The following is a 53,827-nucleotide window of genomic DNA, read 5'->3' on the forward strand; positions in this document are numbered from 1 at the left end:
AGGGTGAGGGGCGGCGTCAGCTAGTACCGCTCGAAACCCCTGTGCAGTTCCCAATCCGTGATACGCCGATCGTATTCGAACTGCTCCCACTTCGCGGTGTGCACATAATGTTCGAGCACATCCTCGCCGAGAGCCTGTTTCAGCATCTTCGACTTCGCCAGCGTCTCGGTCGCATCGCGCAGCGTCTTTGGAATCTCCGGCAAACGAGAAGCCTGGTAGGCGTCGCCGACGAAAGGCTTCTGCAATTCCAGCTTCTCGTCGATACCGGCGAGGCCGGCCGCGATCAGCGCCGCGAAGGCGAGATAAGGGTTGAGGTCGGCGCCGCCGATGCGGCATTCCATGCGGATGCCCTTGGTGCCCTCGCCGCACAGGCGGAAGCCGGCGGTGCGGTTGTCTTCGCTCCACATGATCTTGGTCGGCGCGAAAGTGCCGGCTTGGAAGCGCTTGTAGGAATTGACGTAGGGCGCCAGGAACCAGGTGAATTCCTTGGCGTATTTCAACTGCCCGGCCGCCCATTGCTGGCCAAGGGTCGACAAGGTCCAGTCGGCTTGTTTGTCGAAGAACAGCGGCGTCTTGCCGTCCGCGCTCCACAGCGAATTATGGATGTGGCTGGAATTTCCGGCGAGACCGTAATTATACTTGGACATGAAGGAAATCGCCTTGCCTTCGGACTCGGCAATCTCCTTTGCGCCGTTTTTCAGGATGACGTGGCGGTCGGCCATGTCGAGCGCTTCTGCGTAGCGCACATTGATCTCTTCCTGGCCCGGACCCCACTCCCCTTTGGAGTTCTCGATCGGAATGCCGGCGGCTTCCATTTCGTTGCGAAGCCGGCGCATGACGCCTTCTTCCTTGGTGGTGATGCCGATCTGGTAGTCGCCGATATAGGGCGAGGCTGTATCGAGCCCCTGCCAATGCTTCTTGCGGGCGGAATCGTAGGTCTCGTTGAACAGGTAGAATTCGAGCTCGGAAGCGAAATAGCCGATATAGCCCCGCTCGCTCAGCCGCTTGACCTGCTTCTTCAGGATGGCGCGCGGCGAATGCGGCAGGTCGTCGCGGGTGTGGTGGTCAAGCACGTCGCAAATGACGAGCGCCGTCTTTTCCAGCCAGGGAATGCGCCGCAGCGTCGCCAGGTCCGGCTTCATGACGAAGTCGCCATAGCCCTTCGACCAGCTTGCCGCCTTGTAGCCCGGCACCGGCTCCATATCGATGTCGGCCGCCAGCAGGTAGTTGCAGCCATGCGTCTCGTCATGCGCGGAATCGACGAAGTATTGCGCCAGGAACCGCTTTCCCGCCAATCGGCCCTGCATGTCGACAATGCATGCCAGCACCGTGTCGATCTCGCCGCTGGAGACCGCTTTCTTCAACTGATCGAACGAGAAATTTCCGGCCATTCCTTTGGCACTCCAGTGCTTGGTCGTTGAAAGGGAGGAACAAAACCATGGCCGGCGCGATGCCGGCCATGGTTGGTGATGCTTGAAGTCAGTGGCCGGTTTCGCCGACCGCCTGTTCGGCTGCCTTGATCGCCGCCTGGCGCGCGGCGATGATGTCGCCGAGTGGCGGACCCTGGAAGCGGTTGCGCTCGAAGGCGAACCAGACGATCGCCGTCAGGATGAAGAAGCCGACGGTGATGTAGAGCGCCCAGTCGTTCGGCGGCTGGATGCCGATGATGAAGATCAGGATCATCGACACGATCGACAGGACGGCAAACAGCATGAACACGCCGCGGCCCATGTTCCATGGACCCATCTTGTCCCACTTCGGCGTGCCCCAGGCCAGCATGCCGAGCACGATCGGCACGGTGAAGGACAGGAACAGGAAGATGACGGTGCACGATACGACGATGGTGTAGGCCGAGGTGCCGGCGACCGAAACCAGCGTCGACCCCCAGACGAACAGCACCGACAGGACCGACGCCGTCCAGATCGCCGCCACCGGCGTGCGATAGGTCGGGCTGACCTTGGCGAGTGCCGCCGAGCCCGGCAGGCCGCCGTCACGCGAGAAGGCGAAGATCATGCGCGACGCCGACGTGACGGTGGCGAGACCGCACAGAAGCTGCGCGATGAACACGACGAGATAGACGAACTCCTTGAGGCCGGGACTGACGCGCTGGTCAAAGGCCCAGAAGAACACGTTCCAGCCCTGCTTGGCGGCGTCGTCCATGTTGGGGATCATCAGCACGAAAGCGGCCAGGAACAGATAGCCGAAGACGGCCGACCAGATCACCGACATGACCATGGCGCGCGGCACCGAGGAAGCCGCCTTGATGGTTTCCTCGGAAGTATGGGCCGAAGCGTCATAGCCGGTGATCGTGTAGATCGGCAGCAAGAGGCCTAGTGCGAACACCCACGCATTCGAGACCGACGGCCAGACGCCGGCGCCGGCGTCACCCGAATAGTTGTGGAAGGTGAACAGGCGGCTGAAATCCCACGTCTCGGCGGAGAACAGACAGACGACCGCGATCAGGATCGAGCCGAAGAAGATCAAATAGCCGGAGAAGTCCGTCAGCTTGGCCGTCAGCTTGATGCCGAGATGGTTGATCAACGCCTGGGCGCCGGTGATGACGACCAGGAAGATCATCTGGTTGGTCAGCGTGCCCTCGATGCCCAGCGCCGGTCCGAAGGCGCCGACGAAGAACGTCCAGGTGCCGACATTGATGGCGCCGAGCACGGTGATCAGGCCGAGCAGGTTGAGCCAGGCCGTCACCCAGCCGGTGCCGCGATTGCCGAGGATCGAGCCCCAGTGATAGAGGCCGCCGGCGGTCGGATAGGCCGAGCTGATCTGCGACATGGCGACCGCGAAGGTCAACGAAATGAAGCAGCCGACCAGCCAACCGATACCGATGCCGATGCCGCCGGCGCCCGACGTCGCTTGGGCCAGCGAATTGATGCCGCCCGACAGGATGCAGATGATGGAGAAGGAAACGGCGAAGTTTGAAAAGCGGCTGAGACGCCGCTCCAGTTCCTGGGCGTAGCCCATGCTGTGGAGGGCCTTTACGTCCTCCGCCTTGTCAACGTCTGTATAACCCGGTGCTGCCATTGGAAGTCCCCTGTTTGTTTCTCAGCTGGCCGATTGGACTGACTTTCTGACTGAATGCGATCTGGGCCGCGTGGCCTCCTCTGGTTCCAGATCCGAAAAAATGCCGGTGAGCAGATCCGCCCATTTCCGCTGCCCGGTTTCGCCGGATATCTCATCGTTGCGGATTTCGATCATTGCACAGGGCAGCCCACGCGAGCGCGCATGCCGTTCCAGCGTGAAATAGACGCGATCGGCAGGCGAATAGGGTTCGTTGACGCCGACGGTGATGCCGGCAAGCCGCTGTAACGCCGCTATCAGCGGTGCCGCCAGCCGGCGATCTTCGTCATGGATGATGCCGATATGCCAGGGCCGGTTGCGGCCCTTGTAGACCGGCGTGAAGGAATGGACGGAAACCAGGCGGGTCTCCTGCCCGCGCGCCAGCCTGTCTTCGACAATGCGCTCGATGGTGCTGTGAAATGGCTGCCATGACAGGGCGACCCGCGCCGCGCGCTGTTTTTCGGACAGGCCGGTATTACCCGGTATGGCAGTGGTTTCGCTGACTGGCGGCACCAGGTCAGGCGCGTCGAGCGGCCGGTTGCAATCGATCACCAATCGCGAAATGCGGGTTTCGATCAGCGTGGCATCGAGCGCCTGCGCCATCCGCAGCGCAACCGGCAACGCACCGGGATCCCAGGCGATGTGACGCGACAGGTCCTCGGTGGCGAGCCCGAGCGTGCCGAATTCAGCCGGCATGAAATTGGAAGCGTGGTCGCAGGTCAGTACGAAAGGGCTCGATCCGCCAGGGTTCGTCACCCCCACGGTATCAGACGATGCAAGGCTGGCGGGCCGCGCTGTCTCCATAGTCCTGCCGTCCCCTGGGAGCGCTGTATCGTATGTTACGTATTTTGTTTCATTGCGTCCCGGTGGATGATTTCATACAGTTTGTTTGGCTTTGTCAAATGCGATCTGGGGAAAAGACCGTCGGCGGGCCAAGGGTGGGGAAAAGATGATTTCCAACATTGCCGAATTGATTGCCGACCGTATCGGCGCGATGCCCGCCGGCGAACGGCGCGCAGCGCAGACGCTGATCGCGAGCTATCCGATGATCGGACTGAAGACGGTCGCCGAATTCTCATCCGCGGCCGGCGTATCCTCGCCGACGATCCTGCGTTTCGTCGCCCGGCTGGGTTTCCAGAATTACCCCGAGTTCCAGTCGAGCCTCCAGGATGAACTGGCGGCGCAATTGCAATCGCCGGCGATACGAACGCTCAACCCGCCCACGCCTAGTGGCGGCATGGTGTCGCCCATGCTGGAAGCGACGCTCGACAATATGCGCGAGACCTTCAGGCATCTGTCCGACAAGCAGCTTGCCGACATTGCCGCCAGGCTGGCCGAGCGGCGTGGCAAGACATTTCTGATCGGCGGCCGCTTCACCGACCCGCTGGCGCGCTACATGGCCGCCCACCTCGCCGTCATCCAGCCCGATGTCTTTCACCTCGCCGGCCAGGAGAGCATGTGGCGCGACCGGCTGATCGACATGGGCAAGCGCGACGTGCTGGTGATCTTCGACATCAGGCGCTATCAGGACAGCCTCCTCCGCTTCGCCGAAAAGGCGCATCAGCGCGGCGTTCAGATCGTACTGTTCACCGACCAGTGGCTGTCGCCGATCGCCCGCTTTGCTCGCCATGTCATCGCCGGACGAACCGCCGTGCCTTCCGCATGGGATTCCTCGGCGGCACTTTTCGTCGTCGCCGAAACGCTGATCGGCGCCGTCACCAGGCAACTCGAGGCCGACGGGGCCCGGCGCATCCGCGAGATGGAAGGCCTGCGATAGGTCGAATCCTCCGGATAATTGCATCGGCTTCGCGGCCGTCTCGGTCTCACGTTACCGAGATTTAATGTGCACGAATGCGTGATAATTGCCATAAACCGCTGATATTGGGGTGTGGCGTGGCCGGATTTTGACGCCTGCGGTATCGTCGCTGTGCCGTTCCTTCGGGAATGGCTGACGATTCCTGAAACCGGAGTGTCGATGCGGACCTGGAAGCAAATTGTCGTTGCGCTTGTGATCGTGGTCGCCGCCGGGGCCGCCTGGGCACGCTTCTATCCAGGCGCGCCGGAAGTGCTGGCACGCTGGGGGATGGATTGGGCCTACGCGGCAACTCCTCCCGCCAGAAGCGGTGCGGACGGCGCGAAACAGGCTGGCAATCGCAATGGAGTCCGGCAGGTCAACGTCGTCGCCTTGCCTGCCGGTACGGCCACCATAAACGACCGCCTGCAGGCGATCGGCACCGGCCGTGCCAACGCCTCGGTGACCGTCAATCCCTACAGTTCCGGCCGCCTTGCCGAGTTGCTGGCCGAATCCGGCACTCATGTCGACAAGGGACAGATCATCGCAACGCTCGATTCCGAGACGGAGATCATCGCACAGGACCGCGCCAAGCTCGCCTTGCAGGATGCTCAGTCCAAGCTCGACCGCGTCAAGTCGCTGCGCGCCTCAAACGCGGCGACACCGGTCGCGGTCGCCGATGCCGAAGTGGTTCTGGCCGGCGCCAAGCTGGCGCTTCAGGATGCCGAGCTTGCACTGCAGCGCCGCTCGATACTGGCGCCGATCACCGGCACGGTCGGCATCCTGCCGATCTCGGCCGGCAATTACGTCACCAACCAGTCGGCGATCGCCACGCTTGACGACCGGTCCTCTATCCTGGTCGATTTCCAGGTGCCCGAGCGCTTCGCCGCCGCCGTCAATGTCGGCGCGCAATTGACGGCGACGCCGATCGCCAATCCGAGCAACGCCTACACCGGCACGGTTTCAGCGATCGACAATCACATCGACGAAAAGAGCCGCACACTTCTGGTCAAGGCCACCATCGCCAATCCGGCCGATTCGCTGCGCGCCGGCATGTCGTTCTCCATCACCATGAAATTCCCCGGCGAGACCTATCCGGCCGTCAGCCCGCTGGCGATCCTGTGGGGTTCGGACGGCGCCTATGTCTGGCAGGTCGAGGACGGCAAGGCCAGGCGCGTGCCGGTGCGCATCATCCAGCGCAACACCGAGACCGTATTGATCGACGCGGAGATCGACAGCGGCGACATGGTGGTCACCGAAGGCACCCAAAGTGTCAGCGAAGGCGGCGAGGTTCGCATCGCGGACCAGGAGCAGCGCGCCACCAAGGCCGCGGAAGGCTCATGACCGGCTCCGTCAACGCCGCCAGCGATACCGGCTTCACCGCACTGTTCATCCGCAGGCCGGTCATGGCGTTCGTGCTGAACACCCTTATAGCCGTTGCCGGCCTCGCTGCCTTCTACGGTGTCGAGATCCGCGAACTGCCCGACGTCGACCGCGCTGTTGTCACGGTCTCCACGACCTTCGAAGGCGCGGCCTCCGAAACCGTCGACCGCGAACTGACCGACACGATCGAGGGCGCCGTCGCCCGCGTCTCTGGCGTCAAATCGATCTCGTCTTCCTCCTCATTCGGCTCGAGCCGCGTCACCATCGAGTTCAACGACGGTGTCGATCTGAACGTCGCCGCCTCGGATGTGCGTGATGCCGTCGGCCGGGTCGCCAACCAGATGCCCGATACCGCCGATCCGCCGCGCATCGTCAAGGCCGATGCCAATTCCGACGCTGTGATGCGGCTGGCGGTGACTTCGGACACCATGTCGATCCAGGACATGACGGTGGTGGTCCAGGACCAGATCGAGGACGAACTGGCAGCCGTACCCGGCGTCGCCGACGTCCAGGTCTATGGCGACCGCGACAAGATCTTTCGCATCGACGTCGACCAGAACAAGCTCGGCAGCCTCGGCTTCACCGTCGCCGACCTTCGGACGGCGCTTGCCTCCGTCGCCTTCGATTCCCCGGCCGGGTCGATCACAACGACCAACCAGGACCTGATCGTGCGCACCACGGCCGACGTGACGACGCCCGAGGAATTCGAAAATATCATCATCGGCGGCACAACGCGCATCCGCGATGTCGCGACAGTCACGCTCGGCCCCGATGTAGGCCAGACGACGCTGCGTTCGGACGGCAAGACCGGAATCGGCCTAGGCATTATCCGCCAGGCGGAATCGAACACGCTGGACATTTCGACGGGCGTGCAGGCCGCCGTCGCCAAGCTGCAGGAGAACTTGCCCAAGGGCATGTCGATCAAGATCACCAGCGACGACGCTGTCTTCGTCAAGGGTGCGGTGCACGAGGTCGAGATCGCGCTTGGCCTGTCGGTTACCATGGTGCTGATCGTCATCTACATCTTCCTGCTCGACTGGCGCGCCACGCTCATCCCCGGCCTGTCGATGCCGGTCGCCATGATCGGCACCATCGCCGCCATCTATCTGGCCGGCTTCTCCGTCAACATCCTGACGCTGCTCGCTTTGGTGCTGGCCACCGGCCTTGTCGTCGACGACGCCATCGTCGTCTTGGAAAACATCGTGCGACGGCGCAACGAAGGCATGGGGCCGCGTGCGGCGGCCGTGCTCGGCGCGCAGGAAGTGTTCTTCGCCGTCGTCGCCACGACACTGACGCTTGTCGCCGTCTTCGTACCGATCTCGTTCCTGCCCGGCCAGACCGGCGGCCTGTTCCGCGAATTCGGCTTCGTGCTTGCGATGTCGGTGCTTCTGTCCTGCGTGGTCGCGCTGACGCTTTGCCCGATGCTTGCCTCGCGCATGCTGACCAGCGCGCCGCTTCACCGAGAGGCCGGCCAGGGCATTGGCGCTCGCATCGGCGGCGTCCTGAATGCCGGCTACAAGCGCGCGCTGCACGCTTGCCTCGACGCGCCCTGGATCGTGGTTCTGGTAGCGGTGCTGTTTGCCGGCGTCGCCTTCGCGCTGTTCGGCACCATCCGCCAGGAACTGACGCCGACCGAGGACCGCGCCGCGGTGCTGTTGCGCATCAACGCCCCGCAAGGCGTCAGCCTCGACTATACGACACAGCAGATGCAGAAGATCGAGCGGCTGATCCAGCCGATGCGCGATTCCGGCGAGATTCGCTCGACCTTCGAAAACGCCGGCCAGAACGGCTCCTACAATTCTGGCTTCATGGTGATGACGCTGGCGCCGTGGGACGAGCGCAGCCGCGGCCAGCAGGAGATCATGGCCGAGATCAGTCGATTGACCAGGCAGGTGCCCAGCGTGCGGATCTTCCCAGTCCAACCCAACAGTCTCGGCATCCGCGGCGCCGGCAACGGCCTGCAATTCGCTCTGGTTGGCAACGACCGCAAGGCGCTTGGCGATGCGGCGGTCAAGATCATCGCCGAAATGCAGAAGGATCAGCGCTTTCAGACGCCGCGCCTGTCGATCGACCCGACGCAGCCGCAACTGGCCGTAGCGATAGACCGTGAGCGCGCGTCCGATCTCGGCATCGACATCACCGGGCTCGCCAACACCATGCAAGCCATGCTCGACGGCAATGACGTCGTCGATGTCTACATCGCCGACCGCAGCTACGGCGTGAAGCTGGTCTCGACCACCAACCCGATCAACGACCCGACCGATCTGGAAAATGTCTTCCTCAAGACGGCGGATGGCCGCTTCGTGCCGATGTCGACCATCGCCACGCTGACCGAGCGCGCCGTACCACCGTCGCTGTCGCGCGAACAGCAGCAGCCTTCAGTGGCGATCACCTCGAACCTCTCGGGCAATTTCGCGCTTGGCGATGCGCTGACACGCGCCGAGCAGATCGCCACGCCGCTCCTGCCGCCTGGAAGCCGAATCCTGCCCCTGGCCGAGGCAGCGACTTTGGGTGAAACCAACAGCGCGATGGTCACCATCTTCGGCTTTGCCCTGGTCATCATCCTCCTGGTGCTGGCCGCCCAGTTCGAGAGTTTCGTCAGCGCCGTCATCATCATGGCGACGGTGCCGCTCGGCCTCGCCTGCGCCATTTTCGCGCTGCTGCTTTCGGGCACCAGCCTCAACGCCTACAGCCAGATCGGCCTGGTGCTTCTGGTCGGCGTCATGGCCAAGAACGGCATCCTGATCGTCGAATTCGCCAACCAGCTGCGAGATCGGGGCTTGGGGGTGCGCGAAGCGATCGAGCAGGCTTCCACCATCCGTCTGCGGCCGGTGATGATGACGATGATCTGCACCATACTTGGCGGTGTCCCGCTCGTGCTGGCCGCCGGTGCGGGCGCCGAGGCACGCGTAGCGCTCGGCTGGGTCATTGTCGGCGGGCTTGGCCTGGCCACCATCTCGACGCTGTTCTTGACCCCGGTCGCCTATCTCCTGCTTGGCCGCTTCGTCACGCCGAAGACCCATGAGGAAGCACGGCTGAAGCGCGAACTCGAGGAAGCCGCCTCCACCAATCTGGAACCGGCGGAATAGAGATACCTATTTCAGCAGCCGGCCCTCGATCGACCAACGCGCGGCAAGGAAGTTCAGCACGGCCGCCACGATGACCCCGCCGATCTTTGCCGGCCACACACCGCCGACGCCGGCGAAGAGTGCGATCGACAGGCTGGACACGCCGAGCGAAATCAACGCCCCAGCCGAGACGAAGCGCAGGAAGGCATCATGCAGCCGAATGGCGTGACTGCGCTCGAACGACCAGAAGCCATTCGCCACGAAAGAGAAGACGACGGCAATCGACCACGAGATGACATTGGCGGACAGCGGCGGGGCGTGCAGCTTGAGAAGCAGGAAAAAACCGGCAAGGTCGATGGCCGTATTTGCCAGTCCGACTAGCGCAAAACGGACGATCTTGCTGCCCGTCGAACGCCGGGGCTGAACGCCGCTCATTCCCTGCCGTCCATGATCTCGATACCGGCTCGGGCCAGGTTCGCGCCGAACGCATCCGAAGCCAGAACGCCGAATTCCACTTCGCGCACGCCTTGCATCGGGTCACGCGCGCACAGCGTTTGGTCGACATGGCCGGGGTGGCACATGAACAGCCCTCGGTCCGACAGCGCTTCGACGGAAGCCTCCAGCAAGGGGGCGAACTTTTCGGGTTGCCGCCAGTCATAGATGCCGGCGAGCGGCTTCAAAACGGCAAAGCCGGCGCGCTGCATCGATCGGTCGAAGCCGGCGGCCACGGCAGCGATTGCCGCGATTTTCGGCGCGGCGACGGCATCGCTCAGCGCTGGAGCGCCGCGCAGCACCGGCCTGCCGGCAGCGTCGGGAAAACGTGTCCGCAGCCAGCCGCGCGCGACAGGCAGGAAATGCACGTGCTGATGACCGTCGATGAAGTCGGGCTTGCGGCCCAGCGCCTCGACGAAACGGCTATATTGCGCGTCGAGTTCGGCATGGACGTCGCGCTCGTCGATCCGCCCGCGCAGGATCGGCAGGGCCAGCGAACGAAGCGGCGGCAACCGGCTCTCGGGCGCCAGGCTCGATTTGCCTGTGACCGCTGGCTGGTCCGTAAGGGTCAGGTGCAGCCCGATCGCCGCGCGGCCACGCAGCGGCTTTATGCGCGCCGCCGCCTCGGCCCATTCCGGAAAACCAGTCATGCAGCTGGTGCCGGTCAAGCGCCCGCGGTCGAGCAGGTCGAGAATGCCTGCGCAAACCCCCGGTGCCAGCCCGTAGTCGTCGGCGATCAGGCGAATGCGCCGCGTCATCCGCGGGACGCGCCCGGCGCATTGTCGGGGGCGGTCTCGCTGAGCACCACATCGCGCACCAGATAGACCGGCCGGTCCTTGCTCTCCGACAGCGTGACCCAGACATATTCGCCGATCAGGCCGAGCAAGGTGAGGTTGAGGCCGCCGAGCAGCACGACGGCGACCATCAGGCTGGGGTAACCAGGCACGGCAACGCCGTAGAACATCACCTCGAAGAACACTTTGGCGCCGTAAACGACGCCCGCCAGCGCCGCAAGCATCCCGCTCAAGCTGATGATGCGCAGCGGGATGACGGAAAACGATGTAAACCCTTCCAGTGAAAAGGCGATCAGGTTGAGCCGGCTCCATTTCGACGTGCCGATGGCGCGGTTTTCCGGCGAATAGGGTATGGCTTTCTGACGGAAACCGGCCCAGGCGAACAGGCCCTTGTTGAAGCGCCGCTTGTCGCGCAGGCTGGTCAGCGCACGCACCACGGGACCGCGCATGACGCGAAAATCACCGGCGTTCTCCGGAATATCGAAACGCTGGCTGCTGTTGATCAGGCTGTAGAAAAGCCGCGCCAGCTGGCTGCGCCGCCAGCTCGCCTCGCGGCGGTCGTTCTGCGCGTACACGACGTCGATGTCGTGGCTTTCCACCAGCTCGGCGATCATCTTCAAGCTGATATCCATGGAATGCTGCAGATCGGAATCCATGATCAGCACCATGTCGCCCCGCGACCGGTCGAGGCCGGCGAGCACCGCCACCTCCTTGCCGAAATTGCGGCTGAGGCGAACGATCTCCCACGATCCCGACAGGGCCTGTGAAAATCGCCTGGCACCATCGTCGAGGCTGCCGTCGTCGACCAGGATCTTGTGGACGGCCATACCAAAACGGCTTGATACCGCTTCCTCGAGCCTGTCGAGCAGCGCGGCAAAGGCCGGCGCCGATTGCGCCTCGTTGAAGAAGGGCGCCACGATGTCGAGTTTTTGACGCGGATCAGCCATGTGCAACGGGTCCGACACTCACGATCTTTTCGCGCCCCTTGGCCCAGAACCACCAGATCAGGGAACAGGCGATGAAGCTGACCGCGATCGGCCGGAACCAAGGGTAGAAGAAATCATGCATGTGGCGCTCGACGCTGGTCAAACCTGTGAGGAACAATACCGTCGACAGCACCGAGGCCAGGACGCCGCCACGCTCCTCCCGCCACAGTGTGGCGATAGCGAGGCCGGCGGGCACGGCGATCATGGCATAGGTATTTGGCTCGACACGCGGATTGAAAACGCACATGTAGAAGGCAGCCGCCAGGAAGATCGCCAGTCCGGCAATTCCAGGCTGGAGTTTGCGGTCGAACCAGAGGACGGTCGACAGCGTAAGCAGTGCCACGACGATACGCACGACCGTGGCGGCGAATTCAGGCATCGGCAGCCCGGCCGAGGTGAAGGGCGCCGTAAAGTCGGTAGGGACAAAGTGGTTGGACTTGTCGACGGCCATGGAAGTCAACATGCGGGCGAAATCGCCGTACTGTTCGTTGAGGTAGCCGGCAGGCGCGAACGCGTACGGTATGGCCAGTACCAACAGCACTGCCAGCGCGAGCACGGGTATCAGCCGCAGACGCAGCGCCGACACCAGCAAAAGCATGATGATCGCGGTCGGTTTGGCGATGATGGCGACCGAAGCCCAGAAGAAGGTTTCGGCGCGCCGCCCTTCGAGCGCCGATAGGGTCAGAAGCCAGCAGGCCGCGGTCAGAAGGATCGTTGCCTGGCCGTTGCGGATCGCACCCAACGCCATCGGCAGGGCAAGGAAGAGGCCGAAGGAAAGCAGCCATGGCAATTCCTCACCGCCGATTTTGCGCACTTGCCGCATCGCCGCGAAGGTGAGCGCCGCGAAGCCCAGCGCATGCCACACCACGCCGCCCAGATACGGTCCGAGCTTCAGCACTGGCAGGTAAAACGCGGCGAAGGCTGGCGCATACAGGTACCCCATCTCGGATTGAAGATTGTACAGCGGCCGCCCGCTCAGGAATGCTTCGCTGCCATATCCGTAGGCCTGCGTCACCGTGCGCGTGCCGGGCGACCATAGCACCAGGCCGAGAACGATCAGGAATGCCCCGATCCACATGGCCAGCCCCAAACGATCGAAAACCGGCTTGGAAATCGTCATCAATTCACCCCGCACGCCATCGGGGAAGACGCCTCAGCCCGGCGCCGTCCCGGCATTCGATGGCGGCGACATATCACGGACAAAGCGACGAGGCATAGGGGCCGAAAGACGCGGCGATGAATTTCGGGACCGCCAGGGATGGTCGACCGAACTGGGAAAAGCGTCCAGAAATCCTGCGACTAGGCCTTCCGGCTCCGCATAAGGCGGCATCAAGGCCGGATGAACACTTTGCCGTTGGGCTTGGCCAGTTCCGCCGGCGTTCGCGCCATTGCCTCGGCCAGCGGAATGACCGCCGTCACGTCGGTCGACCAGCGTCCGTCGGAAAAACGCTTCTGTGCCTCGAGGACCGCCGGACCTCGCCGATCCCTAAATTGCCGCATCCACTCGCTCAGCCAGAAGCCTTCGATGTGCTTGTGCTGGAAGATCAGCTGGCCGGGCTCGCGGATGATCGTTGCCTCGGGATCGAGCCGGCCATAGATGATCCAGCGCGCCCGTTTCGGCATCGCGTTGAAGATGGCTGACGCCAGCGGCCCGGTGACCGCATCGAGGAAGATGCGCGGCTGTTCGGCCTTCATCACCTCGCGCAGCGTGGCCTCGAATTCCGGCGCCTTCTCATTGAGGACGTGCGCCGCGCCAAGCTCATTCAGCATCGCGATCTGTTCGTCACGGCGCACCGTGACAACAGGCCGAAACCCTTCCTCCCTCGCCAGCCCGATGATCAGCTTGCAGAGCTGGCTGGCACCAGCGGTCATGACGAAGGCCTTTTCGCCTTCCTGTTTGACGATGTCGAACATGGCGATCGCGCTCAGCGGATTGACGATCATCGCGGCGCCATCCTCGTCTCGAACCGTATCGAGAAGCGGAATGCAGGCCGCCGCCTCGGCGACGGCATATTCAGCCCACGAACCCCAATTGCTCAGACCGGTGGCGAAAGCGACGCGCTTGCCGACAAGGCTCTTGGGATGGGGCTCCTCACCGCCCGCGACGACCGTGCCGACACCCTCGAAGCCGGCCGGACGGCCCTTGACGCGCGGCTGGCCGTACTGGCCTTTGATAAAGGCGACATCCGATGGATTGATCGAAGCGAGGCTGACCTTGATCAGCACTTGGCCCGGTCCGGGCGCAGGCACGGCGATGCTGCCCGGCTCGAGATACGGCTCCATCGCCTCGAGCGCACTGCCGCTCGGCGTCCTAGTATAGCCGTCACCGACCAAGAGCAGCGCCTTCATTTCGGAGGGGATCGTCATTGACGGTATTCCTTGTTTGTCGGCGGCGACGCGGCCGGGCAGCGCTCAGACCTTTTCCTGTGTGTATTTCTTCAGCTCCATGCGCGCCACCTGCCGCCGATGCACTGCATCCGGCCCATCGGCGAGGCGGAGCGTTCTGAGATGCGTCCACGAGCGGGCGAGAGGCGTATCCTGGCTGATGCCTTGCCGCGCCGAACATCTGCACCGCCTCGTCGGTGACCTTGAGCGCCACGCGCGGCGCGATAACCTTGATCTGGCTGATCCAGGGAGCCGCGGCCCGCGCGTCGCCCTGATCGATCATCCATGCCGCCTTGAGGCAGAGCAGCCGGGCCATCTCGATCTCCATGCGGCATTCGGCGATGATATCGAAATTGGCGCCGAGTTTCGCCAGCTTCTGGCCGAAGGCCTCGCGGCGCACGGAACGCTGGCACAGCATCTCCAGCGCCATCTCGGCCTGGCCGATGGCGCGCATGCAGTGATGGATGCGGCCGGGGCCGAGCCGGCCTTGCGCGATTTCGAAGCCCCTGCCCTCACCGAGGATCAGGTTCGACGTCGATATCCGCACATTGTCGAAGCGAAGATGCATGTGGCCATGCGGCGCGTCATCGTCGCCATAGACCTGCATTGCCCGGACCTTGGTCACGCCCTTCGCGCCCGAGGGGACCAGAATCATCGAATGGCGGCGGTGTTGTGGCTCTTCATCGCCGGCGGTTCGCACCATGACGATGTAAATGGCGCAGCGCGGGTCACCGGCACCCGACGCCCACCATTTCTCGCCGTTGAGCACATAGTCGCCGCCCTGCCGCTCGCAGCGCATGGAAATGTTGGTGGCGTCGGAAGAGGCGACATCCGGCTCCGTCATGAGATAGGCCGAGCGGATCTTTCCGTCCAGCAGCGGCTCGAGCCATTCCCGCTTGTGCTCTGCCGAGCCGTAGCGTTCCAGAACCTCCATATTGCCGGTGTCGGGTGCCGAACAGTTGAAGGTTTCGGCGCCCAGATGCGCCTTGCCCATCTCCTCGGCCAAATAGGCGTATTCGACGGTGGACAGGCCGTAGCCGCGTTCCGAGCCGGTCAGCCAGAAGTTCCACAGGCCGCGCTCCCGTGCGGTCTTCTTCAGCCCCTCAAGGATCTCCTTCTGGCGCTCGCTGTAGGCCCAACGGTCGCCGGCCTTGCCGACCTCGCTCAGGAATTCCTTGTCGAGCGGCATGATCTCGTCGCGCACCATGGCCGTGACGCGGGCGTGGATCGGCTTCAACCGCTCGGTCATGCCGAGATTCATCTCCGTCATCGGTCGCTAACCCTTCATGCAGGCCGGGCATTTGTCAGTGGCAAGGATGACCGTACTTCGGATAGCCTTGTCAACGCGAACTGTTTGCCCGCGGGCCGTGCGGAGGATTGTGATGAGCTATCTGGACGAGCTGTTTTCGGTGACCGGCAAGACCGCGCTGGTGACGGGAGCGGCGACCGGCATCGGCCGCATGGCGGCCACCGCACTGGTGAGGGCCGGCGCCAGCGTGATGATCGCCTCGCGCAAGGGCGACGACTGCATCGAGGTGGCCAGTGAATTGAACGGGCTTGGCGCTCCGGGCCAAGCGGAAGGCTTTGCCGGCGACCTCTCCAGCGAGGCCGGCATCGCCGCCTTGGTCGGCGAGGTCAAGGCGCGCACCGGCAAACTCGATATCCTCATCAACAATGCCGGCGTGTCCTGGGGCGCGCCGCTGGAGAGCTTCCCTTATTCGGCATGGGCCAAGGTGTTCGGCGTCAATGTCACAGCGGTCTTCCATCTGACGCGCGAATTGCTGCCGCTGCTCGACGCCGCCGCCAGCGACGAAGATCCTGCCCGCGTGATCAATCTGGGATCGGTGATGGGAACGCAGCCGCTGGCCGACGACGCCTATTCCTACGCCGCCTCCAAGGCGGCCGTTCATCACTTGACACGCACGCTGGCGCTCGAATTCGCCGGCCGCCGCATCACCGTCAACGCCTTTGCCCCCGGACCCTTCCAGAGCCGCATGACCGCTTTCGCCACCGGCACGGACGAACAGGCCAGGCATGTCGGCGGCCATGTCCCGATCGGCCGTATCGGCACACCGGATGACATTGCCGGCGCAACGCTCTATTTGTGCAGCCGTGCAGGCAGCTATGTCACCGGCGCCATCCTTCCGATCGACGGCGGGCAGTCGGTGCAGCATGGGTTGACCTTGTTCAAGGAATGACATTTTCCGGCCGCAGAAGCCGGAGGTGAACTGGAGGACATGAGCGTGGAACCAATCAGTCTCGATGTGCTTCTGGCCAGTGTCGGCAAGGAGGTCGGCGTTTCGCCCTGGCGGGTGGTCACGCAACGCATGATCGACCAGTTCGCCGACGCCACCGACGACCACCAGTTCATCCACTGCGACCCAGAGCGGGCCAAGCGCGAAACGCCGTTCGGCGGCACAATCGCGCATGGCTTCCTGTCGCTGTCGCTGTTGTCGGCGATGACGTTCGAGACCATGCCGCCGCTGGAAAACGGCAAGATGGGCGTCAATCACGGTTTCGATTCGCTGCGCTTCCTCGCCCCGGTGAAGACCGGCGCGCGCATCCGGACCCGTTTCGTGCTGGCCGACGTCAAGGTCAGGCCGTCGGGCTGGGTGCAGACGGCGCACGACGTGACCATCGAGATCGAAGGCTCCAAAAAACCGGCGCTCACCGCCCGTTGGCTGACGCTGACCTTGCTTGAACGCCAGCCCGAGACAGCATGAGCGACGCCAACGCGCTCGACCGGGCGACGCTCGCGCCTTACCTCGACGCGCATATCCCGGGTTTTTCCCGACTCGCGGCCATCGAAAAATTCAAATCCGGCCAATCCAACCCGACCTATCTCCTGACGGCGGCAAGCGGCCGTTACGTGCTGCGCGCCAAGCCGCCAGGCCAACTCCTGAAATCGGCTCACCAGGTAGACCGCGAATTCCGTGTGATGAAGGCGCTTTCCGGCACCGCCGTACCAGTGCCCGAAATGCTGCACCTGTCGACGGAGGATTCGCCCATCGGCCGCATGTTCTACGTCATGGATTTCCTCGACGGCCGCATCTTCTGGGATCCGGCACTGCCGGAGGCACACGGCAACGAGGAACGCGCCGCGATCTACGACGCCATGAACGCCACGCTCGCCGCCCTGCACGATGTCGATGTCGAGGGCGTAGGTCTTGGCGACTTCGGCCGCCCCGGCAATTACTTCGAGCGGCAGCTGGCGCGCTGGACCAGCCAGTACCGTGCCTCCGAAACCGCTACCATTGCCGACATGGACCGGCTGATCGCCTGGCTGGAAACCCGCCTGCCGGTCGATGACGGCCTGATATCGCTGGTGCATGGCGACTATCGGCTGGACAATCTGATCTTTGCGCCGGACCAGCCGAGGGTACTGGCGGTGCTCGACTGGGAATTGTCGACATCGGGCCACCCCTTCGCCGACATTGCCTATCAATGCATGCAATGGCGCCTGCCGCATGCCTCCGGCTTTCGCGGCCTTGGCGGCATCGATCGCTCGGCACTCGGCCTGCCCTTGGAAGAAGACTATGTCGCTGCCTATTGCCGGCGGCGCGGTCTCGCCGGCATCGGCAACTGGACGTTCTTCCTCGCCTTCTCCTTCTTCCGCCTGGCTGCAATCTGCCAGGGTGTCTACAAGCGGGCGCTGGACGGCAATGCTTCCAATCCGGAAAAAGCCAGGACCTATGGCGAGGCGGTGAAGCTGCTGTCGCACCTTGCCGCCGAGCTGATCGACAAGGAGGACTAAGCAATGGGCCGCTTTGATGGGGCCACCGTGCTGATCACGGGCGCGACCGGCGGCCTCGGCCGCGGCGCGGCCAAGGGCTTTGCCGCAGAAGGCGCCCGGCTGGTTCTCTCGGACCTGGATGAAACGGCCCTGATGAGTTTCGCCGAGACGCTCGATACCGAGACGGCGATTCTGGCCGGCAGCATTGCCGACGAGGCGCTGTCGGAAGCACTGGTGGCGCTGGCGGTGGAAAAACTTGGCCGCCTGGATGTCGCCGTCAACAATGCCGGCATCATTCAGAGTTTCGTGCGCCTGCCGCAGGTTCCATCGGACGAAGCCCGCCGGGTGCTCGAGGTCGACCTGCTCGGCGTCTTCTACGCCATGAAGCACCAGATCCCGCAAATGGAGCGGCAGCTCAAGGCCACCGGCAAGGGTGGCGCCATCGTCAACATTGCCTCGGCCGCCGGCCTTTCGGGTGCGCCGAACCTTTCGGTCTATGCAGCCGCCAAGCATGGCGTGGTCGGCCTGAGCCGCTCGGCGGCGGTCGAATGTGCAAGCAAGGGTCTGCGCATCATGCCATCTGCCCCGCCCACACCAGAACGGGGATGGTAGACAGTTTCGTGCGCGTCTCGGGGCGCCGGGGACGGAGGCATTGGCCGAGCTGACCCGTGGCATACCGATGAAGCGCGTGGCGGAAGTCGACGAAAACACCATGGCCATCTTGTTTGCCTCCGACCCGGCTAATTCCTTCATGACCGGTCATGCGTTGGCCATCGATGGCGCTGTCGGCGCGATCTGACCCCCACGATCCTGACTCCCGTGCCGCGTGGGAACTTCCCGTGCTCTTGTCCGTTTCCGTACAGCGTATATAATTTAGCCGCGCACCACCGACCCAGACACCACCGACCCAGACACCACCGAAAGGCATCAGACTTGCCGCCGAGCGTCCAGAAACGCCGCGAAAAACAAAAGGCCGAACTGCGCTCCGAGCTGGTCGAGGCCGCACACAAGCTCGTCCAGGAAGAAGGCTATGATGGGCTGACCATCCGCAAACTGGCCAAGCGGGTCGGCTACGCGCCGATGTCGGTCTATTCCTATTTCGCCGACAAGCAGGATATCCTTTTTGCACTGGCCGAAGATGCGTTCGAGACGCTGGCACGCCGCATCGAGGAGCACTCGTCAGACGATCCGATCGAAGCCTTGCGGGCGGTGATGACCGAATATGCCGCTTTCGGGCTCGGCAACCCCAATGAATATCGCACTGTCTTCATGACCGAGAAGACTAGGCCCCCGGAAGGCCGGAGTTTTCAAGAGATGCACGAGGCCAACCCGGCGATGAAGGCGCTGATCACCCGGGTCGAAGCCTGTGTCGCCGCCGGCAAACTGCAGGGCGACCCGCGTGCCATCGCCACCATGCTGTGGGCGGTGGGCCACGGCACGATCTCGCTGCTGATCACCTTCCCTTTCTATCCCTTCGGTGACCCGTATGCCTTCGTGAAGCGGATGTGCGATTTCCAAATGGCCGCACTTAGCACGCAGAACGTGCCGCCACTGACCGAGACACCGGTCAACGGCTGAACGACATCTCCTTCGTTTCCGTACTTTCTCGCAACCTTGCCCAGCCAGACCGGGGCCCAGCCAGACCGGGGGTAAATTCTTGGTTAGCAAAAAGTTGTCGTACGCGTACGATTGCGACTTGAACTTCGCGATCGGCGGTCGTATGTGTACGGAATATCGTACACGTACGACAGAATTCAGCCGTCGAAACGGAGACCTGACAATGAAAAAGACCCTCCTCACCCTCACCGCCATTGTGGCCCTTTCGGGCTCGGCCGTTGCCGCCAGCATCACCCACCCTGTCAAGCATGTGCCCGCCGCGACTTGCGTCGACACCAAGACCAATGTGAAGCTCGATTGCGCCTCGACTGGCTCGGTCGAGAAAAAGGGCGCCACTGAAAACACCGCTGAAGGCAAGGGCCCGCGGCTTGGCATCAGCATCAATCCGTGGATCGTGCCGAGCACGTTCTGATTTTCTTCGGCAAGTCGGTTCTGGCCGGCTGAGCCGGCCGGATGGTGATTTCAGCCGATCGGGACCGGCAGCTTGGTCGCTGAACTTTCGAACGCCGCGTCGATCAGCTTTTGCATGTCGGCGGCCCGCCGGAACGACGGATCGCCGTTCTGTCCCGTGTCCAGCGCATCGACAAAGCGCCGGGCGTTGTGCTTGACGGCAGGGGGCGTCAGCGTCCGCCAACGGTGCTGATCGACGTCGTCACCCAGGCAAGCGGACAGTTTCGACACCTTGCCGTCGGTCTCGACCTTGATCGCGCCCTTGGTACCGTGCAGGGCCAGCGACAAATCATTGCCGTGGCCTGTCGTGTAGCGGCTGGCCATGATCGTGGCCAGCGCGCCTGACCTGAGCCGCGCCGTTATCGCCAAGCTGTCATTGACGTCGAGCACATAGTCGCCGATGCGGTCGCCCTCCGCCTTCGGAAACGTCACCAGATCGGCACGTAGGCTGACGATATCCTCGGCCGCCCCATAGGTCGCGAAGTCGAGGATATGGATGCCGACATCGCCCAAAACACCTGTCGAACCGTGCCGGCCCGACAGGCGCCACAGCCATTTGTCGTCGACCCGCCAAGCGCCCCAAAACTTGCTGACCAGCCAGCTTTGCCGGTAGCTCGCCTCTACATGGCGCAACTCGCCGATCTCGCCGGCCTCCACCATGCGCCGCGCCTCCTGGATCACCGGAGTGTTGCGATAGGTCAGGTTCACCATGTTGACGAGCCCAGCCGCCTCGGCGGCATCGCTCATCGCAAGCGCATCGGCGTGGTTCGGCGCCAGCGGCTTTTCGCAGAACACATGTTTCCCGGCGGCCAGCAGGGCCAGCGTCGTCGCCTTGTGAACCTGGTCAGGCGTGGCGTTGATGGCGGCATCGAACTCGCCCCAAGCGATCGCCGCATCGAGGCTTTGAAAGAAAGTGCCTATTTTGTTGGCGGCTGCGAACGCCGCCGCGCGGCCCGGCAGGTGGTCGACGCAAGCGACGATGGCGCAGCCCGGGACCTGGCCGAACTCCTCGATATGATGCGCCGCGATCCAACCGGTGCCGAGCAAAAGCAGGCGGTGCATCAGCTCAGCCCCTTATCACCGTCCGCATGCAGACGCAGGCCTTTCTGCACGATCTTCTCCTTGGCCTTGTCCGTCGGCACGTTTGGCGCATTGGTGATGCCGGACCAGGCCGGGGCCGGATTCTGCGCCCAATGCACAGCGTTGCGCAGCACCTGCTGAACGCCTTTATTGTGATAGATCGGATAGGTCTCATGGCCCGGCGAGAAGTAGAAGATTTTTCCCGCCCCGCGCTGATAGGTCAGCCCCGATCGGAACACCTCGCCCCCTTCGTACCAGGAGATAAATACCGTCTCCAGCGGCTCCGGCACGGCGAACGGCTCACCATACATTTCCGTCTCGCCGATCTCCAGGCATTCGCCGATGCCTTGCGCGATCGGGTGGCCGCGGTTAATCGCCCAGACACGCTCGCGCTCGCCCGCCTCGCGCCATTTCAGCGAACAGGGCGTGCCCATCAGCCGCTTGAAGATCTTCGAGTAGTGGCCTGAATGGAGCACGATCAACCCCATCCCTTCCCAGACCCGCTTCTGCACGCGCTCGACGATCTCGTCCTTGACCTCGCCATGGGCGGCATGGCCCCACCATAAAAGCACGTCGGTGGCGGCCAGGCGCGTCTCGCTCAGGCCATGCTCGGGTTCCTGCAAGGTGGCGGTGGTCGCTTTGACACCCTTGTCCTGATTGAGTGCGGCGGCAATGGTGCCATGCATACCCAGCCGATAGAGGTCGCGTACGGCGGCATTGGTCTGTTCATGGACGTTTTCACCCCAGACAACGGCTCTAACAGGCATTGTTCCTCTCCAAAGCGCTTTGAATATCGCGTCCACGGACGTCTTGGGAAGAGGCCTTCAACCAAAAATTCTGAAATCAGGGCTTGCGGGCCTTGCGGCCGGGGACGATCTTGGCCTTGCCGGGTTTCGCCGGTGCACCCGGAATGGCGGAACTGGTAATCGATACAGGATCGCTGGCCGGGAACGTGTCCTCGAGGCCTTCCTCAAGTTCCTCCTCGGCGTCGGTCTCGTGATGCCGCTCGTGTTCGAGCGAACGGACCGCCGCGGTTTTCGGCGATTTCGGCGCGGACTTCGACGGCATCGGCATCTCTCCCTCGACTGTCGCCGCTCAACGGACGCGGGCGGCAAACGTTCCTGGGTCAGCCGGCGGCGTCGCGGGCTCCCTCGGACAGGAAAGTAAAGACATAATCGGAGAAGGAACGCCAGCACTCGACCCGGAAGGCCTCGTCGGCCGTGCGCAGCAGCACGATCTCGGCCTTGCCGAGAATGGTGCGCGAAGCGGCGCCCACCGGGAAGGCGTCGAGCGACAGGTCCTGCGGGCAGCCCGAATTGATCGCGGCTTCCGCCGCCGGACCGGAGACTGAAATCGCGATGTTGCGATGCGAGATACCGACCGACGAATGCAAGGCGGAAACTCCTGCGCAATCGGCGAGCGGATCCTTGCCGGCTTCGTCGATGACCAGCCATTCATCCGGGCCAAGCCACAGCGCCGTACGCCCCGCTTTGGACGCCGAGGTTTTCGGCTTCTTCGGCAAGGTCACACCGAGCGCCTTCGACAGAGCACCGACTGAAGCCTCCGGCGCGCGCAGCGAGATACGCTCGGCCGGCGGCAGCACCTCGACCTTGACACCCGTTGCGGAGACTGTGCGCCCGGCCAATGCCGGACGCCGCTCTGCCGAGGGTGAAGCCATCGTGGCCGTCTTTGGGGCAGCCTTAGCCATTGAGGCGACCTCCCGTCTCGTCGAAGAACACCATGCCGGTAACCTCCACTTCGATGATCCCGTCCGGCATCGGCACATAGAGCGTGTCGCCCATCCGGTCACGCGCGCCGGCGACCAGCCCCAGCGCGATGGAACGGCCGCAATTTTGCGACCAATAGCTCGAGGTGACATGGCCGATCATCTTAATCGGGATCGCCTGCTTGGGATCCTCGACGATCTGCGCGCCCTCTTCCAGCACCACCTTTGGGTCCTTGGTCTTCAGGCCGACCAGTTGCTTGCGGCCCTTGGCGACGAGATCAGGCCGCGTCAGGCCGCGAATGCCGACGAAATCGGCCTTCTTCTTGCCAACCGCCCAGTCGAGACCGGCGTCGTTTGGCGTCACCGTACCGTCGGTATCCTGGCCTACGATGATGTAGCCCTTCTCGGCGCGAAGCACGTGCATCGCCTCGGTGCCGTAGGCCGTAGCGCCATGCTTCTGGCCCTCGGCCCACAACGCTTCCCAGACCGCCTGGCCGTGGTCGGCCGGCACATTGACTTCGAAACCGCGCTCGCCGGTGAACGACATGCGGAACAGCCTCGTCGGCACGCCGCAGATCTTGCCCTCGCGCACCGACATGTGCGGCAGCGCCTCGTCGGACATATCGATGCCTTCGACCAGCGGCGCGATGATGTCGCGCGACTTCGGCCCCTGAACGGCAATGACCGCCCACTGCTCGGTGATCGAGGTCAGCCAGACATTAAGGTGCGGGAACTCGGTCTGGATATAATCTTCCATGTGGTTCATGACGCGCGGCGCGCCGCCTGTCGTCGTCGTCACATGGAAGCGGTCCGGCGCCAGCCTGCCGACGACGCCGTCATCATAGATGAAGCCGTCCTCGCGCAGCATGATGCCATAGCGGCAGCGGCCGGGCTCCAGCTTCTCCCACGGATTGGTGTAGAGCAGTTCCATGAACTTCGCCGCGTCGGGGCCGACCACTTCGATCTTGCCCAGCGTCGAGGCATCGAACAGGCCGGCCTGGTTGCGGACGGCGACGCATTCGCGGTCGACCGCCGCATGCATGTCCTCGCCTGCCTTGGGGAAGTACCAGGCGCGCTTCCACTGGCCGACATCCTCGAACACCGCGCCTTGCGCCTCGGCCCAGGGATGGATCGCGGTTCTGCGTGTCGGGTCGAACAGCGGCCCACGCGCGTGGCTGACGATCGCGCCGAAGGTGACAGGCGTGTAGGGCGCGCGGAACGTGGTCAGGCCGACTTCCGGGATCGGCTTGCCCAGCGTTTCGGCGGCAATCGCCAGTCCGTGCATGTTAGAGGTCTTGCCCTGGTCGGTCGCCATGCCGTTGGTGGTGAAGCGCTTGACATGCTCGATCGAGCGCATGCCTTCATGCACCGCCTGGCGGATGTCCTTGGCGGTCACGTCGTTCTGGAAATCGACGAAGGCTTTCACCGTCGTGTCCGGCCCGGCGCCAGGGCCAGCACCCAGCATGCCGCGCGACCAGCTTTCCGAGGCTTCGACCTTCGGCTTGGTACCCTTGGACACCTTGCCGCCTGTTTCTTTCGCCGCCTTGGCGCCCGCCGCATAGGCCTCGTCCACGGTCGCCGTCAGGCCGTCGCTGCCGTTGCAGGCGCCGACCGACACGCAGTCCTGCGCGTAGGTGCCGGGCACGAATCGCTTGGTCTCGTCGTTGAAGGCGACCTTGCCGCGCGATTGCGAGAACAGATGCACCGACGGCGTCCAGCCGGCGGACATCAGGATCGCATCGACGGGAATAGTGCGTTCGCCGCCGCCATTCTTCGGCTGCACCGTCATCGACGACACGCGTAGCTTGCCGCCCGCGCGGATCACGCCACGGCCGAAATTGATCTCGATGCCGAGGGCCCTGGCCTCATCGATCACCGTGCCGGTCGGGTTGTCACGCAAATCGACGATCGCCGCCACGTTGATGCCGGCCTTCTTCAGGTCGATCGCGGCGCCGTAAGCCGAATCATTGGCGGTGTAGACGCCGACATTCCGGCCGACCGCGACACCATAGTGGTTGAGGAAGGTGCGTGCCGCTCCCGCCAGCATGATGCCGGGCCGGTCATTGTTGGCAAACACCATGTGGCGTTCGATGGCGCCGGAGGCCAGCACCACGCGCTTGGCGCGGACCTGCCAGAGCCGTTCGCGCGGCAGATCATGGCCGGGGGCCTTCAGGTGATCGCTGACGCGCTCGACCAGACCGACGAAATTCTGCGCGTAATAGCCGAACGCCGTGGTGCGCGGCAGCACCCGGACATTGTCCATCGCGCTCAGTCTGGCGATCGCCGCTTGTGCCCAGGCAAAGCCGTCCTGGCCGTCGATCTTCGCACCAGATTCGAAGCGCAGGCTGCCGCCGAACTCGGCCTGCTCGTCGGCCAGGATGACGCGCACGCCGGTCTCCGCCGCGGCAAGGGCCGCCGCGATGCCGGCCGCGCCGCCGCCCAGCACCAGCACGTCGCAATGCGCGTAGCGCGAGGAATAATGGTCGGGATCCGGCCGGTCCGGCGAAACGCCGAGGCCTGCGGCTTCGCGGATCTTAGGCTCGTAAAGGCTCTTCCAAGCCGCCTTCGGCCACATGAAGGTCTTATAATAGAAGCCGGCCGAAAATAGCGGCGACGCCAGGTCGTTGACGGCGCTGACATCGAAGGACAGCGACGGCCAGCGGTTCTGCGAATTGGCGGCGAGCCCGTCATAGAGTTCCTGCACGGTGGCGCGCACGTTCGGCGTCTTGCGCGCGTCATCGCGCACGATCTGCACCAGCGCGTTGGGCTCTTCCGCGCCGGCCGACAGGATGCCGCGCGGGCGGTGGTACTTGAACGAGCGACCGACCAGATGCACGCCATTGGCGAGCAGCGCCGAGGCCAGCGTGTCGCCCTCTATACCGGCATAGGACCGTCCGTCGAAGCTGAACCGCGCGGTCTTGGCCTGGCTGAGGCGTCCGGCGCCGGGAATGCGCAACGCGCCGCTCATTTCGCTACTCCGGGCAGCTTGGAGGGTTTCGGTTCGCCGGCCTTGTAGGTCATGACGAACTTGTCGGTGACGGTGTCGCGCACCGCGTTGAAGAAGCGCGCGCAGCCATGCATGTGGCGCCAGCGCTCATAGATGATGCCCTTGGGGTTCGAGCGGATGAAGAAGAACTTCTCGAAGTCGTCGTCGCTCTCGCCCGCCATATTGGCCGAGCGGGCGATGTGCGCCTCGCCGGCGTTGCGGAATTCGAGTTCCGGGCGCTCTTCCTCGCAATAGGGGCAGCGGATGAGAAGCATCGTGTTTGTTCCTACAATTCGCCGTGGCCGACGCGCGCGCCGGCCGGTTGATCGCAAAGCTTCTGGCCCATGGTCATGAAGGGAGCGACGAGCCGCAGCCGCTCCTCGACGCTCGTCGCCGCGCTGAAGAGATCGCGGTTGGCAATGTTGCCGAGCGTCAGTTGCATCGGATCTGTCGTAACGATGACGCCACGCGGCTGGAAATCCTCGTCTTCATCCAGCCCATGCGGCCTGCCTTCGAAGAACATCACCACTTTCTGGCCGACACTCCAGACGCAGGCGAGCATTCCCTCGTCGACCGAAAACGGCCAGCCGGTCTCGTTTCCCGCACGGCTGATCGGCTGCAGCCGCACTTCCTGCGCCGTCGGAACATGGAACATGCCCTGTTCCCCCGCCAGTATCAGCGGCACCGCGACTGCCACCTCGGCCATCATCATCAGTGCGCCACCGCCGCCGCCGCCGCCTCGTCGATGAGGCGGCCGGTGCGGAAGCGCTCGATGGTGAAGGGCGCGTTGATCGGGTGCGGATCATCCTTGGCAATGGTGTGGGCAAAGACATGCCCGGACCCCGGCGTCGCCTTGAAGCCGCCCGTGCCCCAGCCGCAATTGACGTAGAGGCCGGGCACCGGCGTCTTGGCCAGGATCGGCGAGCGGTCGGGCGTGACGTCGACGATGCCGCCCCACGAGCGCAGCATCTTCATGCGCGTGAAGATCGGGAACATTTCGCAGATGGCGTCGAGTGTATGCTGAAGAATGTGCAGCCCACCGGTCTGCGAATAGGAGACATACTGGTCGGTGCCGGCGCCGATCACCAGTTCGCCCTTGTCGGACTGCGAGATGTAGGCGTGCACCGTGTTCGACATCACAACGCAGGGCACGACCGGCTTGATCGGCTCCGACACCAGCGCCTGGAGCGGATAGCTTTCCAGCGGCATGCGCACGCCGGCCATATTCATGATGACGGAGGAGTGGCCGGCGGCGACGACGCCAACCTTCTTGGCGCCGATGAAGCCACGCGTCGTGTCGACGCCCGTCACCGTGCCATTGGCAGCCCGCTTGACGCCCGTCACCTCGCAATTCTGGATGATGTGCACGCCGCGCGCCGAGGCGCCGCGCGCATAGCCCCAGGCGACCGCGTCATGGCGCGCCGTGCCGCCGCGACGCTGCAAGGCAGCCCCGACGACCGGATAGCGTGCGTCCTTGGAGGTGTTGAGCGGCGGGCAGAATTCTTTCGCCTGCTCGGGTGTCAGCCATTCATTGTCGATGCCGTTGAGGCGGTTGGCGTGCACGTGGCGCTTCAGCACCTGGATGTCGTGCACATTGTGGGCCAGCATCATGACGCCGCGCGCCGAATACATGACGTTGTAATTGAGCTCCTGAGAGAGCCCGTCCCACAGCTTCAGCGCATGGTCGTAAATCCCGGCGCTCTCGTCATAGAGATAGTTGGAACGGATGATGGTGGTGTTGCGGCCGGTGTTGCCGCCGCCCAGCCAGCCCTTTTCCAGCACCGCGACATTGGTGATGCCGTGCACGGTCGCGAGATAGTAGGCGGTGGCCAGCCCATGGCCGCCGGCGCCGACGATGATGACGTCGTATTCCTTCTTCGGCTCCGGCGAGGACCATTGTTCCTCCCAGCCCTTGTGGCCGCGCATGGCCTCGCGGGCGATGGCGAATACCGAATATTTCTTCACGTTCCAGCCTCGCAAATGGCAGCCGGGCGTTCATCATCAAGCCCCGGCGCGCGAGGTGTATCACTAGCGAAACAGCGCTGCCACCCTTGCGCTGTTTGCGACGGCGCTTGCCGTTTTGCGCCGCGCTGAAAAAGAGCTATCCGGCCTGGCCCCCATGATTGCCTTCAGTCACACTTCTCGGCGCTGGGATTCGGAGGATGATGATGGGCAACGCCTGGTGGAACCTCACATTGCGCTTCCTGCTGGAGCTTGCCGCCTTGCTTGGCCTTGCCATGGCAGGCTGGAGTCTTTCGGACGGAGCGTGGCGTTGGGTCCTCGCCGTTGCCTTGCCGCTCGCCGCAGCCGGGGCATGGGGTACCTTCGCGGTCCTCAACGATCCAAGCCGGTCTGGCCGGGCACCGGTGCCTGTGCCGGGCGCTGTCAGGCTGGCGCTGGAATTCGTCGTCCTGTCCGGCGGCGCGGCGGGTTTCCATCTGGCAGGCCATACCATTCCGGCCATCATCATGGCCCTGCTGATCGTCATCAGCTACGCGTTCTCGCTGGATCGTCTGGCATGGCTGCTGCGGCAGTAGTGGCGCGAATCTCCGCGGCTTTCGGGTGGCTGCTGTCCTGCCGATTTGCGACCAAGCATCCGATCGCCGGCGAAGCTGGCGCGAAGGACAAGGATGCCAAACATGCTCGCACTCGCCAACAAGATCGCCATCGTTACCGGCGCCAGTTCCGGCATCGGCCGCGCCGCCGCCAAACTGTTCGCCGAGGAAGGCGCCAGGCTCATCATTTCCGCTCGCCGCCAAACGGAGCTTGATGCACTGGCAGTCGAAATCCAGGACGCCGGCGGCACGGCCGTCGCTCTCGCGGGAGATGTCACCGACGAGACTTATGCGAAAGCCCTCGTCGAGTTGGCGGTGGGCAGCTTCGGTGGGCTCGACATCGCGTTGAACAATGCCGGCTCCGTCGGACTGATGGGGCCAGTCCCCGACATGCCGGCACAGACATGGCACGGGACGATGGACACCAACCTGACCAGCGCCTTTCTCGGCGCGAAGTATCAGATACCGGCCATGCTGGAGCGCGGCGGCGGCTCGCTGATCTTCACATCGAGCTTTGTCGGTTACACCGCAGGCATGCCGGGCATGGCCGCCTACGCCGCCGCCAAGGCAGGCCTGATCGGTTTGACGCAGGTGTTGGCCGCCGAATACGGACCGAAGGGACTGCGCGTCAACGCGCTGCTGCCGGGTGGCACCGACACACCCGGCGCGACGACGACAACACCCGAGGCCCGCGCCTTCGTCGAGGGCCTCCATGCCCTGAAACGCATGGCGCAGCCGCAAGAGATCGCCCGCTCGGCGCTTTACCTTGCCTCTGACGCCTCGAGCTTCACCACGGGTACCGCGCTGTTTGCCGATGGCGGCGTGTCGATCAACCGGACGTGAGGGATTTTTGCGGTGAACGGGCCTGTTCGTCGTTGTGACGCAGGCGGCCGCTCTTGCTTTTTCGGCCCGATTTGGCGATTCCGTTTGCTGTCGAACGGGTCTTCTTGCCAAGACGGGTTGTGAAACCATGATGCTGGTCCGAACCTATGTTGCCCAGAGCGCGATCGAAGGCGTGGGCATGTTCGCCGCCGAACCGATCCGGAAAGGCGCCTCGATCTGGCGCCTGGATCCGGATTTCGACCGGCTGATCCCGGTGGACACGTACGAGACGGCACCCCAGCCCCTGAAGGAATTACTCGACCGCTACGCCTATCCGAGCCCGGATAAGCCCGGTTTCATGGTCTACGAGGTCGACAATGGCCGTTTCATGAACCATTCGGCGACCCCGAACACCGACTTTTCGCAATATGGAGGGGCGACCGCGACCCGGGATATCGCCGTCGGCGAGGAGATCACCTGCGACTACGGTGAGTTCTTCGAGGATTTCGAGCGGCTGCACCTGGCGACGGCGTAACGGGCACACTATCTCCAGCCGACGTGGCAATTTGGCCGTCGTCTCTCATTTCGACTGTGGACAGCGAGGCTTGATTCTGCTATCAGCCGCCACAATTCGTGGTGTCGAGCGCCGCGGAGGCTTGCGGCTATGGCTGCTTGCCTGTTGATATCAAACCCGAAAGACAGGATTGCCCGTGCAGGTACTCGTCCGCGACAATAACGTTGATCAGGCGCTTCGCGCGCTCAAGAAGAAGATGCAGCGCGAAGGCATTTTCCGCGAAATGAAGATGCGCGGCCACTACGAGAAGCCTTCCGAGAAGCGCGCCCGTGAAAAGGCCGAAGCCGTTCGCCGCGCCCGCAAGCTGGCCCGCAAGCGCGCACAGCGCGAAGGCCTGCTGCCGATGACCCCGCGTCCGGTTGCTGCTGGCGGTGCCGCCGGTGCAGCGCGTCCGCCGCGCTGATTATCGCCAATATTTCGTCCTTTTCGAAGGATACCTGGGTGGCGCGATGCGGAATCGCCGCCACCCTTTTATTTTGAATGTGACCCGGCCCGGAGGGGGGAACCGGACCTGAACGACGGCGCAAGTGAGGACAGGGCAGACATGAACGCAACGAGCGTGGAGCGCGGGACCGCATTGCGTGGTTTCGCCCTGACAGCGGCCCTGCTTTCCGGACTGGTGCTTGCCGGCTGCCAGACATCGGGCCCGGCCGGTGAATTCAACAACATCGACAAGGCGCAAGGGTCGACCGAGAACATCTCCTCGCTGTCGGCGGTCATCCAGCGCAATCCCCAGGATCCGGAAGGTTATAATGTCCGCGGCTCGGCCTATGGCCGCGGCGGCCAGTACCAGGCGGCGCTCAAGGATTTCAACCAGGCCATCCAGCTCAATCCGAATTTCTACCAGGCCTATTCGAACCGGGCCCTTATCCAGCGCTTCCTCGGCAACCAGGAAGCCGCCCTTGCCGACTACAACCGCTCGATCCAGATTAACGGCAATTACGATGCCGCCTATATCGGCCGCGGCAATCTCTATCGCAAGGCGGGTCGCACCCAGGATGCCTTCACCGACTTCCAGAAGGCGATCCAACTCGATACGACGGATGCCCGCGCCTACCACAATCGCGGCCTGATCTATCAGAGCCAGGGCCAGCACAAATTCGCCATCGAGGATTTCTCGACCGCCATCTCGCTGGCTCCCGACGCCGCCGAACCCTACAACGGCCGTGGCCTCTCGTATCTGGCGACCGGTGACGAGGACAACGCCTTCTCCGATTTCAACATGGCCATCAAGCTCGACGGCCAGAACGCCGAGGCCTGGGCCAACCAGGCGCTGATCTATGAACGGCGCGGTGACAAGGCAAAGGCGGCGAAGGCCTATCACGAAGCCGTGCGCCTCAACCCCAGCTACCAGCCTGCCAAGGATGGCCTCGCTCGCGTCAGCTGACGTCGGCTTCATCAGGCCCGCGCCAGGCGCCCACTGCATCCTGCGTGTCCGAAAGGGCACGCGGCGTTGAAGATCGCCGCAATCCGGCAACCCTGTGTTAACCCCCGCGACAAGCCGTTAACCCTCGCCTTGTTCGCGCCAAGTTTTCGGCGGAACGGTCGCGGCGCTCGAGACGTTACTGAAGACTGACTGCGAAAGGACCCCCCATGATCAAGAAACTCGTCTGCGCCGCCGCCCTTGCAACGACCATGTTCGCTGCCGCTCCGGCCAGCGCCGGCAGGTTGCAACTCGGCACGCTCGACTGCACCATCGATGGCGGCACCGGCTATCTCGTGACGTCCAACAAGGGCGTGTCTTGTGTGTTCCGGCCCTATCATCACGGGCCGTCTGAAATTTACACCGGCGTCATCTCGAAGCTCGGCGTCGATCTCGGCAAGACGCACCAGGGCCAGTTGGTCTGGGCGGTGTTTGCCGCGACCCGCGACCGTGACGCGGGCGACCTTGCCGGCAGCTACTACGGCGTCAACGCCGAGGCGAGCGTCGTCACCGGTGGCGGCGCCAACCTGCTGGTCGGCGGCTTCGACAGCGCCTTCATGCTGGAGCCGCTCAGCGTCCAGGCCCAGACCGGCGTCAACCTGGCGGTCGCCGTCACCTCGCTGGAGCTGATCCACTCGCTCAAGTGATTGCATGGAGCCACGCGCTCGACGCCCCTCACCCTGCGGCGCGGAACCAGATAGTATGGTTCCGCGCCGTTTGATTTCGAGGGGACCCTCATGCTCAGGACAGCCATCGCCGCTGCCGCGACCACGATCGTGCTTGCGGGAGCCGCACGAGCGCAGGACCAGGGCATCGAACTCGGCGCCCTTGAATGCGCTGTATCGGGCGGCACCGGCTTCATCTTCGGCTCGAGCAAGGATTTGAGCTGCACCTTCACCCCGGCCGACAGGACCTTCGCGCCGGAAGCCTATTTCGGCGCCGTCAACAAGTACGGTCTCGACATCGGCACGACCAAGCAGACGGTGATGCGCTGGCTGGTGCTGACGCCGCTGAAGAACATCTATGCGCCGGGTGCATTGGCGGGTGACTATATCGGCGCCAGCGCCGAAGTTACCGCCGCCGTTGGCGCCGGCGCCAATCTCCTGGTCGGCGGCTCCTCGCGGGCCTTCGCCCTGCAGCCGCTCAGCCTGCAGACGCAGACCGGCATCAATCTCGCCATCGGCGTCAGCCAATTCCAGTTGCGCAGCACCGAGAATTGATCGCAAGCGGTCCGGCCAGGACGACGCTGGCCCAAACATATTTCGAGAAAATCGCTTGAGCTCAACCGGGGTTGAGGTTCTACAAACCCGCCCCGAGCAAGGCCGCGTCTCGAGGCAGCGGGCATGGTCCTGCCGTAAGCCTCGTGCTGGCTTCTGGTGCCATGCGGCTGCATCGAGATATGCAAGGCAGGGATGGACATGACTGAAATCACCAGCAACAAGGTCGATTGGCGCGCATTGTGGGCAAGCGGCGACCTCGCCCGCTTCTGCTTCATCAGCCTCGGCATCCTGCTGCACGCCACCAATGAGACGATGGTGGCGACGGTCATGCCGGCCATGGTCGGCGAACTGGCCGGCGTACAGCTCGTCGGCTGGTCCCTGGCGATCTACGAACTCGGCGCCATCGTCGCCGGGGCCGCAGCCGGACGCCTGGTGAGTTATATCCCGCTGCGCACCAACATGGTGGTCGCGGCCTTGCTTTATGCCGCCGGGGCGCTGATCTGCGCCACCTCGCCCTCGATGCAATTGTTCCTTGCCGGCCGCTTGATCGAGGGCCTCGGCGGCGGCGCGCTGGTGTCGCTGGCCTTCGTCTCGGTCGAGCGGCTGTTTTCGCGTGCCATCTGGCCACAGCTTTTCGGTATCATGTCGGCTATCTGGGGCGTCGCTGCCTTCAGTGGCCCTTTGCTCGGCGCTGTTATGACCGAACTGCTGTCTTGGCGCTGGGCCTTCGGCGTCTTCACACTCGGCGGCGCCGCCATGGCGCTGGCAAGCTTCCTCGTACTCAACACCCCGGAGGCGAAGAGACCCAGCATGAGTGCCGGCAAGGCGCCGCCATTCCCTTTCATGGCGCTTGGCTGTCTTGCCGTCGCCGTGGTGCTGATCGCCTCCGCCGGCGTCGACATCGCCCTGTTGCGGTCCTCGTTGCTGATCGTGCTGGGCCTGACAAGCCTCGCGCTGTTTTTCTACGTCGACGGGCTGAAGCCGCGCTCCAGGCTGTTCCCGGCGCGGCTGTTCTCCTGGCGCACGCCGGTCGGCGCCGGCATGACCATGGTCGCTGCCTTTTCCATCGCGACCTGCTCCTTCGGCGTCTACGGGCCGCTGCTGCTGACCAGCCTGCACGACATTCCGCTGCTGACCACCGGCTACATCATCGCCGCCGAATCGATCGCCTGGTCGATCCTGTCGATCCTCGTCGCCAACGCTCCGCCGCGGCGCGAACGGCTGATCATCGTCTGCGGCGCACTGATGATCGCGGCGGGCATCGCCGGCTTCGCCTACACCATACCGCTGGGCTCGATCCCGCTGATCCTGGTCTGCGCCCTGCTGCAGGGCGGCGGCTTCGGCATTGCCTGGCCATTCCTGACCCGCGTCATCGTCGCCTCCGCACCCGACGAGGAGCAGACCATCGCCTCGGCGGCGGTGCCGACCATGCAGCGCATCGGCTATGCCGTGGGCGCCGCCCTTGCCGGCATCGTCGCCAATGCCAGCGGCTTTTCGCAAGGCCTGAATCATGACGCGGCGGCCAATGTCGCGAGCTGGCTGTTCCTAGCCTTCGTGCCGCTCGGCATTCTGGGTTGTCTCGCCGCCTTGCGGACATCGGCGGCGGCAAATCGGCCTCTGCAGGCCATCGGCTGACGCAGGTTATCGGAAGGGCTAATTCACTCGACACGCAGGCGGTAGCCGACACCGGTCTCGGTGGTGATGTAGCGCGGCTGGTCGGGAATTTTTTCGATCTTCTGCCTGAGCTGGCGGACATAGACCCTGAGGTACTGCACGTCGGTCGAATCGTCCCAGATCTGCTTCAGGATGAAGTGGTGGGTCAGCACCTTGCCGGCATGCTGCACCAGGATGCGCAATATGTCGTACTCTTTCGGCGAGAGCTTCACCTCCCTGTCCTCGACCTTGACGACGCGCTTGACCAGATCGACGCTGAGGTCACCGCTCTGGAATACCGGCTTCTCACCCTGTTGCTGGAACTTGTGGCGCAGCGCCACCCGGATGCGCGCCACCAGTTCGTTCATGCCGAACGGCTTGGTGACATAGTCGTCGGCGCCGAGTTCGAGCGCGCTGACGATGCCGGCCTCGTCGGTACGGCTGGAGAGGATGACGACGGGAACGTCGACGCCCTCCTCACGCCATTTGCGCAGGAGTTCATGGCCCCCCATGCCGGGCAGGCCGAGATCGAGCAGCACCAGGTCCGGCTTCTCCTGTTCCATCAGCTCGATCGCCACCTTGGCGTTCGGCGCCTCGCTGACCGCGTAACCCTGGCTGGCGAGGCCGACCCGCAGCAGCTTGCGGATCGGCGGCTCGTCGTCGACGACCAGTATCCTGACATTCGAATTGGTCATCAAGGCTGATCCGTGCTGGGCTCGTCGCCACGGTTGCCGATATCGCGCGCTTGCGCCGGCACCGGCATCCTGATGGTGAAGGCGCCACCGGGGCGGTCGGTCCGGTTGGTGGCCGCGATCGTGCCGCCCATCGCCTCGACGAAGCCACGGCAGATCGACAGGCCAAGTCCGGTGCCGGCGCGCACCTGATCGCCCTTGCGGACCCGGTAGAAGGTGTCAAAGACGCGTTCCAGGTCCTGCGCCGGAATGCCCGGTCCTTCGTCCATGATCCGCACGATGACGGAGCCATTGTCCGCCCAGGCCTGGACGCGGATCGTCGAGCCGGGCGGCGAATATTTCGAGCCATTGTCGAGAAGGTTGAACAAGACCTGTTCGAACAGCACGGGATCGAGCCGCAGCATCGGCAGGTCGGGCGGAATATCGACCTCGATCTTGTGCGCGCTGGTGATCTTGCGGGCACGATCGAGCGCCGTGCCGACGATATCGCCGACATAATGGAGGGAGTAGTTCGGCTCTATTGCCCCGGATTCGATCTTGGTCATGTCGAGCAGGTTGGCGATGAAGCGGTTCAGCCGCTCCGATTCGTCGATCACGGTCGACAGGAGCTCCGCCCTGTCCTGCTCGGGAAGGTTGGGCGCGAATTCCTTGAGCGTGCCGGCCGCGCCCATGATGGCCGCGAGCGGCGTTTTCAGGTCATGCGAAATCGAGGTCAGCAGCGCCGAGCGCAGCCGGTCGGCTTCGGCCGCGAGCTTGGCGCGGTCGACATCGGCGACGAGCTGGATGCGTTCGATCGCCACCGCCGCCTGATCGGCCAGCGCATCGAGCAGCCGCTGCTGCTCGGGCGTCAAAAGCGGGCCCTGCTTGTCATTGTCGAGGCCGACGACGCCGATCGCGGTGCGTCCCGTGCGCAAGGGAAGATATAGGCGCTTGGCGCCAGGAAGCGTGTCGGCGCCGCGTCCGGCGGCACGGTTGTGCTCCCAGGCCCAGCGTGCGGCGGCGATGTCGGCCTCGGCCAGCGTGTCGTCGGGCGGATAGCCTGCCTTGACGGTGATCGTGCCGTCTTCCGGCAGCAGCAGCACCACGCGCAGCTTCAGCATCGAGGCGATCTGGAAGGCGGTGGCCCAGAGCACGTCGTCGAGTGTGCCGGCGCCTGCGAGCTTCTTGGAAAACAGATAGATGTCCTCGGTTGCCCGCGCCCGCGAGCGGGCGACGGCGGCCTGACGCTGCACGCGCGCCGTCAGGTTGCTGGCGATGACGGCAACGGCGACAAAGACGGCAATCGCGACGATGCTCTCGGGATCGCGGATGGTCAGCGTGTAGCGTGGCTCGAGGAAAAAATAGTTGAAGGCAAGGACACTGAGGAAACAGGCGTAAAGCGCCGGCCAGAGACCACCGGCCACCGCCGATGTCAGCACCGAGAGCAGGAAGACGATCGCCAGATTGCGAACGTCGAGGAACTGATCGAGAGCAGTGCTGACGGCCAATGATCCGGCAACGTAAGCCGTGGCGAGCAAATACGGCTTGGCCTGAAAATGCCTATCCTCGGCTGCCGCGTTCACTCTCCTGGAAGACGTTTCGGTGTCCCGCTCCGTTCCGGAGATGACATGGACACTGATGTCTCCGGCATTGCGGATCAGATCGTAGGTGAGCGACCCCTCGATCAGTTCGCGCCAGCGCGACCGGGTCGGCCTGCCGACCACGATGTGGGTGAAATTGTTGGCCGTGGCATGGCGAACGATGTCCTGGGCGACGCTCTGGCCAGGGATGGTCGTCACCTCGGCACCGAGCTGCTCGGCGAGGCGCAGCAGTGTGGCGAGCCTGTCCTTGTCGTCCTCGGACATGCCGGCGGAGCGAGGCGTGTCGACATGAAGCGCCGTCCATGGCGCACGAAGCCTGTCGGCCAGCCTGCGTGCGTAGCGAATGCGGGCTGCCCCGCCCGGACGGGCATCGACGCAGACAAGCACCCTTTCGCCTGCCGCCCACGGACCCTGGATAGCATGGGATTGCATGTGGTTGAGCAACTGCTCGTCGACGCGCTGGGCGGTACGGCGCAGCGCCAGTTCCCGCAACGCCGTCAGATTGCCGGGCGAAAAATAGTTCTCGACGGCGCGCTGCGCGGTGTTGGGGAAATAGACCTTGCCCTCCTCCAGCCGCTTGATCAGGTCGTCGGGCGTCAGATCGACGATCTCGACATCATCCGCCTGGTCGATGATCGAGTCTGGAACCGTCTCGCGCACCCTGACCCGGGTAATCTGGGCGACGACGTCGTTCAGGCTTTCGACATGTTGGATGTTCAGCGTCGTATAGACGTCTATGCCCCGTGCCAGGATTTCCTGGACATCGAGATAGCGCTTGGGGTGGCGGCTGCCGGGCGCGTTGGTGTGGGCGAGTTCGTCGACCAGGACCAGCGCCGGACGCCGGGCAAGGATGGCGTCGATATCCATCTCGTCGAGGACGCGCCCCTTGTAGTCGACCCTGCGGCGGGCAATGACTTCATACCCCTCGACCAGGGCCCGTGTTTCCTTGCGGCCATGCGTCTCGACCACGCCGATCACCACGTCGGCACCGTCGGCCACCCTGGCACGACCCGACATCAGCATCTCGTAAGTCTTGCCGACACCGGGTGCCGCACCCAGGAATATGCGCAGACGGCCGCGCCCTTCCCGCTCGGCATGCTCTAGCAGCGCGTCGGGAGATGGTCTGTTTTCGACGTAGCTTCTGTCGTCCGGCATCGGGTCTGATCATGAATGGCGCCGGGGACCGTGTCGATCCCCGGCGCCGGACATCACCTATTTCGCGGCATCCAGCGCCAGGTTGAGGGCCAGCACATTAACCGCCGGCTCGCCGAGCACGCCCAATTCCCTGTCCTCGACCTGGCTGTCGACGAGCGCCTTGACCTTGGCCTCGTCGATGCGCCTTGCCTTGGCCACGCGCGGAACCTGGAAATAAGCGGCCTCGGGACTGATCTGCGGATCAAGGCCGCTGCCGGACGTCGTCACCAGATCCATCGGCACCGGCTGGTCCGGGTTCTCAGCCTTCAGCTTTTCCGCATCGCCCTTGATGCGTTCGAGCAGCTTCGGGTTGGTCGGGCCGAGGTTGGAGCCGCTGGAGGCGCTGGCATCGTAGCCGTTGCCGGCGGCCGACGGCCGTCCGTGGAAATACGTGTCGCTGGCGAAGGCCTGGCCGATCAGTTCGGAGCCGATCACCCTGCCGTCCCTCTCGATCAGGCTGCCATTGGCCTGGCGCGGGAACAGCGCCTGGGCGATGCCGGTCATGCCGGTGGGATAGACGAGCCCCGTCAGCACGGTAAAGAAAACGATCATGATGATCGCGGGTCTGATCTGCTTGAGCATCGGAATGATCCTTATGCAAGGCCGAGGGCCGTGACGGCCATGTCGATTATCTTGATGCCGACGAACGGCACGACGATGCCGCCGAGGCCGTAGACGAGAAGGTTGCGGCTGAGCAGCGCACCCGCGCCGATCGCCCGGTACTTCACGCCGCGCAGCGACAACGGGATCAGCGCGATGATGATCAGCGCGTTGAAGATGATGGCCGACAGGATGGCGCTCTGCGGTGTCGCCAGATGCATGATGTTGAGCGCTTGAAGCGGACCTGTGGTCTGGCCGGGCGCGACGTAGAAGACGGCGAACATGGCCGGGATGATGGCGAAATACTTGGCCACGTCATTGGCGATGGAGAAGGTGGTCAGCGAGCCGCGCGTCATCAACAGCGCCTTGCCGATTTCGACGATCTCGATAAGTTTGGTCGGGTCACTGTCGAGGTCGACCATATTGCCGGCCTCGCGAGCAGCGACCGTGCCGGTGTTCATGGCGACGCCGACATCGGCCTGCGCGAGGGCTGGCGCATCATTGGTGCCGTCGCCGCACATCGCGACCAGCTTGCCCTTGGCCTGCTCGTCGCGGATCAGCTTCAGCTTGTCCTCCGGTGTCGCCTGGGCAAGGAAATCGTCGACGCCGGCTTCGGCCGCGATGGCCGCTGCCGTCATCGGGTTGTCGCCGGTGATCATGACCGTGCGGATGCCCATTTTGCGCAGCTCGGCGAAACGCTCGCGGATTCCGCCCTTGACGATGTCCTTGAGGTGCACGATGCCGAGCAGGCGCCCGTCCCGCTCGACCGCCAGCGGCGTGCCGCCGGATTTCGCAACCTCGTCGGCGATCGCCTGCAAATCCCTGATGGTGTCGCTGTTCGGGCGCGTCGCGCTGCTGGCCGATGTCGCCTGGCTGACATGGGCGAGCACGGAATCGACCGCGCCCTTGCGTACCGAGGAACCGTCGATGTCTACGCCGCTCATGCGGGTCTGCGCGGTGAAGGGCACGAAGGTAGCACGCAATGTCGCCATGTCGCGGGCACGGATGGCATACTTTTCCTTGGCCAGCACCACGATCGAGCGGCCTTCCGGCGTCTCGTCGGCGAGCGAGGCAAGCTGTGCCGCGTCGGCCAGTTCCTGCTCGCTGACGCCCTTGACCGGGCGAAATTCCGTCGCCTGGCGGTTGCCGAGCGTGATGGTGCCGGTCTTGTCGAGGAGCAGCGTGTCGACGTCGCCGGCGGCCTCGACGGCGCGACCCGACATGGCCAGCACATTGAAGCGCACCAGCCGGTCCATGCCGGCAATGCCGATGGCCGACAGCAGCGCGCCGATCGTGGTCGGGATGAGCGTCACGAACAGGGCGACGAGCACGGTCACCGAAATATAGCCGGCCGAGTAGTGGGCAAAGCTCGGGATGGTCGCTGTAGCCAGCACGAAGATCAGCGTCATGCCGACGAGCAGGATGTTGAGCGCGATCTCGTTGGGTGTCTTCTGGCGCTCGGCGCCTTCGACCAGCGAGATCATGCGGTCGAGGAACGTGTGGCCGGCGGCGGCGGTGATGCGCACGCGGATCCAGTCCGACAGCACCTGCGTGCCGCCGGTGACGGCCGAGCGGTCGCCGCCGGATTCGCGGATCACCGGTGCGGACTCGCCCGTGATCGCCGCCTCGTTGACCGAGGCGACGCCCTCCACCACCTCGCCATCGGACGGGATGATGTCGCCGGCCTCGACGAGAACGACATCGCCGACCTTCAGGCTGGTGCCGGGCACCAGCCTGAACCTGGTGCGGTCCTCGCCCGTCAAAAGCTTGGCCTGGGTTTCGGTGCGGGCCTTGCGCAGCGATTCCGCCTGCGCCTTGCCGCGCCCTTCGGCGACGGCTTCGGCGAAATTGGCGAACAGCACGGTGAACCACAGCCAGATGATGATCTGCAGCGTGAACAGCAAATCACCGCCGCCGGTGACGAGGTCCTTGACGAACAGCACCGATGTCAGCGCCGAGACGACGGCGACGACGAACATCACCGGGTTGCGGGCCAGCGTGCGCGGATCGAGTTTGCGGAAGGCGCCGCCGATGGCGGGCCACAGGATGCCGGCATCCATGATGCTGGCTGACTTTGACTGACTCATTTCGAAGCTCCGGCTTCAGTGTTGGTGTGCGGCGGCGATCGGTCGGATGCCGAGAAAAGATGAGGAAGCCCGTAGGCCAGCAGCCAAAGCGCGATCATGGCGGCGGCAAGCCCAAGAAACGTCGACATGGTCGGGAAGGGAGGCGGCAGCCCCTCCTTGCCCGGATCGGCCCGACGCCTGACATTACGGCGCTTGTTGCTGAACCAGGACATGTCTGCCTCAGAATGTCCGTCCATGGATCATCGCCAAGTGCTCGACGACAGGTCCGACGGCGAGCGCCGGGAAGAAGGTCAGGCCGCCGACGATGACGATGACGCCGACCAGCAACCCGACGAACAGCGGACCGTCGGTCGGGAAGGTGCCGGCCGAGGCGGGGACGGTCTTCTTCGCCGCCAGCGCGCCGGCGATGGCGAGCGCCGGGATGATGACCAGGAAGCGGCCCATCAGCATGCCGATGCCGAGCGTGATGTTGTACCAGGGCGTGTTGCCGCTGAGGCCGCCGAAGGCCGAACCGTTGTTGGCCGCCGCCGAGGTGTAGGCGTAGAGGATCTCGGAGAAGCCGTGCGGCCCGCCATTGGCGATCGATGCCACCGCGCTCGGCAGCACCACTGCTATCGCGGTGAAGATCAGCATCGCCAGCGGCAGGCACAGGATGGCCAGCATCGCCATTTTGACCTCCTTGGCCTCGATCTTCTTGCCGAGATATTCCGGCGTGCGGCCGACCATCAGGCCGGCGACGAAGACGGCGATCAGGATGAACATCAGCATGCCGTAGAAGCCGGCGCCGACGCCGCCGACGACGACCTCGCCGAGTTGCATGTTGATGAGCGGGATCATGCCACCGAGCGCGGTGAAGCTGTCATGCATCGCGTTGACCGCGCCGCAGGAAGCGGCCGTCGTGATGACGGCGAACAAAGCCGAGAGCACGATGCCGAAGCGGGTCTCCTTGCCTTCCATGTTGCCGCCGTCGATGCCCAGCGCATGCACCAGCGGATTGCCCGCGGCTTCCGCCCAATAGCAGACGGCGACGCCGGCGATGAATAGCACGCCCATGGAGGCGAGGATCGCCCAGCCCTGGCGCTGGTTGCCGACCATGCGGCCGAAGACGTTGGTCAATGCGGCGCCGACGACGAAGATCGACAGCATCTGGATCAGATTGGAGAAGGCGTCGGGATTTTCGAATGGATGTGCCGCGTTGGCATTGAAGAAACCGCCGCCATTGGTGCCGAGCATCTTGATGGCGACCTGCGAGGCCACCGGCCCAAGCGCGATGGTCTGCTTGGCGCCCTCAAGCGTCGTGGCGTCCACGTAAGGCCCCAGCGTCTGTGGCATGCCGAGCCAGACATAGAACAGGGTGAGCACGATGCAGAGCGGCAAGAGCACATAGAGCGTGGCGCGCGTCATATCGACCCAGAAATTGCCGATCGATCTTCCGGAAGCGCGGGCAAAGCCGCGGATCAGCGCGATTGCAATGGCGATGCCGGTGGCGGCCGAAACGAAATTCTGGACCGTCAGCCCGGCCATCTGCACGAGGTATGACATGGTGCTTTCACCACCGTAGTTCTGCCAGTTGGTGTTGGTCATGAAGCTGGCGGCGGTGTTGAAGGCGAGCGCCGGGTCGACCGCGCTCATGCCGGCCGGATTGTAGGGCAGACTGCCTTGCAGGCGTTGCAGGATATAGAGCACCATGAAGCCCGCCAGGTTGAACAGCAGGAGAGCCACCGCATAGGTGGTCCAGTGCTGCTCCTCGCGCTCGCTGGTTCCGCAAATGCGGTAAAGCCCGCGCTCGAGCGGGCCGAGGATCGGTGAAAGCGGCGTGCGATCGCCATTGAAGACGCGGTGCATGTAGAAGCCAAGCGGCTTCGCCAGCAAAACGAGGATCCCGCAAAAGACCAGGATCTGTATCCATCCGTTCAGTGTCATGGCTGTGGCTTTCCGTGCCTTCAGAAGCGTTCTGGACGAATGAGCGCGTAGGTGAGGTAGGCGAGCAGGAACAAGGTCACGCCACCGCCGAGGATGTAATCGACAAGCATGGTCCGATCCTTCAGCCTAAATTCTATCGCAAGCTTTGACGTAGACGATGGACAGGCCGAAGAACAAAGCCCCGACCCCGAGAACAATAAAGTCCATTGTGCTTTTCCTTGCTTCCATTTTCTACCGTTCGCCTGCCAAAAACAGGTCGGCAATACCGTGAGACGGCGCGCAGCACTGCGGCGGCGCCCGACGGCTTTTGCTCGACGTGAATATGGACCCGATCACCATAAAGGTTCGAGACGGGGCGGATGGGAAAGAAATAGGAATTCTATAAAGGTTTCCGGCGCGGCTCGCCGTCTAAGAGCAGCTCATCGACGCGGATTGCCGCGAAGGATATGCCGCCGCGCTTTGCGGCCTTGCTGGGACGCTACCGCGGCTCCCGCGTCAGGCTGAGATAGGTCGGATCGAACTCGGCGATTTCCTCCTGTGCCAATCCAGGATTGTCACCGTGTGATTTGCCCAGTTGACGACGCCGACTTTGCGCAAGGCCCCGATGACGCGGTTCATGTGTACGACGGAAAGACCGAGCACATCGGCCAGTTCGGCCTGTGAGAGCGGCAGATGAAAGCTCATGCCGTTGGTGCGCTGCACCACCTGCAGTCGTACGAAAAGCTCACAGAGGAGATGGGCCAGGTGTGAGGTCTTGGAGCGACGGCCCATGGCCACGATCCACTCGCGATGGATGGCGCCATCGACCAGCGTATCCAGCCACAGCAGCCGCGTCAGATGAGGCGCTTCCTCGGTGATGGCACGAAGCCGGCTGTGATCGGCGAACATGACATGGCAGGGCGACATGGCAACGATGCCGTGATCCATCGTCTTCAGGAGGAAGGCGTGGAGATCGACGAAATCGCCGGGCACCTGCAGCGAGGTGAACTGCCGGCCGCCGCTCTCGAGCACCTTATAGCGCGCCGCCAAACCGTCGAGGATGAGGGTCGAATAGGCGGGCCGCGCGCCCGATGCGACGATATCCTGACCGACCGCGAAATGCCGCTCTAAAGTCATGGCTTCAGCCAGCAGCGCCTTTTCGGCATCGGAAAGCGCGTCGTGCTGGGCGAGATTCAGATACAGGGATTCCAGCACCGCTATCTCCAGCGAAAGGGCTCAGAGCCGATCGCCAACTGTCGAAAGCAAGGGGCGGCTACCGAAGCACTAGGTCGTCGGGCGCCGGCGGGCATTAACATTTGTTAGAAGGCGCTTATTCGCCAACGAAGATCATCTCTTATGGAACAACGGCTTAGCCCGCGAATTGTCGATCAGTCTCTCTTGGCAATTTCATCAGCTCGGGATTCGGCCGCATCATGCCCAGATACTTTCTTGACCTTTACAATGGCGATGGCCTGACGGTGGATGACCATGGTCAGGTGTTCGACTCGCGCGAGCGTATGCGGCGCGAGGCAATTCTCATCCTGCCCGACATCATTCGCGACGAGATGATCGAAAACGACCGAACGGCCATTACCGTGAAGGTGCGCGACGAGAGCGGGCGCCAGGTCTTCGAAGCATCGCTCGTCATCTCATCGAGTTGGTGTGATTGACCGCGGCCTGATCTGCGGACCCTCCGCAAGTTGGAATGGAAAAGCCCGGCTCGAAGCGCCACGCCGGGCTTTCGGGCGGCCGTACGACCTGGCCACCGCGATGGCAAGTCGAACGATCAGGCGGCGTAGCCGCCATGGCCGCGTGCGACGGCCCGCGCCACGATGACAGGTTCGATCTCGGGCCAGAGAATACCGGTGGCTTCCGCGAATTCAACAAGCGCATGGCGCGCCTCGTCCCTCGTGATGCAGCCTTCCAGGGCTAGGCCGCACGCCTCGACGGCATTGTGATAAAGCGGACCACGGCGGGAGGTCGTCCAGTTGGTCAGGAAATCGTGCATTTCGGCCAGCGAGGCGATTTCGCGCTTGAAGCCCAGACCGACGGTCAGTGCGACGGGCGAATGAAACAGCTTGTCATGCATGAAGAGGGCTCCTGATTGGTCGCAGTGCTCGGAGAAATCCTGGCGGGATCTATGATGAGACGCCGGGAAACGCATCGCGAGCCAGGAGGTTCCGGAGCAAACAGGACTCTTTGCGGACCGCACGCCTGAGTGCGCCGGAAATCTTACGTCCTGATCCACCGGCCCGGCGAGAAGACGATTAAGGCTCGATATAGCTAGGCTGTCCCAGAGCGCCTGCGGAAAAGGGAAGCTGGCGGAGAGAGCGACCGCCAGATGATTGATTTTGCTGACTTTGTCGTCAAGCAGCCCCTTGCTTTTCCTAATCCCCATGCGAATATCCCTGAACATATTGCACTTTAATAACTTTGCTGGCAACCATGTTCGTTAGGAATTGCGTTAGGAAAATATGGCGCGCCACAAGCTCCGAGATACCCAGATAAAGGGCTTGCCGCCCGGTCGGCACGGCGACGGCGACGGGTTGTGGCTCTACGTCCAGCCGTCGGGCACCCGAAGTTGGGTTTTCATTTGGATACGTCAGGGCGTGCGCCGCGAGATGGGGCTCGGCTCCTATGGCAACGCTTCTGGAAAGATCAGCCTGGCCGATGCCCGATCCCGAGCCGACGAGGCGCGGGAGATTCTCAAGCACGGCGACGATCCGTCGAAAGACATGGCGCACCGTCGTCGATTAGTGAAGCTTCGCACATTTGGTGAATGCGCCGACGAGCTGCTTCTATCGAAGGAAAACACCTTCCGGAACGCAAAACACGCCGCCCAATGGAAAATGACGCTGACGGATTATGCTCACCCGCTGCGCAAGATCCCGGTCGCCGACGTCACGACCGATGACGTGGTGCGGGTGCTTCGGCCGCTCTGGGCAGAGAAGCAGGAAACCGCGTCCCGTTTACGTGGGCGAATAGAGAAAGTGCTCGACTACGCCAAAGCAGTCGGGCTTCGATCGGGTGACAATCCCGCGCGATGGAAGGGTCACCTCGATCATATCCTGCCCGCCCGCCAGAAGCTCACCAGGGGCCACCACGCGGCGATGGCCTACGCCGACGTTCCCGCCTTCATGACGCTTCTGGCGGACGTTGACGGCTTCGGTGCCAGGGCGCTCGAGCTCTGCATTCTGACCGCGACACGGTCGGGCGAAGTGCTCAACGCGCAATGGCCTGAATTCGACTTAGGGAAGGCACTTTGGACGATTCCGGCCGAGCGGATGAAAGCCAGCGTCGAACACGTCGTGCCACTCTCAGCGCGCGCTTTGACCGTGCTGGAGGGCCTGAAGGCGAAGCGGCTGTCCGATTATGTGTTCCCAGGCGCTGCGCCGAAAAAGCCTCTATCTAACATGGCGATGACTGCCGTCATGCGGCGGATGGAAAAGGGCCAGTTCACAGTTCACGGCTTCCGGTCGAGCTTCCGAGATTGGGCGGGCGACGCGACGAATTTCCCCCGCGATGTCGCCGAGATGGCGCTCGCGCATAAGGTCGGCGACGATGTCGAGCAGGCATACCGCCGCGGCTCGGCGCTGGCGAAGCGCAAGAAGCTGATGGATGCATGGTCGGCCTATGTGTCGACCGTGAAGGGCGGCGAGAACGTGACGCCTATGCGGAGGCGGCAGTCATGAGTGGCCGCGATCAGTTTCCTTCGCTCGTGCAGGCATTTGGCCCAGGGCAGGTGCCGGGTGAGTTCAGGCAAGCGCTCTACTCTGCCGAGCTTGAAGTGGATCTGGCCGCGGGCGTCGATATTTCGAGTGCCCGGGATACCTCCGACCTGGCGCCGTCGCGCGGAATCGATCTCGTTTCGAAGCAACTGATCGCGGAATTGCACAATCAAAAGGCCAATCAAACTTCTGTCGGCCGAGCGTCCGTTAACTGGCACGCCTTCGCGCTGTTGATGTCATGCGTGGGCGAAGGGAAGGCGCCGCCGGCATCTTTGATGCGGCTCATTTTCGAGTGTCTCGATGGTGTCGACGGCAAGCCTCCTCCTGACGTGTGTGAGAAATTCGGCTGGCCGAGCGTCGACGATTGGGACTGTTGGGATGCCGTCATTCAAGCCGATGCAAAGGCGATGGCGGCAACCGGCTCGGAAGCGACAGAACGCTCGCTCGCCAATCTGACAGGTGTTTCCAGGAAGACCGTCAACAGATGGCGGCAGGCTGAGAGTTACAAAAGCCGGCGCTCTTTTGCGGTCTACCTTCTGAGTCCGCAAAAAAAGAGCGGTGAGGTATGCGCTCAAATTATCTTTCGCGCGCATTTTGACGGGGCGGATTTTCTGCTTTCTATAACTAGCCACAACGTCAACAGCGGCGACGGTGGCGACAGCAAAAGCCACCTGACCGCAACAGCGGAAGGTGGCATAAAATGGACGGCGAAACCGCCCTCATTAGCATCAAGGAAGCCGCGAGACTTACCTCTCTCAGCCGCACTAGCATCAACGAAAAACGGGCTGTCGGGAAATTCCCTCAACCCGTGCCGCTCGGCGACAAGCGCATTGCCTTCGTCAAATCCGAGGTGGAAGACTGGATCCGCTCCCGCATCGCGGCCCGTCGGTCGGAGGCGGCATAAATGGAACAGTCCGATCTCCAACCCGACGAGGCCGTGCGGGCCGCGGCGGAATTCCTTGCCAGTCCGCGCGAACGCTCGGGCCAGGCCTGTGTTCCAGAGTTGCGGACGCGCTACGGGCTCACGACGCCAGAGGCAATCGAGGCGATCCGGCTTGCCAACGCCCTTCGACTGGCGAGGGCACACTGATGGCCGAGATCACTCCCGACCTCATCGATAAGTGCCGGCGGTTCCTGTCCTATGCCGCTGATAAGCGCGCGCCCGACCTGGTGATCGCCGAGCGCTTCCAACTCGATCGCCCCACCGCTTGTCTGATCGTCGAGGCGATCGAGAAAGCGGCGGTGTCATGACCGATCTCGCCTGGATGAAAGTCTACATCGGCACTGAGACAGCCCAGACAGGCCACCTCACCGCCGAGGAGTTTGGTGCCTACGAACGCCTGCGCCGGCATTGGTGGCAGCATGGATCGCTACCGGACGACGAGCCTCGTCTGATGCGCATCAGCGGGATCGATCCGGGCAGATGGCAAGACGTCGCCAATGCTATCGGCCCGCTCATGTCGGAGAGCATTCGGCGCCTCGATCAAGAGCGTTCGGACGCTACCGTCAAGCGCGAAAAGAAGGTCGCGGCGGGGCATAGAGGCGCCGAAGCCCGATGGCGTATCGATGGCAAAAGCAATGCGTCTGCCAATGGCACCAGCATGGCAGAACCATTGGATACAATGGCAGAACCAATCCGTTTGCCAATGGCCATCAGCATCAGCATCAGACAGTTCTGCTCTGGATGAAAAGGAAGAAAGGTTAGAGCCTGCGCGCGTGAGAGAGCCGAACATCATGTTGATGTCGATGGCTGAAGCACAAGCGCATATCGAGGAGCAGGAGAGGGCAAAGAACGCCTACGCCTTGGCCAAGGGTGGCTGAGCGTGACCGTCCCCGCTCGCCTCGTCCCGATCGCCAAGGCCATCGCTTGCCTACAGGCCAATCCTGATCCTGACTGCCGGGCAGTCGGCGACGAGATGGCCAGGCTCTACGCATCGAACGCCAGCCGCTTCGGCGCGCGCAACGGCAAGTCACTGGCCTATTCGACCTCGCTGACTGAACGCAACCGACTGCTGCGCGCCCTGTGGCGCAAACATGATCGGTGGCGCGACCTGCCGACCGGCGCCGCCGCCAGGGCCATGCTCACCGCCTTCAGCCGCTACGAGGCCGGCCGGTGGCTGATCGACTCCCGCGCGCTGTCGGCGCCGCCGCAGGAGCCGGAGGCCACGTTCTGGCGGATCCTGATGGCCGAAGAGACCTTGCCCGGCTCGATCAAGCAGATGCGCCGCGTCCTCGAAGGCGATGGCTGAAAAAAGAGGGACATGGATGTTTTGAATGTCCCGCCGCCTCCCTCATCTTCGCTGACAGAAACCGAAACAGGAGTGCAAGGCCATGGCCGAAACCGAACGGCGCCGCGAATTCACAGCATCGCTCGACACGATCGACGCCAAGCTCGACACGCTTGAGGCGCTGGAAACCGCCAAGCCCAAGACCTTCGATGATGGCGTCGCCGCCGGTCAGAGCGCCGCACAGGCCGTGGTCGAAGTCTGCACCATCGCCAATGCGCCGGTCATGACGATGGTCAATCTGGTCAACAAGCAGGCCACGGTCACCGAAGCCGTCGCCGCTGTCCGTCATCTGGCGAACTGACAATGCATAAGCTCGACCCAAGCCGCCTGAATGTTCTCGACCGCATCAAGGGCCGTCATCTCGGCGCTGCGCGCGACGGGACCGAATCCCAGAACGAAGCCAACAGGGCGCGTAATGCCGCACAGGCTGAGCTCACACGCCTGCAGGAGCAGGCACGCATGCGCCCGGGCCTTGACCTCACCCCTCAGATCAGGGCCGCGGAAGCCGAACTTGAGGCCGCGGAGAAGAGACTGGCCGACGCAAGAGTCACAAACGAGATCGCACATGAACGCTACAACGCCGCCGGCAATCTCGTCAGCAACGTGCGCCGCTGGGCTGAAGGCAAGGGGTTGATCCGCTGATGTCGATCGCACAGAAAATCAAGACAGCCCTGAGCGCCAGCCGCAAGGCCACGAACGAACTGGCCGACGGCCTAACCTCGGTGCGCGATCGTATCGCCAAGCTGGGCCAGGAACGCCAGGCCATCGAGGGCGCCGACTGCTCGCTCGATCAGGCACTGGAGCGACTGGCGGGGTTCATGAACTACATGCGCCAACCGCTCAACGACTACTATGTCGGCCAGTTCCTGCAGCCGAGCGGGCGTCCAGATGTAGGGATGAACACCGATCAGGCCGCTCGCCTTGCCCTGGCACTGGGCGCCGATGCCTGGGCCAAGGCGATGGAAGGAAAGATCAGGCAGGCTCTGGCCGACCGCCCCGGCTACACCGACGCCGAGCGCGCGGCCAAGCTCGACGCCATCGACGCCGAACTGCTCGACCTCGAACTGGTCGAGGAGTCCCTCATTCGCAATGCCGAGCAAGCAGGGTTCGAAGTCCTGCGCCGGCATGACGCCAACCCCGCGGCTGTGCTCGCACATGATAGCGCGCTGCCCACATGATCCACAGCATGGATGTTCCTTTGACGCTATTGGACCGGACGGCTGACGCTGCCCGGTCTCAACCGTTCATGAATGGCGCGGTTGCGGGTCAACTCCTTCACGCAACGTGCGTCGCAGGCGGGTCGGCATTCCGGGCTGGCCTGCCTGCATCGATCGATGGTGCGCCGCACCCACCGCGCCGCACCTATCGCACCGCACCATGGGTCCTCCCCGGCCGCCAAACTGTATGCGGGGCGGCTGAGCGCATGCCTCTCCTAGAGACAGAAATTTTCATCGTGCTCCACCACAGGAGGCCCCTCACGTGGCAATGACCCGGCAACTGTTTTCCATTTCAGGGCTTGCGGTCGAGCTCGATCGAGATCGGCGCACCATTGCCAAGGCGCTGGAGCGGGTGCCGGCCGAAGGCACTGTCTCGGGCGGACATCAGGCCTGGTACCTGTCGACGGCTATGCGAGCAATGAAGGGCGGCCGCGGCGACGCTTCCGCGTTGGACCATTATCTCGACCGGCTGATCGACTGGGAAGAGCTTACCGCACGCGAGCCTGTCGACCTCCCGATAGACGAGGCCTGCAAGGTGTTCGGCATCACGCGCGACACGATGGTCACATGGCTCCGCTGTGGAATGCCCTATGCCGTGGCTGGTGACTTCACGACCGGCGAGGGTTTCGTGCTGCGGTCTAAATGGCTGCTCGACTGGCAGATCGCGCTCACCTGCATCGCCTCGGCCGTAGGGTGGCCACCTGCCGCCAAAATCCTGAAGATCCCGGAGGTTTGATCCATGCAGATCGTCCCCATCCTGACGCCGGCGCTGGTCGAGGCCCTGAGTCTGATCGATCCCAAAATCCGGATGATGGTGCGCATCGGCCGTATCGGCCGCGCCAGGGTGCTTGCGCGCCAGTCCCTGGCCGGCGTGCCTATCGAAGCAATCAACGAAACCGAACGGCGCCTTGTCGCCATTAATCACAGGGGAAACCCATGAACGAACTTCTGATCTACGGCACGGTCGGCCTCGGCGTCGCCGATGGCGTCGACGGCATCTCTGCCAGGGACGTCAACACCTTCCTGTCGGAACGGCGTGGCCTCGATATCGCGGTGCGCATCAACTCCGGTGGCGGCTGGTGCGAGGAAGGCGTCGCCATCGCCAATATGCTCATGACCCATTCCGGCCACGTCTCGGTGATCGTCGAGGGCGTCGCGGCTTCGGCCGCTTCTGTCATCGCCATGGCCGGCAACGAAGTCGTCATGCGGGAGGGCAGTTACATGATGGTGCACGACTGCGCATGCATCACGATCGGCAACGCCGCCGACCACGCCAAGACGCTCGAGCAGATGGAAGTCATCAACCGATCGATGGCCGATATCTACGTGCGGCGCACGGGCCGGAAGCTCGCCGAGATCCGCAAGGAAATGGCGGCTGAAACCTGGATGACCGCGGCCGAGGCCGTGCAGAAGAAATTCGCAACCCGCGTTTCAGCCGAGCGCTCGACCAGCCCGACGGCATTCGATTACAAGCTCTATGGCCACGCGCCGACCCAGATGGCCGCGACCGCGCGCCGCTCGACCGGCTTCGAGGAAGCCAGGACACGTTATGCCGCGGCGAAAAAGGCAGCGACCGACGAAGCAGTGACGGCTTTCCTTCGCCAGTTCTGTCTTGGCCGCGAGAAGGAACCGGACGTTGCGTCGCTCATGGGCACACTGAAAACCGAATCGCCCGCCGCCTATGCGACGGCGTTGAAGCTCGGCCCTGTCACCAAGCCAAAAGGCCAGATGCCGAACGCCTCCGAAATCTACCATCGCCGCAACAACAACGACGACATTTGGAAGAGCGCGACCGAGAAAGCTAACAAGCGCTGGGGGCTGTAAAAATGGCCGAACGCAACGCGATTTCCGTTTTGATCCGCCTGCTCGGCGGCAAGGAAATGACGGCGGAGCTGAAGAACCTTGGCTCGTCCGGCGAAGCCGCAATCAACAAGATCGAGACTGCAGCCAAAGGCATTACGCTTGGCGGTCTTGGGCACGATCTCAGCCTGTTCATCGGTGACATCAAAACCGTGGCTGAACGCACCGTGGTCACTCTGGGCCTGCTCAAGGTGGCCGCCGATGCAGTCGGCACCGGTCTCTTCTTCCTGGCAAAAAGCGGAGCAGAGGCGGCCGAGGGTGCCCAAAAATCGGCACAGGCAACCGGGCTTCAGGTCGACGCCTATCAGAAACTCGTGTTTGCGGCCGGCGAGGCGAACGTCAGCCAGGAACAGTTCGACACGTCGATGAGCAGCTTTCAAAAGCAGATCGTCAAGACGGCTGACGAGACCGTGAAGGGCGCCGGCAAGATCGGCAGCTCCCTGAAGAAAACGGGTGCCGATATCACCCAAGGCGCCGGCTACACTGTCCAGGCGTTCAAGGACATTGGCGTCGAGGTAACGCGCTTCGGTGCCAATGCATCGAAGGTGAAAACGGGCACCACCAAGGCGAAGACCGGCTTCGATGATCTCGGTATCAAGGTCAAGGACACAACCGGCAAGCTGAAAACCAACGAACAGCTTTTGCTGGAGGTCGCCAATGCCTTCCAAAAGATGCCGGACGGGGCTCGCAAATCAGCTATTGCACTGAAGCTCTTCGGCGAGGCTGGGGCGCAGTTGATCCCGTTCCTGAACGAAGGCGCCGCCGGCATCAAAGAATTTGAGGACCGGGCGGCCGATCTCGGCATCGTCTTTTCCGACGATCAGATCAAGGCGGCCGAAGCGTTCAACACTTCGCTGAACGAGCTGAAAAAAACCACCGGCGGCGTGCTTCGCCAGATCGGTCTGCTCTTTGCTCCCGCGTTTACTGCCGGTGCCAATGCATTCAGGGACATAGTCCAGCGCAACCGGGCGGCCATCCTTGATTTTGTCAGGAATGGCGTCCAGGTCGGGACCGTTTTCGTGAAGGATTTCTTCGCCACGCTTGCCGGCCGGGATGCCGCGGTCACCGATAATAAATGGCTGATTGCGTGGCGTGACGCGATCAAGGGCTTCGGGGAGGACTTCGCCCATGTCGCCGGCAATGTCGTCATCCCGGCGATGGCGAAACTGCGCGCGGCTGCGGACCTGACCATCAAGGCGGTCAACGGCATTTTCGGAACCAACCTGACCACCGGTGAAGTGCTGATCGGTGCAGCGATCTTGCGCATGATCGGCGGCTTCCAACTGTTGCGCACCGCCATCGGCTTGGCCGTCAATGCGATTTCCGTTCTCAGTGCCGCTCTGATTTCAACGCCGGCAGGCAGGATCATTCTGGGTCTCGCGCTGGCCGCCGAGGGCCTGGTCGCGGTCTGGGACCGAGAGAAGGCCAAACAGCAAGGTTGGATCAACTCGACCGATGCCCACAGAACGGCGCTGGAGCAGCTGAAGGCCGCCGTCGATGCCGTCAAGGCCGGCGTGCCCGGCGCCGAGGAGGCGCTGAAGCAACTTGCGCAGACCAATCTCGCTGCGGCCGATGCCGCACAATTGGCCTCAGAAGCGCGTGTCAAACAAATGCAGGATGTCCTGGATGCGATGAAGGCTGGCGGCGAATTCAACGCTCCGCTCGGTGCCGACATCGAGACACAGACCGAGGCGCTGGTGCGCGCTCAGATCGATCTGGCGAAAAGCGCACGTCAGCTGAAAGACGTGCACGACGCGATCGACGGGAAAGTCGTCGGCAACATTCAGGATCTGCGCACCACGGCCGAAGCCGGAGCGGCCGGCGTCAAGAATCTCGGCGCCGCTGCCGACACGACTGCCGGCAAGGTCGAAAACCTCGACCATCAGATCACAGTATTCCGCGGCGGCGGTCCAGGCGGCCAGCTGTCAAAAGAGGTTTTTGACGTCGTCGATGGCGTCGCCCATCGTGCTGATCAGGGCAAGCAGGCTCTCGACGGCCTGAAGGGCAGCGTCGACGACACCAGCAAGGCCGTGGATGGCGTCAGCAGCGACATCACAAACTCGATCGGCACGATTGCGCCGGCGGCACAGGCGGCCGCTGCGGGCTTCAATAGCTCGCTGGGCAGCCTCGACGCTGGTGCAGCACAGGCCGCTGCGGAGGCGATCGCTGCGCCTTTCGCGGTGCTGCCCGGCCAGTTCGGCACCATCCTGAGCGGATTGACTTCATTGCTGCAGGGCGGCTTTGCCAACCTCAGCAGCATCGTCACCAGTTTGGCCGGTCAAATCCAGTCGGCGATCGCAAGCATCCTGGCATCGCTGCAAGCGGCAGCGGCCGCGGCATCGGCCTTGCGAGCTCAAGCGGCCGGTTCCTCGTCGTCGTCCGACGGCGGCGGCTCCCATGGTGGCTTCGCGGCTGGCGGCTCTGTACGCGGTCCCGGTGGCCCGCAAACCGACAGCATTTTGGCGCGGTTGAGCAACGGCGAATTCGTTGTGCAAGCATCGATCGTGAAACGCCTTGGCGTGGATTTCTTCCACATGTTGAACAACGGCATCATCCCCTCGATCAACAGTCTGCGCGGCTTCAACATGGGGGGCTTCGTCAACGATCTCGGCCGCTCGATGGCGATCCCCCGCTTTGCCGTGGGCGGATCGGTTGGCGCCCTAGCGACGGCCGGCGCGAAAATCGGCGGCGGCGACACAGTGCACGTCAAGCTTAACTACGGCATCAATGAGGACAGGGTTATCGACCTGATCGGCCAAAAAGACTCGGTGATGGACTTGCAGCGATATGCAATCAGGGCTGGGCTGGTGTCCACCGGCAGAAAGCCAGGCCGCCGATGAGCGACTTCGATTTTCCCGACTTCGATCC

The 53,827-nt window shown here is 63.5% G+C and carries 59 protein-coding genes and 2 pseudogenes (1 of these 61 cut by a window edge); 33 read left to right on the forward strand and 28 right to left on the reverse strand.

What is annotated here, in order from left to right:
- Nucleotides 1–20: 20 nt before the first annotated feature.
- The 3 genes from ACVWWD_RS02765 to ACVWWD_RS02775 form a co-directional block, all read right to left on the reverse strand.
- On the reverse strand, nt 21–1,391 hold the full coding sequence (locus ACVWWD_RS02765; RefSeq protein ID WP_352546749.1) for a glutamine synthetase family protein: 1,371 nt from the start codon (nt 1,389–1,391) through the stop codon (nt 21–23).
- Between the two features lie 88 nt (nt 1,392–1,479).
- Nucleotides 1,480–3,036, reverse strand: a complete 1,557-nt coding sequence (locus ACVWWD_RS02770) for an amino acid permease (RefSeq protein WP_023781252.1) — start codon at nt 3,034–3,036, stop codon at nt 1,480–1,482.
- 21 nt (nt 3,037–3,057) lie between these two features.
- Nucleotides 3,058–3,876, reverse strand: coding sequence for an N-formylglutamate amidohydrolase (locus ACVWWD_RS02775; protein WP_023781251.1), 819 nt, complete (start codon nt 3,874–3,876; stop codon nt 3,058–3,060).
- 145 nt (nt 3,877–4,021) lie between these two features.
- Here ACVWWD_RS02775 and ACVWWD_RS02780 point away from each other — a divergent pair, with 145 nt between their 5' ends.
- The 3 genes from ACVWWD_RS02780 (at nt 4,022) to ACVWWD_RS02790 (ending at nt 9,336) form a co-directional block, all read left to right on the forward strand.
- Nucleotides 4,022–4,849, forward strand: coding sequence for a MurR/RpiR family transcriptional regulator (locus tag ACVWWD_RS02780; RefSeq protein ID WP_352546748.1), 828 nt, complete (start codon nt 4,022–4,024; stop codon nt 4,847–4,849).
- A 198-nt stretch (nt 4,850–5,047) separates the two neighbouring features.
- Nucleotides 5,048–6,208: an efflux RND transporter periplasmic adaptor subunit gene (locus ACVWWD_RS02785; RefSeq protein WP_352546747.1), complete on the forward strand. Its 1,161-nt coding sequence runs from the start codon at nt 5,048–5,050 to the stop codon at nt 6,206–6,208.
- On the forward strand, nt 6,205–9,336 hold the full coding sequence (locus tag ACVWWD_RS02790) for an efflux RND transporter permease subunit (RefSeq protein ID WP_352546746.1): 3,132 nt from the start codon (nt 6,205–6,207) through the stop codon (nt 9,334–9,336). The genes ACVWWD_RS02785 and ACVWWD_RS02790 overlap by 4 nt, the downstream gene beginning before the upstream one ends.
- 6 nt (nt 9,337–9,342) lie before the next feature.
- Here the strand turns inward: ACVWWD_RS02790 and ACVWWD_RS02795 are convergent, their stop codons facing one another.
- The 6 genes and pseudogenes from ACVWWD_RS02795 to ACVWWD_RS02820 form a co-directional block, all read right to left on the reverse strand.
- Nucleotides 9,343–9,750, reverse strand: a complete 408-nt coding sequence (locus ACVWWD_RS02795; protein WP_352546745.1) for a GtrA family protein — start codon at nt 9,748–9,750, stop codon at nt 9,343–9,345.
- On the reverse strand, nt 9,747–10,565 hold the full coding sequence (locus tag ACVWWD_RS02800) for a ChbG/HpnK family deacetylase (protein ID WP_352546744.1): 819 nt from the start codon (nt 10,563–10,565) through the stop codon (nt 9,747–9,749). Before ACVWWD_RS02800 ends, ACVWWD_RS02795 begins: the two co-directional genes overlap by 4 nt.
- Nucleotides 10,562–11,548 (reverse strand): glycosyltransferase family 2 protein, encoded by a 987-nt coding sequence (locus tag ACVWWD_RS02805; protein WP_352546743.1) that lies wholly within the window; start codon nt 11,546–11,548, stop codon nt 10,562–10,564. The genes ACVWWD_RS02800 and ACVWWD_RS02805 overlap by 4 nt, the downstream gene beginning before the upstream one ends.
- Nucleotides 11,541–12,707: a glycosyltransferase family 87 protein gene (locus tag ACVWWD_RS02810; protein ID WP_457102895.1), complete on the reverse strand. Its 1,167-nt coding sequence runs from the start codon at nt 12,705–12,707 to the stop codon at nt 11,541–11,543. Before ACVWWD_RS02810 ends, ACVWWD_RS02805 begins: the two co-directional genes overlap by 8 nt.
- A gap of 209 nt (nt 12,708–12,916) precedes the next feature.
- Complete coding sequence (locus ACVWWD_RS02815; protein ID WP_352546741.1) at nt 12,917–13,954, reverse strand: zinc-binding dehydrogenase; 1,038 nt, start codon at nt 13,952–13,954, stop codon at nt 12,917–12,919.
- Between the two features lie 45 nt (nt 13,955–13,999).
- A pseudogene (locus tag ACVWWD_RS02820) lies at nt 14,000–15,242 on the reverse strand (acyl-CoA dehydrogenase family protein).
- A gap of 112 nt (nt 15,243–15,354) precedes the next feature.
- On the opposite strand from ACVWWD_RS02820, the gene ACVWWD_RS02825 reads away from it, so the two are divergent.
- From ACVWWD_RS02825 to ACVWWD_RS02855, 7 genes are all read left to right on the forward strand, one after another.
- The gene (locus ACVWWD_RS02825) at nt 15,355–16,170 is read left to right on the forward strand and encodes an SDR family oxidoreductase (RefSeq protein ID WP_352546740.1); all 816 of its coding nucleotides are present in this window, start codon (nt 15,355–15,357) and stop codon (nt 16,168–16,170) included.
- A gap of 39 nt (nt 16,171–16,209) precedes the next feature.
- Entirely contained in the window at nt 16,210–16,695 is a 486-nt protein-coding gene (locus ACVWWD_RS02830; RefSeq protein ID WP_023770549.1) for a MaoC family dehydratase, read from the forward strand.
- The gene (locus tag ACVWWD_RS02835) at nt 16,692–17,726 is read left to right on the forward strand and encodes a phosphotransferase (protein WP_352546738.1); all 1,035 of its coding nucleotides are present in this window, start codon (nt 16,692–16,694) and stop codon (nt 17,724–17,726) included. The genes ACVWWD_RS02830 and ACVWWD_RS02835 overlap by 4 nt, the downstream gene beginning before the upstream one ends.
- 3 nt (nt 17,727–17,729) lie before the next feature.
- Nucleotides 17,730–18,317 carry an SDR family NAD(P)-dependent oxidoreductase gene (locus ACVWWD_RS02840; protein WP_352546737.1) on the forward strand — a complete coding sequence of 196 codons (588 nt, stop codon included), beginning with the start codon at nt 17,730–17,732 and terminating at the stop codon, nt 18,315–18,317.
- A gap of 40 nt (nt 18,318–18,357) precedes the next feature.
- The gene (locus ACVWWD_RS02845) at nt 18,358–18,504 is read left to right on the forward strand and encodes a hypothetical protein (protein WP_352546736.1); all 147 of its coding nucleotides are present in this window, start codon (nt 18,358–18,360) and stop codon (nt 18,502–18,504) included.
- A 134-nt stretch (nt 18,505–18,638) separates the two neighbouring features.
- Complete coding sequence (locus ACVWWD_RS02850) at nt 18,639–19,283, forward strand: TetR/AcrR family transcriptional regulator (protein WP_352546735.1); 645 nt, start codon at nt 18,639–18,641, stop codon at nt 19,281–19,283.
- Between the two features lie 202 nt (nt 19,284–19,485).
- Entirely contained in the window at nt 19,486–19,734 is a 249-nt protein-coding gene (locus tag ACVWWD_RS02855) for a DUF680 domain-containing protein (RefSeq protein WP_352546734.1), read from the forward strand.
- Nucleotides 19,735–19,784: 50 nt separating this feature from the next.
- On the opposite strand, the gene ACVWWD_RS02860 is transcribed toward ACVWWD_RS02855, so the two are convergent.
- The 8 genes from ACVWWD_RS02860 to ACVWWD_RS02895 form a co-directional block, all read right to left on the reverse strand.
- Nucleotides 19,785–20,834, reverse strand: coding sequence for a Gfo/Idh/MocA family protein (locus ACVWWD_RS02860; protein WP_352546733.1), 1,050 nt, complete (start codon nt 20,832–20,834; stop codon nt 19,785–19,787).
- A complete protein-coding gene (locus tag ACVWWD_RS02865) occupies nt 20,834–21,619 on the reverse strand; it encodes a ThuA domain-containing protein (RefSeq protein WP_352546732.1) in 786 nt (261 codons plus the stop codon). Before ACVWWD_RS02865 ends, ACVWWD_RS02860 begins: the two co-directional genes overlap by 1 nt.
- 76 nt (nt 21,620–21,695) lie before the next feature.
- Nucleotides 21,696–21,920, reverse strand: a complete 225-nt coding sequence (locus ACVWWD_RS02870) for a hypothetical protein (RefSeq protein WP_023770555.1) — start codon at nt 21,918–21,920, stop codon at nt 21,696–21,698.
- Nucleotides 21,921–21,978: 58 nt separating this feature from the next.
- A complete protein-coding gene (locus ACVWWD_RS02875) occupies nt 21,979–22,560 on the reverse strand; it encodes a sarcosine oxidase subunit gamma (protein WP_352546731.1) in 582 nt (193 codons plus the stop codon).
- Entirely contained in the window at nt 22,553–25,546 is a 2,994-nt protein-coding gene (locus tag ACVWWD_RS02880; protein WP_457102896.1) for a sarcosine oxidase subunit alpha, read from the reverse strand. Before ACVWWD_RS02880 ends, ACVWWD_RS02875 begins: the two co-directional genes overlap by 8 nt.
- Nucleotides 25,543–25,839 (reverse strand): sarcosine oxidase subunit delta, encoded by a 297-nt coding sequence (locus tag ACVWWD_RS02885; protein WP_023770558.1) that lies wholly within the window; start codon nt 25,837–25,839, stop codon nt 25,543–25,545. The genes ACVWWD_RS02880 and ACVWWD_RS02885 overlap by 4 nt, the downstream gene beginning before the upstream one ends.
- Nucleotides 25,840–25,850: 11 nt before the next feature.
- Nucleotides 25,851–26,273: a hypothetical protein gene (locus ACVWWD_RS02890; RefSeq protein WP_023770559.1), complete on the reverse strand. Its 423-nt coding sequence runs from the start codon at nt 26,271–26,273 to the stop codon at nt 25,851–25,853.
- Nucleotides 26,274–26,275: 2 nt separating this feature from the next.
- A complete protein-coding gene (locus ACVWWD_RS02895) occupies nt 26,276–27,529 on the reverse strand; it encodes a sarcosine oxidase subunit beta (protein WP_023770560.1) in 1,254 nt (417 codons plus the stop codon).
- A gap of 197 nt (nt 27,530–27,726) precedes the next feature.
- Here ACVWWD_RS02895 and ACVWWD_RS02900 point away from each other — a divergent pair, with 197 nt between their 5' ends.
- From ACVWWD_RS02900 to ACVWWD_RS02935, 8 genes are all read left to right on the forward strand, one after another.
- Entirely contained in the window at nt 27,727–28,101 is a 375-nt protein-coding gene (locus tag ACVWWD_RS02900) for a DUF2568 domain-containing protein (protein WP_245273800.1), read from the forward strand.
- Nucleotides 28,102–28,203: 102 nt separating this feature from the next.
- Nucleotides 28,204–28,962 (forward strand): SDR family oxidoreductase, encoded by a 759-nt coding sequence (locus ACVWWD_RS02905; protein WP_352546729.1) that lies wholly within the window; start codon nt 28,204–28,206, stop codon nt 28,960–28,962.
- A gap of 127 nt (nt 28,963–29,089) precedes the next feature.
- Nucleotides 29,090–29,476 carry an SET domain-containing protein gene (locus ACVWWD_RS02910; protein WP_023770562.1) on the forward strand — a complete coding sequence of 129 codons (387 nt, stop codon included), beginning with the start codon at nt 29,090–29,092 and terminating at the stop codon, nt 29,474–29,476.
- A 175-nt stretch (nt 29,477–29,651) separates the two neighbouring features.
- Nucleotides 29,652–29,918, forward strand: a complete 267-nt coding sequence (gene rpsU, locus ACVWWD_RS02915; protein WP_010911429.1) for a 30S ribosomal protein S21 — start codon at nt 29,652–29,654, stop codon at nt 29,916–29,918.
- A gap of 141 nt (nt 29,919–30,059) precedes the next feature.
- Nucleotides 30,060–30,902: a tetratricopeptide repeat protein gene (locus ACVWWD_RS02920; protein ID WP_023770563.1), complete on the forward strand. Its 843-nt coding sequence runs from the start codon at nt 30,060–30,062 to the stop codon at nt 30,900–30,902.
- Between the two features lie 206 nt (nt 30,903–31,108).
- Nucleotides 31,109–31,585, forward strand: a complete 477-nt coding sequence (locus ACVWWD_RS02925; RefSeq protein ID WP_023770564.1) for a DUF992 domain-containing protein — start codon at nt 31,109–31,111, stop codon at nt 31,583–31,585.
- Between the two features lie 90 nt (nt 31,586–31,675).
- On the forward strand, nt 31,676–32,158 hold the full coding sequence (locus tag ACVWWD_RS02930; protein WP_352546728.1) for a DUF992 domain-containing protein: 483 nt from the start codon (nt 31,676–31,678) through the stop codon (nt 32,156–32,158).
- A gap of 198 nt (nt 32,159–32,356) precedes the next feature.
- On the forward strand, nt 32,357–33,793 hold the full coding sequence (locus ACVWWD_RS02935; RefSeq protein ID WP_352546727.1) for an MFS transporter: 1,437 nt from the start codon (nt 32,357–32,359) through the stop codon (nt 33,791–33,793).
- 23 nt (nt 33,794–33,816) lie between these two features.
- On the opposite strand, the gene ACVWWD_RS02940 is transcribed toward ACVWWD_RS02935, so the two are convergent.
- The 8 genes and pseudogenes from ACVWWD_RS02940 to ACVWWD_RS02975 form a co-directional block, all read right to left on the reverse strand.
- Nucleotides 33,817–34,506 (reverse strand): response regulator transcription factor, encoded by a 690-nt coding sequence (locus ACVWWD_RS02940; protein WP_023770567.1) that lies wholly within the window; start codon nt 34,504–34,506, stop codon nt 33,817–33,819.
- Nucleotides 34,506–37,238: a DUF4118 domain-containing protein gene (locus ACVWWD_RS02945; protein ID WP_457102897.1), complete on the reverse strand. Its 2,733-nt coding sequence runs from the start codon at nt 37,236–37,238 to the stop codon at nt 34,506–34,508. The genes ACVWWD_RS02940 and ACVWWD_RS02945 overlap by 1 nt, the downstream gene beginning before the upstream one ends.
- A gap of 57 nt (nt 37,239–37,295) precedes the next feature.
- Nucleotides 37,296–37,859 (reverse strand): potassium-transporting ATPase subunit KdpC, encoded by a 564-nt coding sequence (gene kdpC / locus ACVWWD_RS02950; RefSeq protein WP_352546725.1) that lies wholly within the window; start codon nt 37,857–37,859, stop codon nt 37,296–37,298.
- An 11-nt stretch (nt 37,860–37,870) separates the two neighbouring features.
- Nucleotides 37,871–39,964, reverse strand: coding sequence for a potassium-transporting ATPase subunit KdpB (gene kdpB / locus ACVWWD_RS02955; RefSeq protein ID WP_352546724.1), 2,094 nt, complete (start codon nt 39,962–39,964; stop codon nt 37,871–37,873).
- The gene (locus tag ACVWWD_RS02960; protein ID WP_352546723.1) at nt 39,961–40,200 is read right to left on the reverse strand and encodes a hypothetical protein; all 240 of its coding nucleotides are present in this window, start codon (nt 40,198–40,200) and stop codon (nt 39,961–39,963) included. The genes kdpB and ACVWWD_RS02960 overlap by 4 nt, the downstream gene beginning before the upstream one ends.
- Complete coding sequence (kdpA, locus tag ACVWWD_RS02965; RefSeq protein ID WP_352546722.1) at nt 40,184–41,887, reverse strand: potassium-transporting ATPase subunit KdpA; 1,704 nt, start codon at nt 41,885–41,887, stop codon at nt 40,184–40,186. Before kdpA ends, ACVWWD_RS02960 begins: the two co-directional genes overlap by 17 nt.
- Nucleotides 41,888–41,907: 20 nt before the next feature.
- Nucleotides 41,908–41,997: a K(+)-transporting ATPase subunit F gene (gene kdpF, locus ACVWWD_RS02970; RefSeq protein ID WP_015315765.1), complete on the reverse strand. Its 90-nt coding sequence runs from the start codon at nt 41,995–41,997 to the stop codon at nt 41,908–41,910.
- Between the two features lie 368 nt (nt 41,998–42,365).
- Nucleotides 42,366–43,081: pseudogene (locus ACVWWD_RS02975) on the reverse strand (Crp/Fnr family transcriptional regulator).
- Nucleotides 43,082–43,299: 218 nt separating this feature from the next.
- On the opposite strand from ACVWWD_RS02975, the gene ACVWWD_RS02980 reads away from it, so the two are divergent.
- Nucleotides 43,300–43,536 carry a DUF6894 family protein gene (locus ACVWWD_RS02980; protein ID WP_457102898.1) on the forward strand — a complete coding sequence of 79 codons (237 nt, stop codon included), beginning with the start codon at nt 43,300–43,302 and terminating at the stop codon, nt 43,534–43,536.
- Nucleotides 43,537–43,652: 116 nt separating this feature from the next.
- Here ACVWWD_RS02980 and ACVWWD_RS02985 read toward each other — a convergent pair whose 3' ends face one another.
- Nucleotides 43,653–43,955 (reverse strand): DUF982 domain-containing protein, encoded by a 303-nt coding sequence (locus ACVWWD_RS02985; RefSeq protein WP_023770576.1) that lies wholly within the window; start codon nt 43,953–43,955, stop codon nt 43,653–43,655.
- Between the two features lie 385 nt (nt 43,956–44,340).
- Here ACVWWD_RS02985 and ACVWWD_RS02990 point away from each other — a divergent pair, with 385 nt between their 5' ends.
- From ACVWWD_RS02990 to ACVWWD_RS03045, 12 genes are all read left to right on the forward strand, one after another.
- Nucleotides 44,341–45,558: a tyrosine-type recombinase/integrase gene (locus tag ACVWWD_RS02990; RefSeq protein WP_352546720.1), complete on the forward strand. Its 1,218-nt coding sequence runs from the start codon at nt 44,341–44,343 to the stop codon at nt 45,556–45,558.
- A 736-nt stretch (nt 45,559–46,294) separates the two neighbouring features.
- Nucleotides 46,295–46,498: a helix-turn-helix transcriptional regulator gene (locus ACVWWD_RS02995; RefSeq protein ID WP_352546718.1), complete on the forward strand. Its 204-nt coding sequence runs from the start codon at nt 46,295–46,297 to the stop codon at nt 46,496–46,498.
- Nucleotides 46,499–46,684: a hypothetical protein gene (locus ACVWWD_RS03000; protein WP_352546717.1), complete on the forward strand. Its 186-nt coding sequence runs from the start codon at nt 46,499–46,501 to the stop codon at nt 46,682–46,684.
- The gene (locus ACVWWD_RS03005) at nt 46,684–46,845 is read left to right on the forward strand and encodes a hypothetical protein (RefSeq protein WP_352546716.1); all 162 of its coding nucleotides are present in this window, start codon (nt 46,684–46,686) and stop codon (nt 46,843–46,845) included. Before ACVWWD_RS03000 ends, ACVWWD_RS03005 begins: the two co-directional genes overlap by 1 nt.
- The gene (locus tag ACVWWD_RS03010; RefSeq protein WP_457102899.1) at nt 46,842–47,282 is read left to right on the forward strand and encodes a DUF1376 domain-containing protein; all 441 of its coding nucleotides are present in this window, start codon (nt 46,842–46,844) and stop codon (nt 47,280–47,282) included. The genes ACVWWD_RS03005 and ACVWWD_RS03010 overlap by 4 nt, the downstream gene beginning before the upstream one ends.
- 228 nt (nt 47,283–47,510) lie before the next feature.
- Nucleotides 47,511–47,843, forward strand: coding sequence for a hypothetical protein (locus ACVWWD_RS03015; protein ID WP_352546714.1), 333 nt, complete (start codon nt 47,511–47,513; stop codon nt 47,841–47,843).
- Nucleotides 47,844–47,925: 82 nt separating this feature from the next.
- A complete protein-coding gene (locus ACVWWD_RS03020) occupies nt 47,926–48,183 on the forward strand; it encodes a hypothetical protein (protein ID WP_352546713.1) in 258 nt (85 codons plus the stop codon).
- 2 nt (nt 48,184–48,185) lie between these two features.
- On the forward strand, nt 48,186–48,524 hold the full coding sequence (locus ACVWWD_RS03025) for a hypothetical protein (RefSeq protein WP_457102900.1): 339 nt from the start codon (nt 48,186–48,188) through the stop codon (nt 48,522–48,524).
- Complete coding sequence (locus ACVWWD_RS03030) at nt 48,524–49,060, forward strand: hypothetical protein (protein WP_352546711.1); 537 nt, start codon at nt 48,524–48,526, stop codon at nt 49,058–49,060. The genes ACVWWD_RS03025 and ACVWWD_RS03030 overlap by 1 nt, the downstream gene beginning before the upstream one ends.
- A gap of 301 nt (nt 49,061–49,361) precedes the next feature.
- Entirely contained in the window at nt 49,362–49,835 is a 474-nt protein-coding gene (locus ACVWWD_RS03035; protein WP_352546710.1) for a hypothetical protein, read from the forward strand.
- A 3-nt stretch (nt 49,836–49,838) separates the two neighbouring features.
- The gene (locus ACVWWD_RS03040) at nt 49,839–50,039 is read left to right on the forward strand and encodes a hypothetical protein (protein ID WP_352546709.1); all 201 of its coding nucleotides are present in this window, start codon (nt 49,839–49,841) and stop codon (nt 50,037–50,039) included.
- Nucleotides 50,036–50,923, forward strand: a complete 888-nt coding sequence (locus ACVWWD_RS03045; RefSeq protein ID WP_352546708.1) for a head maturation protease, ClpP-related — start codon at nt 50,036–50,038, stop codon at nt 50,921–50,923. The genes ACVWWD_RS03040 and ACVWWD_RS03045 overlap by 4 nt, the downstream gene beginning before the upstream one ends.
- Here the strand turns inward: ACVWWD_RS03045 and ACVWWD_RS03050 are convergent.
- Both ACVWWD_RS03050 and ACVWWD_RS03055 read right to left on the reverse strand, forming a co-directional pair.
- A complete protein-coding gene (locus ACVWWD_RS03050) occupies nt 50,848–51,627 on the reverse strand; it encodes a hypothetical protein (RefSeq protein ID WP_457102901.1) in 780 nt (259 codons plus the stop codon). The two genes, ACVWWD_RS03045 and ACVWWD_RS03050, sit on opposite strands and share 76 nt — an antisense overlap.
- Nucleotides 51,628–51,651: 24 nt before the next feature.
- On the reverse strand, nt 51,652–52,242 hold the full coding sequence (locus ACVWWD_RS03055) for a hypothetical protein (protein WP_352546706.1): 591 nt from the start codon (nt 52,240–52,242) through the stop codon (nt 51,652–51,654).
- On the opposite strand from ACVWWD_RS03055, the gene ACVWWD_RS03060 reads away from it, so the two are divergent.
- Both ACVWWD_RS03060 and ACVWWD_RS03065 read left to right on the forward strand, forming a co-directional pair.
- Complete coding sequence (locus ACVWWD_RS03060) at nt 52,225–53,799, forward strand: hypothetical protein (protein WP_457102902.1); 1,575 nt, start codon at nt 52,225–52,227, stop codon at nt 53,797–53,799. The two genes, ACVWWD_RS03055 and ACVWWD_RS03060, sit on opposite strands and share 18 nt — an antisense overlap.
- On the forward strand, nt 53,796–53,827 hold the 5' portion of the coding sequence (locus ACVWWD_RS03065) for a hypothetical protein (protein ID WP_352546704.1). The gene runs 295 nt beyond the window's last position; the window shows 32 of its 327 coding nt (coding positions 1–32); it begins with the start codon at nt 53,796–53,798; its stop codon lies off the right edge, out of view. Before ACVWWD_RS03060 ends, ACVWWD_RS03065 begins: the two co-directional genes overlap by 4 nt.

It is taken from the genome of Mesorhizobium sp. URHB0026, assembly GCF_054059755.1.

Excerpts from the sequence above, each read along its gene's own strand:
- ACVWWD_RS02765 (WP_352546749.1), bottom strand. The coding sequence starts at position 1,391 with ATGGCCGGAAATTTCTCGTTCGATCAGTTGAAGAAAGCGGTCTCCAGC.
- ACVWWD_RS02770 (WP_023781252.1), bottom strand. The coding sequence starts at position 3,036 with ATGGCAGCACCGGGTTATACAGACGTTGACAAGGCGGAGGACGTAAAG.
- ACVWWD_RS02775 (WP_023781251.1), bottom strand. The coding sequence starts at position 3,876 with ATGGAGACAGCGCGGCCCGCCAGCCTTGCATCGTCTGATACCGTGGGG.
- ACVWWD_RS02780 (WP_352546748.1), top strand. The coding sequence starts at position 4,022 with ATGATTTCCAACATTGCCGAATTGATTGCCGACCGTATCGGCGCGATG.
- ACVWWD_RS02785 (WP_352546747.1), top strand. The coding sequence starts at position 5,048 with ATGCGGACCTGGAAGCAAATTGTCGTTGCGCTTGTGATCGTGGTCGCC.
- ACVWWD_RS02790 (WP_352546746.1), top strand. The coding sequence starts at position 6,205 with ATGACCGGCTCCGTCAACGCCGCCAGCGATACCGGCTTCACCGCACTG.
- ACVWWD_RS02795 (WP_352546745.1), bottom strand. The coding sequence starts at position 9,750 with ATGAGCGGCGTTCAGCCCCGGCGTTCGACGGGCAGCAAGATCGTCCGT.
- ACVWWD_RS02800 (WP_352546744.1), bottom strand. The coding sequence starts at position 10,565 with ATGACGCGGCGCATTCGCCTGATCGCCGACGACTACGGGCTGGCACCG.
- ACVWWD_RS02805 (WP_352546743.1), bottom strand. The coding sequence starts at position 11,548 with ATGGCTGATCCGCGTCAAAAACTCGACATCGTGGCGCCCTTCTTCAAC.
- ACVWWD_RS02810 (WP_457102895.1), bottom strand. The coding sequence starts at position 12,707 with ATGACGATTTCCAAGCCGGTTTTCGATCGTTTGGGGCTGGCCATGTGG.
- ACVWWD_RS02815 (WP_352546741.1), bottom strand. The coding sequence starts at position 13,954 with ATGACGATCCCCTCCGAAATGAAGGCGCTGCTCTTGGTCGGTGACGGC.
- ACVWWD_RS02825 (WP_352546740.1), top strand. The coding sequence starts at position 15,355 with ATGAGCTATCTGGACGAGCTGTTTTCGGTGACCGGCAAGACCGCGCTG.
- ACVWWD_RS02830 (WP_023770549.1), top strand. The coding sequence starts at position 16,210 with ATGAGCGTGGAACCAATCAGTCTCGATGTGCTTCTGGCCAGTGTCGGC.
- ACVWWD_RS02835 (WP_352546738.1), top strand. The coding sequence starts at position 16,692 with ATGAGCGACGCCAACGCGCTCGACCGGGCGACGCTCGCGCCTTACCTC.
- ACVWWD_RS02840 (WP_352546737.1), top strand. The coding sequence starts at position 17,730 with ATGGGCCGCTTTGATGGGGCCACCGTGCTGATCACGGGCGCGACCGGC.
- ACVWWD_RS02855 (WP_352546734.1), top strand. The coding sequence starts at position 19,486 with ATGAAAAAGACCCTCCTCACCCTCACCGCCATTGTGGCCCTTTCGGGC.
- ACVWWD_RS02860 (WP_352546733.1), bottom strand. The coding sequence starts at position 20,834 with ATGCACCGCCTGCTTTTGCTCGGCACCGGTTGGATCGCGGCGCATCAT.
- ACVWWD_RS02865 (WP_352546732.1), bottom strand. The coding sequence starts at position 21,619 with ATGCCTGTTAGAGCCGTTGTCTGGGGTGAAAACGTCCATGAACAGACC.
- ACVWWD_RS02870 (WP_023770555.1), bottom strand. The coding sequence starts at position 21,920 with ATGCCGTCGAAGTCCGCGCCGAAATCGCCGAAAACCGCGGCGGTCCGT.
- ACVWWD_RS02875 (WP_352546731.1), bottom strand. The coding sequence starts at position 22,560 with ATGGCTAAGGCTGCCCCAAAGACGGCCACGATGGCTTCACCCTCGGCA.
- ACVWWD_RS02880 (WP_457102896.1), bottom strand. The coding sequence starts at position 25,546 with ATGAGCGGCGCGTTGCGCATTCCCGGCGCCGGACGCCTCAGCCAGGCC.
- ACVWWD_RS02885 (WP_023770558.1), bottom strand. The coding sequence starts at position 25,839 with ATGCTTCTCATCCGCTGCCCCTATTGCGAGGAAGAGCGCCCGGAACTC.
- ACVWWD_RS02890 (WP_023770559.1), bottom strand. The coding sequence starts at position 26,273 with ATGATGGCCGAGGTGGCAGTCGCGGTGCCGCTGATACTGGCGGGGGAA.
- ACVWWD_RS02900 (WP_245273800.1), top strand. The coding sequence starts at position 27,727 with ATGATGATGGGCAACGCCTGGTGGAACCTCACATTGCGCTTCCTGCTG.
- ACVWWD_RS02905 (WP_352546729.1), top strand. The coding sequence starts at position 28,204 with ATGCTCGCACTCGCCAACAAGATCGCCATCGTTACCGGCGCCAGTTCC.
- ACVWWD_RS02910 (WP_023770562.1), top strand. The coding sequence starts at position 29,090 with ATGATGCTGGTCCGAACCTATGTTGCCCAGAGCGCGATCGAAGGCGTG.
- ACVWWD_RS02920 (WP_023770563.1), top strand. The coding sequence starts at position 30,060 with ATGAACGCAACGAGCGTGGAGCGCGGGACCGCATTGCGTGGTTTCGCC.
- ACVWWD_RS02925 (WP_023770564.1), top strand. The coding sequence starts at position 31,109 with ATGATCAAGAAACTCGTCTGCGCCGCCGCCCTTGCAACGACCATGTTC.
- ACVWWD_RS02930 (WP_352546728.1), top strand. The coding sequence starts at position 31,676 with ATGCTCAGGACAGCCATCGCCGCTGCCGCGACCACGATCGTGCTTGCG.
- ACVWWD_RS02935 (WP_352546727.1), top strand. The coding sequence starts at position 32,357 with ATGACTGAAATCACCAGCAACAAGGTCGATTGGCGCGCATTGTGGGCA.
- ACVWWD_RS02940 (WP_023770567.1), bottom strand. The coding sequence starts at position 34,506 with ATGACCAATTCGAATGTCAGGATACTGGTCGTCGACGACGAGCCGCCG.
- ACVWWD_RS02945 (WP_457102897.1), bottom strand. The coding sequence starts at position 37,238 with ATGCCGGACGACAGAAGCTACGTCGAAAACAGACCATCTCCCGACGCG.
- kdpC (WP_352546725.1), bottom strand. The coding sequence starts at position 37,859 with ATGCTCAAGCAGATCAGACCCGCGATCATCATGATCGTTTTCTTTACC.
- kdpB (WP_352546724.1), bottom strand. The coding sequence starts at position 39,964 with ATGAGTCAGTCAAAGTCAGCCAGCATCATGGATGCCGGCATCCTGTGG.
- ACVWWD_RS02960 (WP_352546723.1), bottom strand. The coding sequence starts at position 40,200 with ATGGACGGACATTCTGAGGCAGACATGTCCTGGTTCAGCAACAAGCGC.
- kdpA (WP_352546722.1), bottom strand. The coding sequence starts at position 41,887 with ATGACACTGAACGGATGGATACAGATCCTGGTCTTTTGCGGGATCCTC.
- kdpF (WP_015315765.1), bottom strand. The coding sequence starts at position 41,997 with ATGCTTGTCGATTACATCCTCGGCGGTGGCGTGACCTTGTTCCTGCTC.
- ACVWWD_RS02980 (WP_457102898.1), top strand. The coding sequence starts at position 43,300 with ATGCCCAGATACTTTCTTGACCTTTACAATGGCGATGGCCTGACGGTG.
- ACVWWD_RS02985 (WP_023770576.1), bottom strand. The coding sequence starts at position 43,955 with ATGCATGACAAGCTGTTTCATTCGCCCGTCGCACTGACCGTCGGTCTG.
- ACVWWD_RS02990 (WP_352546720.1), top strand. The coding sequence starts at position 44,341 with ATGGCGCGCCACAAGCTCCGAGATACCCAGATAAAGGGCTTGCCGCCC.
- ACVWWD_RS02995 (WP_352546718.1), top strand. The coding sequence starts at position 46,295 with ATGGACGGCGAAACCGCCCTCATTAGCATCAAGGAAGCCGCGAGACTT.
- ACVWWD_RS03000 (WP_352546717.1), top strand. The coding sequence starts at position 46,499 with ATGGAACAGTCCGATCTCCAACCCGACGAGGCCGTGCGGGCCGCGGCG.
- ACVWWD_RS03005 (WP_352546716.1), top strand. The coding sequence starts at position 46,684 with ATGGCCGAGATCACTCCCGACCTCATCGATAAGTGCCGGCGGTTCCTG.
- ACVWWD_RS03010 (WP_457102899.1), top strand. The coding sequence starts at position 46,842 with ATGACCGATCTCGCCTGGATGAAAGTCTACATCGGCACTGAGACAGCC.
- ACVWWD_RS03015 (WP_352546714.1), top strand. The coding sequence starts at position 47,511 with ATGGCCAGGCTCTACGCATCGAACGCCAGCCGCTTCGGCGCGCGCAAC.
- ACVWWD_RS03020 (WP_352546713.1), top strand. The coding sequence starts at position 47,926 with ATGGCCGAAACCGAACGGCGCCGCGAATTCACAGCATCGCTCGACACG.
- ACVWWD_RS03025 (WP_457102900.1), top strand. The coding sequence starts at position 48,186 with ATGCATAAGCTCGACCCAAGCCGCCTGAATGTTCTCGACCGCATCAAG.
- ACVWWD_RS03030 (WP_352546711.1), top strand. The coding sequence starts at position 48,524 with ATGTCGATCGCACAGAAAATCAAGACAGCCCTGAGCGCCAGCCGCAAG.
- ACVWWD_RS03040 (WP_352546709.1), top strand. The coding sequence starts at position 49,839 with ATGCAGATCGTCCCCATCCTGACGCCGGCGCTGGTCGAGGCCCTGAGT.
- ACVWWD_RS03045 (WP_352546708.1), top strand. The coding sequence starts at position 50,036 with ATGAACGAACTTCTGATCTACGGCACGGTCGGCCTCGGCGTCGCCGAT.
- ACVWWD_RS03060 (WP_457102902.1), top strand. The coding sequence starts at position 52,225 with ATGATCGGCGGCTTCCAACTGTTGCGCACCGCCATCGGCTTGGCCGTC.